General features: G+C 38.8%; 47 protein-coding genes, 2 tRNA genes and 3 pseudogenes (1 of these 52 running past the window's edge). 34 read left to right on the top strand and 18 right to left on the bottom strand.

From position 1 onward, the window contains the following. From PVV57_RS03535 to PVV57_RS03560, 6 genes and pseudogenes are all read right to left on the bottom strand, one after another. Window positions 1-183, bottom strand: a pseudogene (locus PVV57_RS03535) (hypothetical protein); the annotation flags it as partial. Then, window positions 167-1354, bottom strand: a complete 1188-nt coding sequence (locus PVV57_RS03540; RefSeq protein ID WP_273783485.1) for a DUF1376 domain-containing protein — start codon at window positions 1352-1354, stop codon at window positions 167-169. The pseudogene PVV57_RS03535 and the gene PVV57_RS03540, both read right to left, overlap by 17 nt. Beyond that, a complete protein-coding gene (locus PVV57_RS03545) occupies window positions 1344-1691 on the bottom strand; it encodes a YdaU family protein (protein ID WP_273719169.1) in 348 nt (115 codons plus the stop codon). Before PVV57_RS03545 ends, PVV57_RS03540 begins: the two co-directional genes overlap by 11 nt. Then, window positions 1684-2160, bottom strand: a complete 477-nt coding sequence (locus PVV57_RS03550; RefSeq protein WP_273783486.1) for a crossover junction endodeoxyribonuclease RuvC — start codon at window positions 2158-2160, stop codon at window positions 1684-1686. Before PVV57_RS03550 ends, PVV57_RS03545 begins: the two co-directional genes overlap by 8 nt. Before the next feature lie 77 nt (window positions 2161-2237). After that, the gene (locus PVV57_RS03555; protein WP_273783488.1) at window positions 2238-2675 is read right to left on the bottom strand and encodes a hypothetical protein; all 438 of its coding nucleotides are present in this window, start codon (window positions 2673-2675) and stop codon (window positions 2238-2240) included. A 16-nt stretch (window positions 2676-2691) separates the two neighbouring features. Beyond that, complete coding sequence (locus PVV57_RS03560) at window positions 2692-3051, bottom strand: hypothetical protein (RefSeq protein WP_273783490.1); 360 nt, start codon at window positions 3049-3051, stop codon at window positions 2692-2694. A gap of 83 nt (window positions 3052-3134) precedes the next feature. Between PVV57_RS03560 and PVV57_RS03565 the strand changes: the two genes are divergently transcribed. The 8 genes from PVV57_RS03565 to PVV57_RS03600 all read left to right on the top strand — a co-directional run bounded on the left by PVV57_RS03565 (window position 3135) and on the right by PVV57_RS03600 (window position 7905). Then, entirely contained in the window at window positions 3135-3752 is a 618-nt protein-coding gene (locus tag PVV57_RS03565; RefSeq protein WP_273783518.1) for a S24 family peptidase, read from the top strand. Window positions 3753-3992: 240 nt separating this feature from the next. After that, window positions 3993-4367 (top strand): hypothetical protein, encoded by a 375-nt coding sequence (locus tag PVV57_RS03570; RefSeq protein WP_273783492.1) that lies wholly within the window; start codon window positions 3993-3995, stop codon window positions 4365-4367. Window positions 4368-4491: 124 nt separating this feature from the next. Beyond that, window positions 4492-4827 carry a Rha family transcriptional regulator gene (locus PVV57_RS03575; protein WP_244442390.1) on the top strand — a complete coding sequence of 112 codons (336 nt, stop codon included), beginning with the start codon at window positions 4492-4494 and terminating at the stop codon, window positions 4825-4827. Window positions 4828-4836: 9 nt separating this feature from the next. Next, the gene (locus PVV57_RS03580) at window positions 4837-5595 is read left to right on the top strand and encodes an antA/AntB antirepressor family protein (RefSeq protein WP_273719162.1); all 759 of its coding nucleotides are present in this window, start codon (window positions 4837-4839) and stop codon (window positions 5593-5595) included. Window positions 5596-5607: 12 nt separating this feature from the next. Further along, window positions 5608-5994 (top strand): hypothetical protein, encoded by a 387-nt coding sequence (locus PVV57_RS03585; protein WP_273719161.1) that lies wholly within the window; start codon window positions 5608-5610, stop codon window positions 5992-5994. A gap of 242 nt (window positions 5995-6236) precedes the next feature. After that, window positions 6237-6998 (top strand): ERF family protein, encoded by a 762-nt coding sequence (locus tag PVV57_RS03590; protein ID WP_273719160.1) that lies wholly within the window; start codon window positions 6237-6239, stop codon window positions 6996-6998. Window position 6999: 1 nt separating this feature from the next. Beyond that, on the top strand, window positions 7000-7623 hold the full coding sequence (locus PVV57_RS03595; RefSeq protein ID WP_273719159.1) for a lambda exonuclease family protein: 624 nt from the start codon (window positions 7000-7002) through the stop codon (window positions 7621-7623). A gap of 78 nt (window positions 7624-7701) precedes the next feature. Continuing rightward, window positions 7702-7905, top strand: a complete 204-nt coding sequence (locus PVV57_RS03600) for an AlpA family transcriptional regulator (RefSeq protein ID WP_007347214.1) — start codon at window positions 7702-7704, stop codon at window positions 7903-7905. A gap of 100 nt (window positions 7906-8005) precedes the next feature. On the opposite strand, the gene PVV57_RS03605 is transcribed toward PVV57_RS03600, so the two are convergent. Next, a tRNA-Phe gene (locus tag PVV57_RS03605) sits at window positions 8006-8081 on the bottom strand. Between the two features lie 401 nt (window positions 8082-8482). On the opposite strand from PVV57_RS03605, the gene PVV57_RS03610 reads away from it, so the two are divergent. The 3 genes from PVV57_RS03610 (at window position 8483) to PVV57_RS03620 (ending at window position 12983) form a co-directional block, all read left to right on the top strand. After that, entirely contained in the window at window positions 8483-9646 is a 1164-nt protein-coding gene (locus PVV57_RS03610) for a phosphoserine transaminase (RefSeq protein WP_273719158.1), read from the top strand. 387 nt (window positions 9647-10033) lie between these two features. After that, window positions 10034-11323 (top strand): adenylosuccinate synthase, encoded by a 1290-nt coding sequence (locus PVV57_RS03615; RefSeq protein WP_273719157.1) that lies wholly within the window; start codon window positions 10034-10036, stop codon window positions 11321-11323. Between the two features lie 238 nt (window positions 11324-11561). Continuing rightward, complete coding sequence (locus PVV57_RS03620; RefSeq protein WP_273719156.1) at window positions 11562-12983, top strand: hypothetical protein; 1422 nt, start codon at window positions 11562-11564, stop codon at window positions 12981-12983. 189 nt (window positions 12984-13172) lie between these two features. On the opposite strand, the gene rpoH is transcribed toward PVV57_RS03620, so the two are convergent. The 3 genes from rpoH to PVV57_RS03635 form a co-directional block, all read right to left on the bottom strand. After that, complete coding sequence (gene rpoH, locus PVV57_RS03625) at window positions 13173-14057, bottom strand: RNA polymerase sigma factor RpoH (protein WP_273719155.1); 885 nt, start codon at window positions 14055-14057, stop codon at window positions 13173-13175. A 149-nt stretch (window positions 14058-14206) separates the two neighbouring features. Continuing rightward, window positions 14207-15211 carry an RluA family pseudouridine synthase gene (locus PVV57_RS03630; protein ID WP_273719154.1) on the bottom strand — a complete coding sequence of 335 codons (1005 nt, stop codon included), beginning with the start codon at window positions 15209-15211 and terminating at the stop codon, window positions 14207-14209. Window positions 15212-15242: 31 nt separating this feature from the next. Continuing rightward, the gene (locus tag PVV57_RS03635) at window positions 15243-16673 is read right to left on the bottom strand and encodes an aldehyde dehydrogenase family protein (protein WP_273719153.1); all 1431 of its coding nucleotides are present in this window, start codon (window positions 16671-16673) and stop codon (window positions 15243-15245) included. A 463-nt stretch (window positions 16674-17136) separates the two neighbouring features. Here PVV57_RS03635 and PVV57_RS03640 point away from each other — a divergent pair, with 463 nt between their 5' ends. Further along, a complete protein-coding gene (locus PVV57_RS03640; RefSeq protein ID WP_273719152.1) occupies window positions 17137-19713 on the top strand; it encodes a DNA translocase FtsK in 2577 nt (858 codons plus the stop codon). 1232 nt (window positions 19714-20945) lie between these two features. Beyond that, window positions 20946-22646, top strand: coding sequence for a PAS domain-containing sensor histidine kinase (locus PVV57_RS03645; RefSeq protein ID WP_273783494.1), 1701 nt, complete (start codon window positions 20946-20948; stop codon window positions 22644-22646). 18 nt (window positions 22647-22664) lie between these two features. On the opposite strand, the gene mscL is transcribed toward PVV57_RS03645, so the two are convergent. Then, window positions 22665-23072: a large conductance mechanosensitive channel protein MscL gene (gene mscL, locus PVV57_RS03650; protein ID WP_273783495.1), complete on the bottom strand. Its 408-nt coding sequence runs from the start codon at window positions 23070-23072 to the stop codon at window positions 22665-22667. A 1245-nt stretch (window positions 23073-24317) separates the two neighbouring features. Between mscL and PVV57_RS03655 the strand changes: the two genes are divergently transcribed. The 11 genes from PVV57_RS03655 to PVV57_RS03705 all read left to right on the top strand — a co-directional run bounded on the left by PVV57_RS03655 (window position 24318) and on the right by PVV57_RS03705 (window position 32760). Beyond that, complete coding sequence (locus tag PVV57_RS03655; RefSeq protein WP_273758050.1) at window positions 24318-25400, top strand: quinone-dependent dihydroorotate dehydrogenase; 1083 nt, start codon at window positions 24318-24320, stop codon at window positions 25398-25400. A 139-nt stretch (window positions 25401-25539) separates the two neighbouring features. Beyond that, window positions 25540-25616 (top strand) — tRNA-His (locus PVV57_RS03660). Between the two features lie 545 nt (window positions 25617-26161). After that, window positions 26162-26476: a hypothetical protein gene (locus PVV57_RS03665; protein ID WP_273783497.1), complete on the top strand. Its 315-nt coding sequence runs from the start codon at window positions 26162-26164 to the stop codon at window positions 26474-26476. Between the two features lie 196 nt (window positions 26477-26672). Beyond that, window positions 26673-27464, top strand: a complete 792-nt coding sequence (locus PVV57_RS03670; RefSeq protein ID WP_273783498.1) for a hypothetical protein — start codon at window positions 26673-26675, stop codon at window positions 27462-27464. 194 nt (window positions 27465-27658) lie between these two features. Beyond that, window positions 27659-28477 (top strand): hypothetical protein, encoded by an 819-nt coding sequence (locus PVV57_RS03675; protein ID WP_273719146.1) that lies wholly within the window; start codon window positions 27659-27661, stop codon window positions 28475-28477. Continuing rightward, window positions 28474-28629: a hypothetical protein gene (locus tag PVV57_RS03680; RefSeq protein WP_273719145.1), complete on the top strand. Its 156-nt coding sequence runs from the start codon at window positions 28474-28476 to the stop codon at window positions 28627-28629. Before PVV57_RS03675 ends, PVV57_RS03680 begins: the two co-directional genes overlap by 4 nt. Window positions 28630-28767: 138 nt before the next feature. Next, window positions 28768-29601, top strand: coding sequence for a hypothetical protein (locus PVV57_RS03685; RefSeq protein ID WP_273719144.1), 834 nt, complete (start codon window positions 28768-28770; stop codon window positions 29599-29601). Continuing rightward, a complete protein-coding gene (locus tag PVV57_RS03690; protein ID WP_012231114.1) occupies window positions 29594-30481 on the top strand; it encodes a hypothetical protein in 888 nt (295 codons plus the stop codon). The genes PVV57_RS03685 and PVV57_RS03690 overlap by 8 nt, the downstream gene beginning before the upstream one ends. 2 nt (window positions 30482-30483) lie before the next feature. After that, the gene (locus tag PVV57_RS03695) at window positions 30484-31398 is read left to right on the top strand and encodes a hypothetical protein (protein WP_273719143.1); all 915 of its coding nucleotides are present in this window, start codon (window positions 30484-30486) and stop codon (window positions 31396-31398) included. Between the two features lie 455 nt (window positions 31399-31853). Further along, window positions 31854-32255, top strand: a complete 402-nt coding sequence (locus tag PVV57_RS03700; RefSeq protein ID WP_273719142.1) for a hypothetical protein — start codon at window positions 31854-31856, stop codon at window positions 32253-32255. Window position 32256: 1 nt separating this feature from the next. Then, window positions 32257-32760, top strand: a complete 504-nt coding sequence (locus PVV57_RS03705) for a DUF6622 family protein (RefSeq protein ID WP_273783499.1) — start codon at window positions 32257-32259, stop codon at window positions 32758-32760. Between the two features lie 1301 nt (window positions 32761-34061). Here PVV57_RS03705 and PVV57_RS03710 read toward each other — a convergent pair. The 4 genes and pseudogenes from PVV57_RS03710 to PVV57_RS10435 all read right to left on the bottom strand — a co-directional run. After that, a pseudogene (locus PVV57_RS03710) lies at window positions 34062-34287 on the bottom strand (Arm DNA-binding domain-containing protein); the annotation flags it as partial. Window positions 34288-35029: 742 nt separating this feature from the next. Continuing rightward, entirely contained in the window at window positions 35030-36250 is a 1221-nt protein-coding gene (locus PVV57_RS03715; RefSeq protein ID WP_273719139.1) for an MFS transporter, read from the bottom strand. Window positions 36251-36260: 10 nt separating this feature from the next. Beyond that, window positions 36261-37094: a hypothetical protein gene (locus tag PVV57_RS03720; RefSeq protein ID WP_273783501.1), complete on the bottom strand. Its 834-nt coding sequence runs from the start codon at window positions 37092-37094 to the stop codon at window positions 36261-36263. Next, entirely contained in the window at window positions 37091-37597 is a 507-nt protein-coding gene (locus tag PVV57_RS10435; protein WP_342753456.1) for a radical SAM protein, read from the bottom strand. The genes PVV57_RS03720 and PVV57_RS10435 overlap by 4 nt, the downstream gene beginning before the upstream one ends. 436 nt (window positions 37598-38033) lie before the next feature. Between PVV57_RS10435 and PVV57_RS10495 the strand changes: the two genes are divergently transcribed. The 5 genes from PVV57_RS10495 (at window position 38034) to PVV57_RS03745 (ending at window position 48228) form a co-directional block, all read left to right on the top strand. Further along, window positions 38034-38270: a hypothetical protein gene (locus tag PVV57_RS10495; protein WP_404977236.1), complete on the top strand. Its 237-nt coding sequence runs from the start codon at window positions 38034-38036 to the stop codon at window positions 38268-38270. Window positions 38271-39692: 1422 nt separating this feature from the next. Beyond that, window positions 39693-41561 carry a site-specific DNA-methyltransferase gene (locus PVV57_RS03730; RefSeq protein ID WP_273783504.1) on the top strand — a complete coding sequence of 623 codons (1869 nt, stop codon included), beginning with the start codon at window positions 39693-39695 and terminating at the stop codon, window positions 41559-41561. Between the two features lie 28 nt (window positions 41562-41589). Beyond that, entirely contained in the window at window positions 41590-44784 is a 3195-nt protein-coding gene (locus PVV57_RS03735; RefSeq protein ID WP_273783505.1) for a DEAD/DEAH box helicase family protein, read from the top strand. Window positions 44785-45120: 336 nt separating this feature from the next. Then, window positions 45121-46371 carry an MFS transporter gene (locus PVV57_RS03740; protein WP_273718943.1) on the top strand — a complete coding sequence of 417 codons (1251 nt, stop codon included), beginning with the start codon at window positions 45121-45123 and terminating at the stop codon, window positions 46369-46371. Between the two features lie 606 nt (window positions 46372-46977). Further along, window positions 46978-48228 carry an MATE family efflux transporter gene (locus PVV57_RS03745; RefSeq protein WP_273718944.1) on the top strand — a complete coding sequence of 417 codons (1251 nt, stop codon included), beginning with the start codon at window positions 46978-46980 and terminating at the stop codon, window positions 48226-48228. Between the two features lie 217 nt (window positions 48229-48445). Here PVV57_RS03745 and rhuM read toward each other — a convergent pair whose 3' ends face one another. Both rhuM and PVV57_RS10505 read right to left on the bottom strand, forming a co-directional pair. After that, the gene (gene rhuM, locus PVV57_RS10500) at window positions 48446-48901 is read right to left on the bottom strand and encodes a RhuM family protein (RefSeq protein WP_404977237.1); all 456 of its coding nucleotides are present in this window, start codon (window positions 48899-48901) and stop codon (window positions 48446-48448) included. Next, a pseudogene (locus tag PVV57_RS10505) lies at window positions 48867-49477 on the bottom strand (virulence RhuM family protein). Before PVV57_RS10505 ends, rhuM begins: the two are co-directional and overlap by 35 nt. 334 nt (window positions 49478-49811) lie before the next feature. Between PVV57_RS10505 and PVV57_RS03755 the strand changes: the two are divergent. The 5 genes from PVV57_RS03755 to edd all read left to right on the top strand — a co-directional run bounded on the left by PVV57_RS03755 (window position 49812) and on the right by edd (window position 56771). Next, on the top strand, window positions 49812-51239 hold the full coding sequence (locus PVV57_RS03755; RefSeq protein WP_273718945.1) for a glutamine synthetase family protein: 1428 nt from the start codon (window positions 49812-49814) through the stop codon (window positions 51237-51239). 11 nt (window positions 51240-51250) lie between these two features. Continuing rightward, the gene (locus PVV57_RS03760) at window positions 51251-52534 is read left to right on the top strand and encodes an FAD-binding oxidoreductase (RefSeq protein WP_273718946.1); all 1284 of its coding nucleotides are present in this window, start codon (window positions 51251-51253) and stop codon (window positions 52532-52534) included. Window positions 52535-52654: 120 nt separating this feature from the next. Further along, a complete protein-coding gene (gene zwf / locus PVV57_RS03765; protein ID WP_273783506.1) occupies window positions 52655-54127 on the top strand; it encodes a glucose-6-phosphate dehydrogenase in 1473 nt (490 codons plus the stop codon). A 10-nt stretch (window positions 54128-54137) separates the two neighbouring features. Further along, window positions 54138-54890 (top strand): 6-phosphogluconolactonase, encoded by a 753-nt coding sequence (pgl, locus tag PVV57_RS03770; RefSeq protein ID WP_273718948.1) that lies wholly within the window; start codon window positions 54138-54140, stop codon window positions 54888-54890. Between the two features lie 57 nt (window positions 54891-54947). After that, window positions 54948-56771, top strand: coding sequence for a phosphogluconate dehydratase (gene edd, locus PVV57_RS03775; RefSeq protein WP_273718949.1), 1824 nt, complete (start codon window positions 54948-54950; stop codon window positions 56769-56771). A 50-nt stretch (window positions 56772-56821) separates the two neighbouring features. On the opposite strand, the gene folD is transcribed toward edd, so the two are convergent. After that, window positions 56822-57671: the 3' portion of a bifunctional methylenetetrahydrofolate dehydrogenase/methenyltetrahydrofolate cyclohydrolase FolD gene (gene folD, locus PVV57_RS03780; protein ID WP_273718950.1), read on the bottom strand. It continues 50 nt past the right edge of the window; only the last 850 of its 900 coding nucleotides appear in the window; its start codon lies off the right edge, out of view — the gene reads right to left on this strand; it ends in the stop codon at window positions 56822-56824.

Genomic DNA, 57671 nt, shown 5'->3' on the forward strand with positions numbered 1-57671 from the left:
CATGCCTTTGGCTTCTCCCCGTATAAGATTTTTAACAGCTTGCAACAAAGACCAGAGTGAAATGCCGTTAAGAGCTGTGATATAAGCCTTTGCACGTGCCTCTGGATTTGAAACTTTTTGCATTGTCAAACCGCTTTCAAGCATATCAAGAGCCTCAGCAATATCTTCAACAGACGCTTTCAAGGTAAGCAAGTTTTGGACTGTCTGATACACTCCGAAAGCTTGTTCCTCCAGTGCCGGTGTCAATTTCATGCCACTGATCAAGGTCCATGGACAATCCCTTGTTACACATCGTATCATCTGATCTGTAATGTTTTGAAGTGGATTCACTAAATCCTGCTTCACGGATAAGGTTACGGATTGCCTCTCCGGTACCACCACAAGTTCTTTGATCTTTTGAAAAGTTTCCATAATTTCCACCATTGTTGTTCGTGTTTTTTGTTTTTTCTAAATCCTCGATAGCCTTGCGCACCCAGTTACGCCACGTTGCTTGCCAATCTCGCTTGCTAGCGTCCTTACCTGCCTTGGCATTCCAAAAATCTCTAAACTTTGCGATTTCGACTTTGACACGCTTTGGAGGCAAGCCCTCTGCAATGGCAAAATCGTAATCGGGTTCGAAATCCGCAGGCAATCGACAACCTCGATTAGCTTTTGACTGCTTGGCTTTTTTGAGAACGTTTTCTTGCTCGTGAATGGGAGATTGGTTTTCTACACCCGTTTCGATTTGCTCTGATTGGCTCTCAACAGCATCAACCTCGATTGGCTCGTGAACCAAATCGTTCGTTTCTAAATTTTCAGAACCAATTTCTTTTTTTGCTAATACGATAGTATTAGTTTTTTTATTATATATGTTATTGTTATTGTTAATGGCATCATTAAGCATTGCATTAGCATTGCTTGTAGTATGCTTAAGCATATCGTTAGCATCATGCTTAGCATCATTAAGCATTGCTTTAGCATCATGCTTAGCATTTTGATCATCGCTAATTGTTTTTTCTTTATGACGTTTTGCCCATTTTGCTTGCGCTGCCTTCTGTGCTCTCTCTGAAAATTTATTTATATTTTCATTTGAGTTATTGAGTTCTTCCTCAACATCTGAACTCCACAAACGACCATCTTCTAAAGAAATGATGTGCCCAGATCTAAATAAATAATCTAACGCCTTTTCAAATCTTTTTACTGTACAACAAGTAAAATGAGATAATACTCGTGAATCATTCAAAAGAGGTTCACGCGTGTGTAACATTCTTATTCGCAACTTCACATAAACATTGACTTCCATAGGTGGTAAATCAGAAAGTTTAAATAGCCACTGATCTGTATTAAGTCTCGTCCAAGCCAATTTAGTTGACATATTTTACCTCCTTTTCTTCATTATTATTAGAGGTAAAATTATCTAGCTCTTCACTGAAGTTATTAAGCTCTTCTTCAACACGCGTATTCCACAACCCGCCATCTATCTCAATAAGTTTATCATTTCTCATGAGATATTCGACAATAGCTGCAAATTTTTTCTGCGAACAATGACAAACGCGTGCAAGCGTTTGAAAATCTGTTTTAAGTGGTTCTTTTTTTTCATACATGCAAATGAGAAGCGTCATATAAGCCCCCCTTTGCTCCAATGTCATTCCATCTGTACCACTTATCCAGTCATACAAATGGAATCTTATCCATGGCATACCATTAGACATGCATACCCCCTTCTTTCTTTAAATATAAAATTGCTAAAGCATCTGCTTCATTATCATCTTCAGGCGCGTGCCCTTTTGCATACATCGCCTTAATCATTTCTACTTTTGAGGCGTTTCCTTTTCCTGTCGTTGCTTTCTTAATTGTGCTAACAGGAATGCCTTCATACGGTATCTGATGATGTTCACACCAAGCTGTTAAGATTGATAACAAGTCACCGTAAATATGCGCTGCATCAGTACCCACATGCCGGCGTACTTCTTCAAAATACACCGCGTCAATACTGCCTACGGTTTTCTTTATTTCTGATAGACATCTCTTAAAGCGTAAATAATGCATTTCACCGACTTCAAAATATCGGGGGTGAAAATTCATGACACCACTGATGATGTGACCATCAGCACCGCATATAGCCCAGCCAGTCTTGCTACCTAGATCAAGACAAAGAATGGTTCGCGTGTTATTGATCATAATCCCCCCTTGGCTCTACGTATTTATATGCGTGCTGTGACAGAGCGCGTCATCATAAGTTTAAAAAATGGTCTAACTCAACTCAGACACACACTGCACGCATTACTTATTAATTCGATCTCTTCTTTTCTTTTTTCGATGAGTTTATCCCTTAAGAAGTCAAGCTTACTTTCGACTAAGCACATAAATAAGATTAGCTTACTTAAGCGATAAAAAGATGATAACTCTTGAGAAAAATGATTATCAAACCAAGCAGTAAAAGCTTGCATAAAGACAGATGAAAACCATTGTTTAAAATCATCGTATGGAAATAATGGAAAATAATTTCTATCATCGCGCGCAAAGATACTATGTAGCATACAAACAATAAAACCTGTTGATGGGGGCTTCATGCTTGTTTCAAGACATGCATCTTGAGGCAAACGGACACCATAATATATGTCTTCCCGCCCAATCTTATTAACAAGATCGATCAACTGAACTTTGCTTATAGAGATCTGTGGTTCATTTATCATCTCTAATCTTTCTTCTTTAAGCCTGTGAATTATGCTGTGGGTGTTTTTTGTTGTCTGTAGAATTATTCATACAAATTGCCCCATTCGATGTTGTAAATTTCTCCGTTAAAGAAATCTTACTTTTTCCTTGTTCTGTTATTAGAAGAGAAACACCATGAGATTTATTCTCATACATATGAAGAAACCAATCTAGCGTAATCCAAGGTGGACCTTTGGATTCAGACAATTGGATAATTATGTTCCAATATTTTGGAGAAATACTATTGCGATCGCGCATTTTACGTGCAGCTTCATAGCTACAACCGATTTCCTTTGCAAATTGACCTATAGATCCCCAAGACTCAATCAAATTTTTGACATAAAAATTATTAACCATGATCAAAATAGTACATTACGTACAATTTAAAATCAAGACAAAATAGTACACAATGAATGAAAAAAATAGTGGATAATGTACGAATGAGTTATTTGCCAAAAGATAGACTTAAAATAGCGCGTAAAAATGCTGGGTATGCAACACCGAGCGAGGCTGCACGCGCTATATCAGCTCTGAATCAAAATACTCTAATTAGTCATGAAAATGGAAATCGTCCTGTTTCTCGACAAAAAGCCGAACTCTATGGACAAGTATTTAACGTCGATCCGGGATGGATTTTATATGGTGAATCTCCTCAAGAAAATCCTAGCCTTAATATAAGTATTCCTCTTATTTCATGGATTAGTGCTGGAGAGTTAAGCGAGCAAGATGGGATAATGGATTTTTCAGATTATCCTATGACAGAAGCTGTTAACCTTCCTGCCGGTGAATGGATTGCGTTGCGTGTGGATGGTGCATCCATGAATAAAATTAGTCCTCCAGATTCCATAATACTTGTAAATATGCGAGACAAAAAGCTTGTACCTAATGCCTGCTATGTAATTGCGGATGAAACTGGGCGAGCTACATATAAGCGATATAGACCAAATGATAATCCTCCTTTTCAGCCTGCTTCGTACGATAAAACAATAAAAGCTCCAAAACTTGAAGGTGCCATTTCTATAATAGGTCGTGTACGACGCACTATTCTTGACATGTAAGTACAATTAAGATTCTCTATTTAAATTATCAATTAGATGCCATCAGCAAGTCATAGCAGATTATTGATTCTACAATAAACTGCATGTTTATTGATTCTTAAATTAGTCAATGATTCGTCATTTTTTAATTTTTTTGAAAAAATAGTACATTTTGTACTTGACTATGTTTCGTTCATATTGTACTAATATATCCATAAATTAACACAAACAATCGCCAAGAGGCGTTAGGGAGGGGAAATTATGGAAAAGCCAATTCTCATAAATTCTAATGAAATTTTATTAGTTACCTACGATGATGATCAAAACATTGGTCGGTCAGGACCGCTTGATGCAAGCCAAATTCTAAGCATAGTTGATGAGGGAGATGATGCCATCCAAATCTTTCGTATAAATCCTTCTGAAAAAAGTTGTGAAGATATCTCTGAAGAAATTGCAGACGCATATGTAGAAGCAAATATTGAACATCTCTATGAGGATAGTAAGGTTCATTATTTTGTAGGTGAAAGTAATGCTTACCATGACCTTTTAGATGATTTAGCAAAAGAAAAATATAATGATGAGGTCTACGGTACTTATGAACAACAGCACCGTTTGCGTCCTTGTGATGTGCTTTAAAATTCTTAAGGGCGTTTGAAAAAGCGCCCCCTTTTTCCCATCAATCCCACCCAATATGAGGTCCGTAATGGAAAAGCTAATTGCTATCCAGCAAAATACAAACAAACATGAAACAATTCCAACCATGTCTAGCATTGAAATTGCAGAGTTATGCGGTAAAAGACATGCTCATGTAATGCGAGATATTCGTAAACTATTTAGCGAACTTAAAATCGACCTGAGTAATTTTGCTGGATTATACAAAGATTCAACAGGTCGTACTCTTCCTTGTTACCATCTTCCTAAACGTGAATCTCTTATTGTCATTTTAGGTTACAACACTGTGTTACGCGCAAAAATCATAGATTATTGGAAAAAATTAGAAGAGCAAGCAGCTAATCCCCAAATCGATTTTTCGAGCCCTGAAATACGAGCAGCTATCATGATGCATCTTAAAAATAAAATTAAACAGACTGCATAGGAGTTCATCATGAACACTCTCATAGAGATTAAAGAACAAATCATTGATCAGGAAATAGTTCAGACAGTAAATGCACGTGATCTGCATGCATTCTTAGAGGCAAAACGTGACTTTTCAAATTGGATTAAGGACCGTATTACCAGATACAATTTTATAGAAGGACAAGACTTTGTAAAAACACAAGATTTGCGGTCGCCAAATTTGGCGAGCGCAAAATCTAGGGCTGTTATCGCGATTAACTACTATCTCACACTCGATAGAGCCAAAGAACTTTCTATGCTTGAGAACAATCAGAAAGGGAGAGAAGCCCGTTTATACTTTATCGAATGTGAAAAGCGTGTAAAGCAAGTGGTAGCACCACAAATCGACTATTCAAGTCCAAAAGCTATGATTGGCTTTTTGAATTACCTACAAGGTCAAATAGATCAAAAAGACACCATCATTGAAGATTTAACACCAAAAGCCATGGCTCTTGAAAGCTTACAGCGCCATGATGGGCTCTTTGGTCTTACAGAAGCTGCTAAAATACTCGAGATGCAACCAAAACAATTCATTCAATTCTTACAGCAAAAAGGGTGGATTTACAGACGTGCAGCGGGTGGAAATTTGCTACCGTATCAAGACAAAATCCAAAAGCAACTTATGGATTGTCCAACCATCACGCTTCAAACTGCATGTGGAATAGAAAAAGTCATTCCTTGCGCAAAAATCACAGCAAAAGGCATTGGTGTGTTGTCTCAAGAACTTAAACGACAAAGCATGCATTAAGAGGAGGTTATTATGATAAAAAAGAAATACGAACTGACCGATGAAACCACCGATATTGTAAGTTGCCATACATTGTACCGCATTCGTGCTTTAAGAGATTTTGATGATGTTAAGGCTGGCGACCTTGGGGGCTTTATAGAAAATGAAAGCAATCTCTCTCATGATGGCAATTGCTGGGTCTATGATAATGCTTGTGTTACTTGGGGTTCAAAAATTTATGACAATGCAAAAATTTATAATAACGCCCGAGTGTATGGTGGTGGTCGCATTTTTGAAAACGCACAGATTTACGGAAATGCAATTGTTTATCCCAATGCAAGAGTTTATGGCGACGCAAAAATTTACGGAGATTCAGAGATCTGCGGAGAAAGTCGTATCACAACAAACGAAAAAAAATAAATCATGTATAAATATGAAATTAAACCTACCTTGTGTGTGCAGTTAGTTGTGAAAAAATACGCACAATCTAAGTGAACTTTGTATCACTATCTCTGGGTATAAAGACGAGCCTTATGTAGATACCATAATTTCTGAAGACATCATACAGCCTATAAAATCCAAACTCTAACAACCAAACCAACTTTTAACACATGCGTGATTCACGCCACGGGTGAGTTGCGTCTTCAATGGAGGAAAGCAAAATGAATGAACTAAACACGAACTTAACAGAAGTAAACAAAACAAACGATTGTGAAGTCAAATCTACAGCTATGGAGCTTATTTTAGAAAGAGCTTTAGAAAATGATGTTGATCTGGACCGTCTCAAGAGCCTTCTCGAATTACGAGAAAAGGAGATAGAACGACAAGAGCGCCAAAACTTTGTTCGTGATCTTTCCGCTATACAAATGGAATATAAAGATATCGAACAAAACGCCCTTAATACACATACTAAAAGCCTCTATACAACGCTTGATAAATATATTGATGCTATCAAAGAACCTCTTTCAAAATATCACTTTGCCTTGTTCTCTCGTATCAAAGAGCAGAGTTCAAATAGCATAACCGTAGAAATGACTTTAAAGCATATATCGGGCAATGAAATATCAACACAAGGAACATTTCCTTTTGACACTACTGGAAGTAAAAACAACGTACAAGCGGTTGGTTCTACTATAAGCTACGCACGTCGATATCTCTTAGGCATGCTTCTTAATGTTGCAAGAAAAGAAGACGATACAGATGGAATAACGCTTATAGCAGGTGTCACACCGGAACAGATGAATGAAATCAAAGAATTAATGGAACAGACACAAGCAAAGGAAAGCGATATTCTTTCTTTTATAGGCGTAAAAAATCTCACACAGATGTCTTATAAACAAGCCCAAACTGTTTTGTTTGCTTTGAAAAAAAAGCAACGCTCACAAATGAATAAAGCACAACAAGAGCAACAAAAGGCGGTGTGAAATGGAACAAAGAACAGCAGAATGGTTTCAAGCCCGTTTAGGCAAAGTTACCGCTTCAAACGTTTACAACATACTCAGTAAAACAGCAAAGGGAACCCCTACAAGCAAATATGAAGACTATAAAATTAAACTCATTACAGAGCGTTTAACAGAAGAAGTAAGCCAATTTTATACAACGCCTGCTATGCAATGGGGCATTGAACATGAAGAAGATGCCCTAAAAGAATATGCATTCATTTATGATACTGAAGTCTCTCAATGCGGTTTTATCCAGCACCCCACAATCCAAATGGCGGGGGCTAGTCCTGATGGGTTTGTTAGTGATGACGGTTTAGTTGAAGTCAAATGCCCACAATCCCCAAATCATCTACGTTTTTTTATAGATGACCATATAAAGCCTGAATATCGCGCGCAAATGCAATTCCAAATGGCTTGTACGGGACGAAAATGGTGTGATTTTATCAGTTATGACCCACGTTTTACGAGGCAATCAACATACCTGCGCATGAAAATCAAACGCATTCACCGTGATGAAGAACACATTGAACAGATTAATCAAGCGGTCGAAGTCTTTTTAGCAGAAATAGAACAAGAGATGCAAAAGATTTTGACAAAAGCCGCTTGACGTTATGGGGGTGCTCTCTCCTCCCAGCACCCCCACCCACTTAAGTAATAAGTAATATAAAAATAGAAAGGTAATGAGATGATATTTGATGATGGCGATAGATATGTAACAACCCGTGAATGTGCACAGCTTTTTAGTGTATCAACCACAACGATTCGCAATTGGGTGCTTCAAGGGGAGTTTCCGCAACCCTATAAGCTAGGAAGAGCCGTAAGATGGAGAAAAAAGGAGATCTTAGCCTTTACTCCAAAGAAAAATAGGGAACAAATAACAACAAATTAAGTAAAATTGTATAAACCACAAGAGGTGGTCTGAAAGGTGGTCTGAAAAACAGCGAATCAAATAAAAAATTATATATTTCAATATGTTAAGCACGAGAGAGTGGTGCCCAGACGCGGATTCGAACCACGGACACGCGGATTTTCAGTCCGCTGCTCTACCTACTGAGCTATCTGGGCATGCTTCATAAAAAACATAGAGCGTGTGCGGTTATAACATTAAAATTTTCTCTGTCCAGTCATCAAAAGAAAAATAATTGATTTTTTAATAAGTTTATCTCCCTATTCTAGAGAGTTATCAATGAATCCTTATCATAAAATAAACTTGATAGGTATGTTGTGATACGTTAGTGTATCGTTATCAGAATGCTATCTTATCGTGGTGATGATACGAAAAAAAATAAAAGAATCAATTGAGAGGCATGATTTAGAAAGATTTTTTTACAAAGTTTCCGTGATTTTTAAGCCTACGAAATAATAGAAAACATTTTTGACTTTTTTCTAAAAAGACTCTTGATTAGTCTTTATAACAATTTGTTTTTCTTTATAAAGGAAGCAAAACATCTAAAAGGGGAGAAATAATGATAATGTTACAAAAACCAAGCAGTCGTCCCAAGAATACTAATTTTTCTTCAGGTCCTTGTAGCAAACGGCCTGGTTGGACTTTTGATGTTCTTAAAAATGCATTAGTTGGGCGTTCGCATAGATCGAGAGAAGCAGAATTAAAACTTGCTGAAGTTGTTAATTTAACCCGTGAGATTCTTGAGGTTCCTTCTGATCATCGTATAGGAATTATGCCAGGTTCAGATACCGGTGCTGTTGAAGCTTCTCTATGGTCTTTATTAGGTGAGCGTGGCATTGATATGGCGGCCTGGGAAAGTTTTGGATTTGGGTGGAATAAAGATGTTGTTGAGCAATTAAAACTTTCTGATGTGCGCCGTTTTGAAGCCCCATATGGTGAAATACCAGATTTAACCCAACTTAATTTTGATCGTGATGTTGTTTTTACATGGAATGGGACAACTTCTGGTGTGCGTATTCCTAATGCGGATTTCATTCCGGATAAGCGGGCAGGATTGACCATTTGTGATGCAACGTCTGCAGCTTTTGCGCAATATCTTGATTTTTCAAAATTAGATGTCGTTACTTTTTCGTGGCAAAAAGTTTTGGGAGGTGAAGCAGCACATGGTATGGTGATTTTAAGTCCTCGTGCTGTTGAGAGGCTTGAGAATCATGTTCCAGCTTGGCCTATGCCTCAACTTTTCTGTATGACAAAAAATGGAAAATTGAACGAAGATATTTTTAAAGGAAAGATAATCAATACGCCTTCTATGCTTTGTGTTGAGGATTTTCTTGATGGGTTGAAGTGGGCAAAGTCTCTAGGAGGTGCAGCAGCACTAAGAGCACGGGTTGAGAAAAATTTTTCTGTATTTGATACTTTTGTTCGTAAAACACCATGGTTAGAATATTTGGCAAAAGATCCTCAAGTGCGTTCTAATACTTCTATTTGTTTAGATATTGTGGATCCAGTAATTACTGCTTTAGATACTGAAAAGCGAGTATCTTTTATAAAAGCCGTCGTGAATCGTCTTGATGAGGAAGGTGTTGCTTATGATATCGGTTCGTATCGCGATGCTCCTCCTGGGCTTCGAATTTGGGCGGGTATAACAATTGAGGCTTCCGATCTTGAAATTTTAACACAATGGCTTGAATGGGCGTTCCAAGTTGAAAAAGCACAGCTTTAAATAATGACCGGTGATTTTCACGATGCGTTTTTAAACAGAAAAAGGATACGAGAGATTATGATGATCTTTCGTATTCTTGTATCAGATAAACAACTTCTAAATAATTTACATGAACTGTAAAAGCTTAAGAGGGGAAATGAATGCTTTGTCATGGGTTGGCAAAACACAAATTGAAATCTCTAATTTTTTACTTTTTGTAGTAAAAATAAGAGATTTAGAATATTGGGGTATTTGCTTATCTTTATTATCATAAATTTGAAAATTTAATTACTTGAAGATTGAGAAAAATCTGAAATGAGGAGTCGCACTTGCTCTAAGGTTTCGTTATAAAGAAGTATTTGTTTTTGAATGCTGGTTTTTTTGACCAAACACGCGACGGAGAAAATTATGGCCAATGTAGTTGTTGTCGGTACACAATGGGGTGATGAAGGCAAAGGTAAAATTGTAGATTGGTTGTCTGAGCGAGCAGATATCGTGGTGAGATATCAGGGGGGGCATAATGCTGGCCACACATTGGTTATTGATGGAGTTAGTTATAAATTATCACTTTTACCATCTGGTTTAGTGCGTGGGAAGTTATCAATCATTGGTAACGGTGTCGTTGTTGATCCTCATCATTTTGTTGCAGAATTAAAAAAACTATGTGATCAGGGTATAAAAATTACACCAGAAATTTTACGGATTGCTGAAAATGCTCCCTTAATTCTTTCTTTGCATCGTGATCTTGATGCAATTCGAGAAAGCGGTTTATCAGGTTTAAAAATTGGGACAACAAAGCGTGGTATTGGGCCTGCTTATGAAGATAAGGTGGGACGTCGTGCGATCCGTGTGATGGATTTAGCAGAAAAAGATACACTTATGGCTAAGATTGAGCGGCTTTTGAGGCATCATAATGCTTTGCGCCGTGGGATGGGTGTTGCAGAGATTGATTCTCAAGCGCTTTATGATGAATTGATGCAAGTTGCAGATAAAATTCTGCCCTTTATGGATTGTACGTGGCGTCTTTTAGATGAAGGTTATCGGGAGGGAAAGCACATTCTTTTTGAAGGGGCGCAGGGTGCTTTACTCGATAATGATTTTGGAACTTATCCTTATGTAACATCATCGAATACAGTTGCTGGGCAGGCATGTACAGGATCTGGGATGGGGCCTGGAGTCATTCATTATGTTTTGGGTATTGCAAAAGCTTATACCACACGTGTTGGAGAAGGGCCATTTCCGACAGAGCAGATAAATGATATTGGTGAATTTCTTGGGACACGTGGGCATGAATTTGGTGTTGTAACGGGTCGAAAGCGTCGGTGTGGTTGGTTTGATGCAGTTTTAGTTCGTCAGATGGTAGCAATTTGTGGTGTTCAAGGTATAGCATTGACAAAACTTGATGTTCTGGATGGTTTGGATGAAATAAAAATTTGTATTGGTTATGAGCTTGATGGTAGAAAGATTGATTATTTACCTTCCTCCATGGGAGCTCAAGCCCGTGTAAAGCCTATTTATGAAACATTAGAGGGTTGGAAGGAAAAAACAGCTCATGCATTGAGGTGGGAAGATTTACCAGTGCAGGCTGTTAAATATATACGCTATATCGAAGAACTGATTAATACAAAAGTGGCTTTATTATCCACGAGTCCAGAACGTGAAGATACTATTCTTATTACAGATCCCTTTGGAAATTGATTATTGTTTTTAGGCTTCCATATAGATTCTTTGTCCATTTCTATATCTTTGAACAAAGAGCGTTTTTTAAGAGCGCGTGAGGGAAAGGTGTAAAATAACGTTGTTTATTTTTCATATTCATTTTACACTATTACGATAGTTGCACCAATATAAATGACAATTAATTTATGAGGCTAAAAGGTTTTTTGGCTTTAGGGCTGGGGTTTCTTTTCTCAGTTTAAGAGAGATTATAGAGGAAATGGTAGATTTCATTGGAATCTTAAAAAAGGCAATTAATGCGCAAAATAATGTTACACCACAAGTGCGTCAGCGGATTTATAAACGGGCTACCGAAACATTAGAACATCAATTTTTAACAGCGAAAATACCGCAAGCAATAGCAAATGAACAAAGAAAGATTCTTCAAGGTGCTATTACAACTGTTGAAGAAGAATATTTAGCCGTCGAAAAGAAGTTGCTCTCTTCAGTTATGGGGTGGAATCCCACAAATATAAATGAAGATAAAAAATATACAAAAGGAGCTATATTACCAAAGAATAATGAATTTTCAGTGGTAAACATAAACAGCAAGCAGAATCTTGTTAAAACCTTAAAGGATAATAAGGAACTTGATGGGCCTTGTGTATCAGATATGCCAGAGGCAGAGCCTGTTAATATGGAGGCTTATTTGCCTTCTGAGCATGTTAATCGCTGTGCGTTAAAGGTATCTCCTTCACAAGAAGATAATCCGCATATTGTTTCGCATATTTTTTCTCAAGCTTTACGTCGTGCTAATAAATCATTGGTGCAAAGGCGTATTGTGATAAGTGCTATTTCTGTTGTGAGTTTTGTTGTTTTAACTGTTGGTATTTTTTTTATTGGGGGGCGTGTATTTGTATCAAATGATCATCAGTTGTTAGGAGAAACTCTTCAAGCTTCTCAGGGGGTACCAAAGGTACTTTCGGTTAAGAGAAAGTTAACACAACGCTTATTAGAGGATGGGAGTGAAGTTGATGTTGGTTTAAAACAAGCAGCAGATTCTTCTGATGAAGAAGGAATCTCAAAAGTTGTTGCCAGCAATTTGCAATCGCTTGAAAAATCAGGCGAAGCTGTTTTTTATCAAGCACGTACAAATTATGATGCAGAAAAGGTAGCAACGGGAAGCGCACGCTGGACGCTTATAAGGGAATCTCATGTAAAGGGGGCTCCAGAAGAAATGGCTATACAAGGTGATATAACAATTCCCGATGAAGGGTTATCATTACGGTTAATTTTACGTCGTAATACCGATCGGTCATTTCCTGCTGCATATATTATGGACCTTATTTTTATTCTTTCTGATAAATTTTCAGGTAAAGCTATAAGCAATGTTCAAGCATTAACCTTTAAAGCAAGTGAACAATCCATCGGGCAGGCTTTAACAAGAACTATATCTGCAAAGATTAACGATGATTTTTTTCTTGTTGCATTGAGTGGTAATCATCCGTTTCTAGACCGAAATTTACAATTGATGCGAGAATTAAATTGGATGCGTTTGGTATTAACGGATAAAAACGGACGTATAAATGAATTAACCTTTGCAAAAGGACCAACAGGTGAGTCTATTTTTAATGAAGTTATTGGAAAATGGCTTGCACAACAAGATAAGTTAACAGTTCTTGGTCAAAAAAATAGAACATAGCTGCAAATAAGATAAAAGATTATTTCTCACCATCTGTATTTATCCGTTATAGCTAAACGTACTCAATAAAGCTCACACATCAATAACTCATTTGAGAGGTCCATTTACAAGTATAAAGCCAATTGATGCTTTTCTCATTTCCAATTTAAGAATGTGCAAGCAATTGGCTTTATACCTAATTCTAGAGTCTTATACTTGGCTTTGAGATAAAGCAGAATCTCTGATAGAATTCTGCACTTTTTCAAATGCACGCATTTCAATCTGTCTTACTCGTTCTCGACTAATGTTAAATTCACCAGAAAGCTCTTCTAGAGTTAATGGTACATCATTTAAACGACGTGCTTTGAATATACGCTTTTCGCGGTCATTGAGATTGTCCATAGCATTGACAAGCATGGAACGACGATTTTCCAATTCACTTTTTTCAATTAAAATTTGTTCTTGATTGTTAGATTCATCCACCAACCAATCTTGCAACTCGCTGTTTTCTCCTTCTTTTGTACGAAGGGGTGCGTTGAGTGAAGTATCACCACCAAGTCGACGATTCATCGATACAACTTCATCTTCTGTGACATTCAACTGGGTTGCAATTTCTTTTATTTGTTCTCCATTGAGATCGCCACTATCAAGTGCTTGAAGTTTATTTTTCAACTTACGAAGGTTGAAAAACAAGCGCTTTTGATTGGCTGTTGTCCCCATTTTCACCAAACTCCAAGACCGCAATACATATTCTTGGATTGATGCTTTAATCCACCATATTGCATAGGTCGCAAGACGAAAACCACGCTCTGGTTCAAAGCGCTTAACAGCTTGCATGAGTCCAATATTACCTTCTGAAATGACTTCCCCAATGGGGAGACCATAACCACGGTATCCCATCGCAATTTTAGCGACAAGACGCAAATGACTGGTGACCAGCCTATGTGCAGCTTTTAAATCATTATGCTCACGGTAACGCTGAGCGAGCATATACTCTTCTTTTGGCTCAAGCATTGGAAAACGACGCACTTCTTCCAAGTAACGATTTAATCCGCCATCACCTGTTATGACTGATAACAAATTCATATGGGCCATATAGCACCCTCCTTTTGTCTGAATTCCCTAAATAAGGCAAATTCTATGTTTAAGATAGCCAACTATCCTTGCAACTTCACTTTAGCATATTTTTCAATTTTGTTCAAAAAAAGATATTTTATTGTGAAATCTTGAGATGGAAAAAAGTTTCAATTCATTTTTTTAAAATGCTTAATAAGTTTAGCCATATCTTGAGGCAGCGGTGCGGAAAACGACATAATTTTACCGGAAGAAGGATGTTCAAAAGTAAGACTTGCGGCATGGAGTGCTTGTCGATTGAATTGATCGATTGCATTTTTAAGAGTGGGATTAAGGTTGTTTGATTTTGTTTTAAAAGCATTTCCATAAACCGTATCACCGATGAGTGGATGTCCGATATGCGCCATATGAACACGGATTTGATGGGTGCGTCCGGTTTCCAGACGACATTCCAAAAGGCTAGCAAAAGAGTTCGAGTCTGCATGAGTACCATATTTTTCAAGAAGAGAAAAATGTGTAACAGCATGACGCGCGTGAGGGTTTTGGTTCTGGACAACAGCTTGCTTTGTTCTGTTATGGGGCGAACGACCAAGTGATGCATCAATTGTCCAGACATTGCGGTGAGGTGTCCCCCAAATCAAGGCATGATAGCGTCGATCTAATGCGCAGGTCCGTCCATGATCAGAAAATTGAGCACTGAGACTTTTGTGAGCCAGATCATTTTTTGCAACAACCATAACACCGCTTGTATTTTTATCAAGACGATGGACAATGCCAGGGCGTTTAACACCACCTATACCGGATAAACTATTCCCACAGTGGTAAATAAGGGCATTAACCAACGTACCAGTCCAATTGCCATTGCCAGGATGAACAACAAGACCCGCTGGTTTGTTAATAACAATGAGATGATCATCTTCATACAGGATGTCCAATGCAATAGCTTCAGCGCTAGGTTCTGCATCACGAAGGTCAGGCATTGCCAATTCAATTATTTGATTAGGTTTTAATTTTGTTTTTGGTTCCTTGATGAATTGACCATCAATTTTAAGACAGCCTTCACGGATGAGGGTTTGCAAACGTGAACGTGAGAGCACATCATGATATTGTTTTGAGAGCCACTGATCAAGACGTTGTCCCAGAGCACCTTCATCCGTTATTTTCTGTATGACCATACGATTCCTATTAAGTTTTTAATAAGATTTTTTACCAGTATGAAATTGCTTTACTATCGAGAAATTCTTTAATTCCCCACTGTCCCCCTTCACGGGCGCGCCCAGAGAATTTTACACCTCCAAAGTAGCTTCCATCAGGTAATCCATGTCCGTTAACTTCCACCATACCGGATCGTACTTGTGCCGCAATACGACGACATTTGTTACGATCTTGCGATTGAATATAGTTTGTAAGACCATACTCAGTGTCATTTGCTAAAGCGATGGCTTCTTCTTCTGTACTAAAAGAAAGAATCGAGAGAACTGGACCAAAGATTTCTTCTTTGAAAATACGCATATGAGGTTTTACATCAGCAAAGACTGTTGGACGGACATAATAACCGCGTTCCATTCCTATAGGTAAACCAGTTCCGCCTGCAACAAGAGTTGCCCCTTCATCAATTCCCGATTGGATAAGATCTTGAATTTTATCATATTGTTGTTTTGAAACAACAGGCCCAATATGATTACCTTCTTGACAGTTTGGCCCTACTTTTGTCGTTTCTGCAATATCTTTGGCTATTTTTACGGCTTTGTCATAGATGTTCTCTTCCACAAGCATACGAGTCGGTGCATTACAACTTTGTCCACTATTATAAAAGCAATGTCGTACACCACGCTGAATAGCATCTGAGTCGGCATCAGCAAAGATAATATTTGCGCCTTTTCCTCCAAGTTCCAGACAGACTCTTTTTAAAGTAGCGCTGGCATTTTTAGAAATATCTTTTCCTGCTCTGGTTGAACCAGTAAAGCTGATCATTTCTAGATCAGGATGAGCTGAAAGGTAAGAGCCGACAGTTGCACCATCACCATTGATTAAATTAAAAACACCGGACGGAAGTGCTGCTTCATCTAAAAATTCAGCAAAAAGCATAGCAGAAAGAGGCGCAATTTCAGAGGGTTTTAGCACCATGGTACAGCCAGCCAAGAGAGCGGGGATAACTTTAAGAGTCACTTGATTCATGGGCCAATTCCATGGCGTAATTAATCCTACGACGCCGATAGGGTCGTAGTGAAGGATTGCTTGCTCATTTCCCTTTATTAAAGTTTTTTGGAATGAAAACTCTTTATAAGCTTCGATAAAATCGCGAATGTGAGAACTGCCGGTTGCGGTTTGCGCATTAAGCGCCATATCAATTGGTGCTCCCATTTCCATTGAAATAGTTTTCGCCATGTCTTTGGAACGTTTTTCATAGATTTCTAAAATTTTTTCAACAAATCCAAGACGTTCGTTTGGTGATGTTGTTTTCCATTTTTGAAACGCTTCTTTCGCAGCATTAATTGCTTTATCGGCATCTTTTGTACTTCCAAGGCTAATGATAGCACAAGCTTCTTCTGTTGATGGATTAATGACGTCAAAATCGTGAGGCGTACTTGGATCATCCCATTGACCATTGATATAAAATTTCCGTTTATTAAACATAATTCACTCCCTTTTTTCTCTTTATGTTTATGTAATTATGGTTGTCTTAGTCTAAGCCTTTTTAGACGAGGATAACAAGGATAATCTTATGAAAACGCGAGAAATTAGATTATGTTATGATCATCAAACAGGAAGATTTAAATAGAGAAATGCTTCTATAACTGTTTGTATTATTGGGACTAATCGTTTTTATAAAATGGGAGAGAAAGAGAGCTATAAACAATTTTCTTGACGCTTTGTATCATGAAGTTTTCTTCAAAACAAATGGAAGACGAGCGATAGGACACCATAAATTGGGCAATTTACTTCATAAACCTTAAACAAAGAATATTATGCATTCTGGCCTTATTTTTTTCATTAAAAAATAACCATCAGCAAAAGGTTATTAACCTTCATATGGTAGCCTCTATGAATTCTTTTTGAAAAGGTCATTTTTCTCATTGCTATAAATTTGTTGGGTGCCATGCATAATTCGAAAACAAAATCTATTTCTACGTCTTCTTTTTCTGATGATGGTACGGAAGGTGCATCAAGAGAAGATTTGTCTATTAAGATTACTGAGATATTTCCTTATCCGGAAGTGTGGAAAAAGGCATTTACCCTCGGAAAAAATGTCCGTTTTACGCGAACGCCAGAAGTTGAGATTCTACGTCGTCGTATAGAAACAGATCCAATTTTTGCAAAACAATTTAAGATTTTTACAAAACAAGATCGAAAAAAAATTACGGACATTGTACATTGTAATAAGAAAACAACAAACGTTCCATCGACAAAAAAAGTCATTAATCCTCAATCGATAGGGAATAAAACGTCAGTTTGTCATTCAACGGTTTTAAAGCAGTTGTCACAACAAGCTATTAGTCTACCATCAGCCCATATTTCCCTTGAGGAAGATCAACAAGAGCATGAGTTACAAGTGAAAAATGTGCTCCAAAAAATAAAGCCTGCTTTGCACCTTTCCGATAATGCATTTTTTGAGTGTGGATCTTTGATATTTGAACATATGGATACTCAAACTTCAAAAGAGGATAGTACACCGATTGATACGACAAATGAAATTACACTTGATGTCCCTTCTGCTTTTGATGAGTCAATAACGGCTCTTTACCGTGTTCTTGAATACCGCTTTCCGCAACTCTATGATTCAATGACATCAGAATCTCCAGAAGAAAGGATGAGAGGCGTTGAGCAAATTTCTGATTTAATGAATACGAATAATGATACTATGAAGGAGTCTCAAGAGGGCGATTCTAAGCTTTCTGTTGAAGATTCCGCTCATGTGTTAAATGACACTGAGGCGTTAAAGGGTACTGGGGATACTATAGAGACTGAAGAAACCAATAATACTGTCGCCCATAACACTGTCAATTGTATAACAAAGGATGTTACAAAGAATTCAAAAGAGCTGTCTGTGATGCAAGCAAATGCTACAACGAAAACATTGCAATCTCCCCGCGCACCATCAAGCAATTATAATTCTTCTTTTATGAAAAATATTCAATCTATTGACTGTGATGTTTATGAATTCCCTCCGATTAATTTATTACAGAAACCTGTTTTTCATGAAGGGACGATGATTCCTCAGGAAACATTAGAACGTGGTGCTGGACTTTTGGAAAGTGTTTTGGAAGATTTTGGCATTAAGGGTGAAGTTATTCATGTTCATCCGGGCCCAGTGGTAACAATGTATGAATTTGAGCCCGCTGCGGGTGTAAAGTCATCACGCGTTATTAATCTTTCTGATGATATTGCACGTTCTATGTCTGCTATTTCCACACGCGTTGCTGTCATTCCTGGACGGAATGTTATCGGGATTGAGTTGCCCAATGCGGTTCGTGAAACTGTTTATTTACGGGAATTAATCCAAACACGTTCTTTTCGTGAAAGTGAATTTAAACTTGCTCTTGCTTTGGGGAAAGGGATTAATGGTGAACCTGTTATTGCAGAATTAGCAAAAATGCCTCATTTATTGGTTGCAGGAACAACAGGGTCAGGAAAATCTGTTGCAATTAATACAATGATTTTGTCGATTCTTTATCGTATGACGCCTCAGCAGTGTCGTTTGATTATGGTTGATCCTAAAATGTTAGAGCTTTCTGTTTATGATGGCATTCCACATCTTTTAACACCGGTTGTAACAGATCCCAAAAAAGCGGTAACCGCCTTAAAATGGGCGGTTCGAGAAATGGAAGAGCGTTATCGCAAAATGGCTAAGTTAGGTGTGCGTAATATTGATGGTTTTAATGCACGCGTTGCACTTGCGGCTCAAAAAGGCGAAACGATCATGTGTACTGTACAGTCGGGTTTTGATAAAGAAACAGGGGAGATGCTTTATCATGAAGAAGCCATGGATCTCACGCAGCTTCCTTATATCGTCGTGATTGTTGATGAGATGGCTGATCTTATGATGGTGGCAGGAAAAGAAATTGAGAATGCCATTCAGCGCTTAGCGCAAATGGCGCGTGCGGCAGGTATTCATCTTATTATGGCAACGCAGCGTCCTTCTGTTGATGTTATCACGGGGACAATTAAAGCAAACTTTCCTACGCGCATTTCTTTTCAGGTCACATCAAAAATTGATAGTCGTACGATCTTAGGTGAACAAGGTGCTGAAACGCTTTTAGGTCAAGGAGATATGCTTCATATGGCAGGTGGAGGGCGTATTGTACGCGTTCATGGACCTTTTGTCTCTGATGAAGAAGTTGAAGCCGTTGTTGCACATCTTAAAATGCAGGGAAAACCCGATTATTTAGCAACGGTCACGGATAATGAAGACGAAAACAATGAGGATGTTTCTGCTGATTCAACGGCAGAAGTTTCTGAGGAAGAAAATTTTGATGAAGAGAGTGAGAGACTTTATAACCAAGCTGTAAAGATTGTTATGCGTGATAAAAAATGTTCAACATCTTATATACAGCGCCGACTTTCAATCGGCTATAATAAAGCAGCTTCTCTTGTTGAGCGCATGGAAGAAAAAGGCATTGTAGGAGCCGCTAATCATGTTGGAAAACGTGAAATTTTACTCAATGAAGGAAAATAAGCGAGCATATTTAAAAATATGTGATTTTTAAAATGTCTGACAGTCATTATTTAAAGAGCGAATATGTGTTTTATTTTTTTTGAGAGTAATATTAAAAAATTGAGGAGAGAGTAATAAAGAAATCTTTTGACGGTCCATGAGGAAAACAAGATGATACAAAAGGGCGGAGATGTTTTTAACATGTCTCGATAATTTGAGATGTAAAGAAATAAAATAGATCTTTATATGAAAACAGATGATTTTTGTTCTCTTTGTCTTATTGCAAAAAGATTCTTTGCTCAAATATTACAGTGGTATATTTTTTTGTTTTTTCTTCTATAGCAGTTTTGATGAAAAAAAATAAATTAATGCAAAACCTGCTGTCAAATTATGCAAAACCCAATGACAAGCTACAGGGGCATTCTGAAAAGTATCATAAGGAGAGTATCCAAAGTTCTGGGGTGCTTTAAAGCGCTACGCTGAATATATTATCATTTGATATTCTCGGTGCAAGAAAGGTGTTTTTACGAGAATCTTTATTTGAAAAAGAAATTTTTAATTTCTAGTTTTTATAATACAATATATTGAATTGTAATGATAATTTATCGTTGTTCATATTGAATAAAAGTCTCAAGTATCGTAAGATTTTTTCATCTAAAATCTATTTATATTAAAACAATCAAAACAGTTTTTTTGTACATCATAAGGAGAAACGGTGGAGGATAAAAAAACATTGAAAAGGAATAAAAATGCCTCTTATGAACGTTTTCAAAAACCAGAACAACTGGCAACATTCGGAGCTGGACGAATATCATCATAGTGCGAGAGAGCTCTTTCAAAAGTATAAAAAGTAAAGTATCATGCCTTGATATCCTTTATGAGGATCTTTATATTACCACATTTACTGATATCGTCATAAAATAAGTTTGGAGACGTTGGGAGATATCTCTTAAAAATGAACATATGAATGCGCAAAAACATGAATATACAAAATAAGAGTGTTCTTTTCTTTTGGGTACTATTTTTGTGAGAGACGTCTTCCCATTAATGTAATAAATCTTTTTACATTAATAGGTGAATAAGCAACAATGTCGGAGAGTTCTTTTTACTCTTGCTTTGTTGGTGAAACAGTCAAAATTTTGCTACAGATAATTGATAATGAGATATCAAGTTATTTTAACGAGAGCAGCTATTTTAAAATAAATTAACATTATTCGTTTGAGAGTCAATGCAACACTTTTTTAGTTTTAGTTATGTCATTAAAAGCAGATGAGTTAAGTAACAATGAATTAAAATGTGAGAAAAAAGCTTTTTGTTTTATACCAGAGCTTTTGCCACGACCTTTTACGTGGGAAATCGATCACAATGGTTTATTTTGTGAAGTCTCAAAAGAGCTAGCTGAAGTTGTTGGACCTCTCTCTTCCTCTATTTTAGGATGTAGTTTTCATGAACTTGCTCATCAATTTAATGATGATCGATATCGGGTTCTCAGTCGTTTTATTGAAGCAGCCATGCCGTGGAGTAAAGAAATTGTTCAATGGCCAGTTGATGGTTGCTCACAATGGCTTGATGTTGAATTATCGGCTTTGCCAATTTTTGATGTTAAAAAGCAGCTTAAGGGGTTTCGTGGCTTTGGCGTTTTAAAAATACAAGAAAAAGTTCAAGAACAAAGAGATGAAAAGCTGGAGACGGAAATGCCGCATCTTACGGAGATAGAACGTTCAGCTTTTCGTGAGATTGCAGAGCAATTACGTGATGAATTGAATTCATCGGTAAAAGAAGAGAATTTTGTTGAAAAAACAGCTATTCAATTACCATATCCACAAACATTGCCGGTAAATGCTATAGAACAAGCTCTTATAAAGGAACCCGCTGTAGTTTTATCACTGTTGGAGACAGCAACAGATGGTGTTTTATGGTTAGATAAACAGGGCTTTATTCAATCGGCAAGTAAGGCAGCTTTAGCATTAATGGGTTATGAAATAAATGAACTACGAGGGCAGCCACTCTCTTCATTATTTACTTTGCAAAGCCGATTTTTGGTTGAAAAATATTTTAAATTAATCCGTATGAATGGGAAAAATCAGGCTTTAAATCGCAGCGAAACGGTTGATTTAATGACGAAAAGTCATAAAAATAGAACCATTCTTATTACGATTGTATTTTTGGCACAGCAAGGCAATTATGCTGTTATGTTGCGTGATAGGACAAAAAAAGTTTCATCAGAAGAAACAAAAGCAGAAGAAAATAAAATCGTTGGCGTTGTTCATGAAATACGAACACCTTTAAATGCTCTTATTGGCTTTGCGGAAATTATGAGTGAGGGCCGTTTTGGTTCGATAGAAAATGAGCGTTATCATGGATATTTACGCGATATTATCTCCTCTGGAAAACATATATTATCGCTGATTAATCAATTACTAGAATGTTCGAAGATAAATTATTCTGGTTTCAATAACCAGATTGATTCCTCCCTTATTTCTGAAAAATTTGATGTGATATCTTGTTTACGTGCGACGATAGCTTTTCTTGAAACTCAAGCCAATCATAACGGCATTATCATGCGCATTGTTGCTCCACCGCATGTTCCATTTATTCCTGTATCACAACAAGTGTTTCGCCAGATTATATGGAATCTTCTTTCCAATGCTATTCGTTTTACACCTTTGGGTGGACAGATTATTGTTCACGTTTCTTATAGAAAAGAACGCGTAAAAATTTCAGTGAGTGATAATGGTGTAGGGATGAGCGAGGAAGAGATTGTACATGTCCTGCAACCTTATGGTCAAGTAGAGCGCAAAGATGGACGATCTGGTGACAGTGCTTTTATGGGAACAGGTTTAGGCCTCCCAATGTGCAAAGCAATGGTGGAAGAAAGTGGGGGAGAATTTTTATTATTCTCAAAATCCAATCATGGAACAACTGTGGAAATGTTTTTTCCTCGTGTTCCATGATGTAAATCTTGCATAAAATTATTTTTTCTTAGCCAAAAGATCTCTAATTTCTGTTAAAAGCTGTTCTTCTGAAGACGTTTTTTGGGGGCTTTCTTCTTCTTTTCTACGGATTTTATTCATAGCTTTAACGAATAAAAAGAGAACCCAAGCAATAATGAGAAAGTTGATAAGTAAAGTGATAAAGTGCCCGTAGCTAATGGTTGCTCCAGCTGCTTTAGCAGCACTCAATGTCGCTTGTTTTTCGCCAGCAAGTTGAATAAACATATTAGAAAAATCAATTCCACCTGTAATAAGTCCAATGATTGGCATAAAAATATCATTGACAATTGAGTTGACTAAGCTACCAAAAGCGCCCCCAATAATCACACCAATAGCAAGATCAATCATATTACCTTTTAGGGCAAATTCTTTGAATTCTTTAAACATTGCGGTTTCCCCTTTATATAAGCGATATACGGTAATCTACTTACCGCTTTTGATGAAAAAGGAAAGGGCAGATTTTATTTTTAGGAGTATACTACAACATTAATATTATTTTCCAAGAATTTTATGAGGCTTAATAAAGAGCTCTATGGAGTCTATTTGAATGTATATATTTCGTAGAGAACAGCTTTTTTGATAAAAACTGTATCTGCTTTTTCCAACGAAAAGTTATATAATTTTCTCGCATCTTTATGATAACATTTAAAAAAGAAAATTTTACATAGTACCACAAAGTTAGAAGTTTTGAGAGTTGATATATCAGGAACTTTTTCGAATGAAGTATTATATTTGGCATAAAAAGAGAATTGAGAATAAAAATTATATTTCAGTACTGATGGGAGAAATGGATAGATAAGGCGGGAGTAAAATTTATAGTGCCAGATAGTTCCTCTTAATTCAACAAGCGATAGAGAAATTAGGGGCATAAGATGATCTAAAAGCTCTTTATACTGTGTTGCATAGTTTGAAAGTGATCATCATTTTGATGCAAGCAAGCATATTATTATTGGCTGGAAGATTGTATCAATTTATAGATAGCAGAACTATAGAGTTTGCAAGAGCATGTTGGTTTAGAAGTTTCTGGTATGATAGGTTCATTCTATAATCAATAGCAACAGCAAAGGAAGCAACACAGATTTTTCAAAATTTTATTAATACAGTATAAACCATGCTGCTAATTTAATGGTGTAGTAATGGCATAAATGTAGATGATTTTACGAACCGTATATTCTATAAATTTATGAGGAAAACAGCTTTATAGAACAAGCTTTGTTTTTGGGGACACAAAATTACACAAAGAAACTTTAATGACATAAAAGAACCTTGGGAATAGAGATAATTTTCTTGCCTTTTTAAAGATATTACGAGCTTGCTTGCAAGAGATAAGATTATGGTTTGGTGAAGAGGCATTGATATCTCAACTCGTACGGGCATTTTACATTTTATAAGATTTAGGATTTAGATACATATTTAGCTAACTGAACAAGTGTAAAAGAGAGAAATGTTTTTTCCAGAATAATTTTTTTTATTCAGGGTTCATAAATATCCACGCGAATGATGATGACGTGATGAACTATTCTTAATAGAAGGGGAGATATTATTTGAATAATATGCTCTCTTGGCGATCTTTTGTGTTAAAAGGTATATGTGAGGTGTGATGGATCATTTTTGTGTTATGGAGAAGGATTGATGAGTTTTTTTCGTTGTATTGGCCGTTCTGCTTTATTTATGTTAGATCCAGAGCATGCGCACCGCTTAGCGATTGTTGGATTGAAAAGTGGATTAAGCGGTTGTCAAAAGATTGTTGATAAGCGATTGAGTGTAACTATTGCAGGGCTTAAGTTTAAAAATTTTATTGGTCTTGCAGCGGGGTTTGATAAAAATGCAGAGGTTGTGGATGGTATTTTTCGTTTAGGATTTGGTTTTACTGAAATTGGGACAGTGACACCAAAGCCTCAGATTGGAAATCCTAAACCACGGCTTTTTCGTTTAAAAGAAGATGAAGCGATTATTAATAGAATGGGCTTTAATAATGATGGACATCAAGTTGTTTACAATAGATTGCGTGCGTGTAAAAAAACAGGTGTTGTAGGAGTCAACATTGGAGCCAATAAGGATACGGTCGATAAGATTGATGATTATACTGTTGGTATTGCTCGTTTTTATGATGTTGCTGATTATTTTACAGTTAATATTTCGTCTCCTAATACACCAGGTTTACGTGATTTACAGGCCCGTGACAGTTTGCATCTTTTGTTGAATGCAATTTCGAAAGCGCGAAAAGAGCAAGAGAACAAGCATGGATTCTCCATTCCCATTTTTTTAAAAATTGCTCCCGATTTATCAGAGAAAGAATTAGATGATGTTGCTGAAGAAATAAAACTTTCTGATTTTAATGGACTGATTGTTTCGAATACAACTCTTTCACGCCAAGGTCTTAGCAATAGTCACCTCAGTAATGAAGAGGGGGGGCTTTCTGGACGTCCACTTTTTGAGCGTTCTACGATTGTGCTTGCAAAAATGCGTCAAAAATTAGGGAAGGAGATTGCCATTATTGGTGTTGGCGGTGTAAAGGATGCTGAGACCGCTTTGGAAAAAGTAAAAGCAGGTGCAGATTTAATTCAACTATATAGTGGGATGGTTTATGAAGGTCCAAATCTTGTCATAACTATTCTGCAAGAGATTTTGCAGATGATGCAACAAGACGGTGTTGATAACATAAAAGACTATCGTGATCATAGTCTTGAGCATTGGGCAAAATGTTCTTTGTAAAAAAACGCTTTTTTCTTCACAAAAAATTGCGAGATTTTTTTAAAGGGGCTTGCAAACTTTGTTGATTTTCCTTATGTCACATAAGCATAGGAATAACTGTTTACGAAATCGTGAACAGTTATGATACATTTTCTTTTATGCGGTTGTAGCTCAGTTGGTTAGAGCGCTGGTTTGTGGCACCAGAGGTCGTAGGTTCAAATCCCACCAACCGTACCATTTGTCTTGTTACAACTTTTCTAATTCTTATTTTTGGCGTTTTGTGAGGCGGTTAAAAGCCACGCTTGGCGGTCTTTTTTGCGTGTGAGCCGTCACGGAGCAGAGACCTTGCGTGGATGATTTTTCTCAAATTTTGCCCAAAAAGGAATGATACGATCAATAATCGCTTGAAATATAAATGAGTTAATTAAATCTACGATTCTGATTGCAATTGTAACAATAAATATCTCTATCAGTATATTTATATACTTTTAGTATATTTTGTAAACAAAGAGAATCTTATTTGCCTTTCATTATTATTGCTCATAATATAAATCATTAAGTTTAAACACATAAAATAAGTAAACATAAATTTACTAAAATACACCATATTTTTGACACAATTTCCTTGACTTTGTAACTCTATATTATAAATATGAACTTGCATGAAAGTGCATTCATATCTCCAGGGGTGTTTCGGTGGTTGATTATGGGTAGGCCATTCTGGCGCGGGGACATAAGTAATCTTGGGGGAGTTTATCTATACACTAAATTGGAGAAAATAAATGAGATTTTCAAGTAGTTCGTACAATTATTGCAGTGCCGATAATTTTAGTAGCAAATATAACTCTGGTTTTGCGTTTGGTAGCAAGTATGGTGGTAAGGTTGGCTTTGCGGGTGGTCTTTTCATAGGAGCAGCGGTAGGGCGTAATCCTTATGCTGCAATGACCTCAGCAAGCTTTGGGCAAATTGTAGGCAATGAATTCGGAGACACCATAGGCGGTTATGGTGGTTATGGTGTGGCTGCTTTCCAGTGTGGCGCACAGGTGTTGGGTCAATCTATGGCTAATTCAGGTCATGGGTTGATGCACTTTTATTGATGTAGTTCTTTGGGTTATCCTAAAGCCTAGAACGGTGGTGCTGTAAAAGGTGCCACCTTTATGTTTGGAATATTACACAGGAGGAGCTATGGGCGCGTTTGGTTTAGTGCTCGCTTATTTTTGTCTGTGGTTTGGCATGTATCTATTCTTCAAAACTATTGCTATTAATGGAAAAAGCATGTTATACAAAGGGAGCATGGTTGCATTCATAGTGGCGGCATTGGTTGTTCTTCCCATCATATATATCTTTGAGTATATAGATGATGTGCCGATAACATCTTCTCATGTTGCTATAATTATGTTCTTTCTTTCTTTTTGCATGGAATTTATACCCAATATAGTAAACAATATAAAGTGCTTTAGTTTGGCCATCATCGCAAGTTGCCCCATTTTTTTCATCGCTGCTGGTTTTATTGTTATGGGTGATGACCTTCTGTTAGATTTTTTTGATCTGCAGCTTTCGAGCTATATTTATCTGCTTTTCATTATTCCGTTGATGATAGCGGGTGCTCGCTATGTCCTAATTGCTAAAGCTTTGAAGGAAAAATCTATGTCAGTGCTAGATTTAAGCATTTGCATTGGCTGTGGGTTTGCCATAGGCATCTTTTTTGTGTCATCACTGCTTTTATCAGACCTTCGAGAAATCTATCAACAGATAGGTTTTGCAAACAGGGAGGCAGTGAAAAAAATGTTTGATTATGCAGTGTTTGGTTTCGCTATTCTAACGGGCCAAGTTTTTTTGACATTTTTGATGGTTCTCTTTGTTACTACAAAGAAATATTATTGGTTGCTCCTTGATGTTCTTGCAGAGCTGTTTTTTAGCCTCTTTGTTTCTTATTATGTAGCGTTTGTTCATACAGATGATAAGTATAGAATGGTTATAAGGTGGATTTGTTTGATGTATGTTGTTTATGTGTACGCGCGTTACATTAAATCAAAGAATGTAAAGCTTAGCGTGATTAACCCGTTTAAAAAGAAAACTGAGTGAGAAGACAGGAGACTATAGTTCTTTGGGTTATCCTAAAGCCTAGAACGGTGGTACTGTAAAAGGTGCCACCTTTATGTTTGAAATATTGCACAGGAGGAGCTATGGGCGAGTTTGGTTTAGTGCTCGTTTGTTTTTATCTGTGGTTTGGCATGTTGTATCTATTCTGCAAAAGTATTGCTATTAATGGAAAAAGCATGTTAGGCAGGGAGAACACGGTTACATTCATAGTGGTGGCATTGGTTGCTCCTCTTCTCATTTATGCCTTTGAGTATTTTGAGTATATAGTCGGTGTGCCGATAACATCTCCTCCTGTTATTATGATTATGTTCTTTCTTTCTTTTTGCATTGAATTTATACCCAATATAGTAAACAATATAAAATGCTTTAGTTTGGCCATTATCGCAAGTTGCCCCATTTTTTTCATCGCAGCTGGTTTTATTGTTATGAGTGATGACCTTCTGTTAGATTTTTTTGATCTGCAGCTTTCGAGCTATATTTATCTGCTTTTCATTATTCCGTTGATGATAGCGGGGGCTCGCTATGTCCTAATTGCTAAAGCTTTGAAGGAAAAATCTATGTCAGTGCTAGATTTAAGCATTTGCATTGGCTGTGGGTTTGCCATAGGCGTCTTTTTTGTGTCATCACTGCTTTTATCAGACCTTCGAGAAATCTACCAACAGATAGGTTTTGCAAACAGGGAGGCAGTGAAAAAAATGTTTGATTATGCGGTGTTTGGTTTCGCTATTCTAACGGGCCAGGTTTTTTTGACATTTTTGATGGTTCTCTTTGTTACTACAAAGAAATATTATTGGTTGGTCCTTGATGTTCTTGCAGAGCTGTTTTTTAGCCTCTTTGTTTCTTATTATGTAGCGTTTGTTCATACAGATGATAGCTATGGAATGGTTAGAGATTGGATTTGTTTGCTGTATGTTGTTTATGTGTACGCGCGTTACATTAAATCAAAGAATGTGAAGCTTAGCGTGATTAACCCGTTTAAAAGGAAAACTGAGTGAGAAGACAGGAGGCTGTAGTTCTTTGGGTTACCCTAAAGCTTAGAGCAACCCTCCCAAGAGGGGCCGTTTCTGGAGCAATGGTAGGCGGGGTCCGTGGCGCAGCCGCGGGTATTGCTAAAGCTGGTTGGGATTGTTTTCGCTCTAAGTGGTAAAATTGTTGTTTGACCTAGCTTTGTTAACAAGGTAAAGGCCTTGCTAAGGGGTACGCTATCAGCCCCTTAGCAGGGAGTTTCTCTCCCGCAATAATATCTTGGTATACTTTGGAGGGCAAGGCGCCTTAGGGAAATTATATGTCTGACTTAATTTTTGGAATGCAGCGTGGTTTTGGGATAAGTTCCAGCCCTCGTGTCCTTAAAAACAATGGCTTGTTGGACGAGCGCGTCATTTTTGGGGGGCTAGCTGGCCTTTCCTGCGCTATCATCTTCGCTTATCCACATAGTGAAAGTGGGCTTCCAGACTTATCTTTGCTTTTAGTATGTTATCTTGGCATGCTTTTAATTCTGCACGAGCACTACTTATATAAATATTTAGTTCTTGGATTCTGTGGTGCAGTTGCTGCCTTGTGTATTGGGGCAGGTTTTGTATATTTGAGCTCTTTGTTGCCATTGCCTGCTTTGTCTGCTGCTCATAATAGCCAGCAGCAGTTGGTGCATTACATGAGTGGGGTTGCTGCAAACTATCTCTTTTTTATCCTTTTGATATCAGTTTTAACTGCGGAGCTTTTGCGTTTGTGGTTGCTTCGCGTATATAAGCCAGAATTAGCTGCGCGTGAGGTCCTTTATTTCGGGCTGGGCTGGGGTGTTCTAGACTTATGCTATAAGACCCTCCCAGCTCTTTTTCTTTACTTGAATTACCGTGTTGATAGGGAGCCACAAATGGCGGGCTATGTCGCATTTGAATCCTGTCCACAAGCGATCAGCTATCTTATTGCCGCGGGCATGATTGTATTGATGCATGTTGTAAATACGCGCTTTATGTATCTTGGTTTCGAAGATAAGCGAAAGGCCTATTTCTATCTGCCTTTTGTAATTCATTTTGCTGTTGGTCTTTTGTCTATGTTTGGCATTTCTTCAGACTACGCAATATTAATAAATTCTATTTCTGAGGCTTACTATAATGCTTGACAAATTGACATTATCTGTTATCGGCGCCGTTTTTTGTCTGGTGCTGATTATTTTTCCTTTGATGAAGAAAAAAACATTGGTTGAACATTTGGTTTTCTTGCTCGTTGTTTTGTGTCTTGTTTTTCTTTATGTTTATGGCGCTGTGAGTTATTTTCCTTATTGTGTTTTGGCGCTTTCGCTTATATTGGGGTACCGCTGGTTACTCTCTTTGGTTAAAGCGTTTAAAGGCACGAAGGCGATTATTGGGTCAAGCGCTGGTTGTTATGTGCTTTTGATTTTTTTTCTATACGGCTTTATGCGTATGATAGGCAGTTTGATTTTTGATTTTGCTGCTTATAGTACGCCTAATATTGTTTTTGCTGTTGGTCTATTCCCTATAAGCATGGCGATTATGCAGTTTTTTTTGCTCTCTCATTGGGTGGCAGAAGATAATGGCAATGGTGTAGAGGCAGCACTGGGCGTGGGAATAGGAATTTGGGGGGCTGCTATAGGGCTTGCACTGCTTACATCTCTACCAGAAGCTGTGAAGATCCTAAAAGGGGCCTTTAGTCTTGATAGGGACGCCTTACTTTTTTTACTTGAGACGGTAATATATTATGCGTTTATTATAGGTCTGAGTCTTTTATCAACTTTCTTAATGCTTTTGGTTTGCCTTGACAAGAAATGGCGTTTTTTTGTTCTTATCCTGCTTTTACAATGCTTGGCGGCTTGGGCGCGCTTTTCATGGCGGGCCGCTGAGCCAGAACTTCTTGCAATTGGGCATTATACAATCGCTACTATTCTTATGTTTGCTCTTATGCGGCAAATTTATGATTTTGTGCAAGACAGATTATCCATGAAGAAAAATAGCAGTTACGCTGTAGTAAATGAGGGGGCATAATAATGTTGGTTTTATTTATTACCTCGCTTCTCGCAGGCCTTATTTATGGCGCTGTCATTTATAATTTTTTTCGCTCTACATTTAGTTGGATAAATGTGCTGTTGAGCGGCATAGTTTTTGGGGTGATTGTGCTGTTAGTATGGCGTTACTGGGAAACAGAACATAAACTTGATGCCTTACGTTTGCTGCAAGTGCTTGGCGTTGTTTTTCTTCTATGTGTGTTTCATCATTTTCTGAAGTTCAAATTGGTTGTCGCCGGTGCTGTGGGATGGTTTGTTGCTAGCTGCATTGGTGGCGGGCTTCTTGCTTTTTGGGAGCAATCTGTAATAAAAACGCTTTATATGATGAATATTGTTGAAACCAAGAGTCGTGCAGAGCAGGGGCTGGCGCTTGTTTTTTTATTTTTAACATTTACGGTTTTTTTTGTTGTAGCAGAAGAAGCCATGCGTCGTTTGTTAGTTACTAAGTTTTATCGGTGCTCGCCTAGTTTTTTGTGGCGTTTGCCGCTGAATATTGGCATAGGCTGGGGTTTATGCGAATTAGTTTACAAGGCGCTCGGGCCTTTCCTTGTTTATAATGGCTGGCCTATTCGATCTAGCTTATTAGCCAGTGAATATGTAATTTTTTATTCCTGGACGCAAGCGAGTATTTTTTTGTGTGCTTTAATGAGCGTCATACTCATGCATATTTTAAACACATGCTTGGCGTATCGTAGTGTTGTTACGCGCTCTAAATTTTATGCGTGTGCGCCTTTTTTTGTCCACGCTATTGTTAACTGTTTCGGTGCAACAGTGCTGGTTACAGACAAGGTTTGGTTTAATGTTGGGGGCATCTTGTTTATTCTACTTTGTGTGATGTTGTTCGTATATTTTGAAAGCAAAAATCCTTTAATACAAAACATAAAATTGCGCGCTTAAGGTGTTGTAGAGTGATGAATAACTTTGCGTACTCTAAGTATGGCTAGAGAGCCTGATACGCGCTTTCTGTTCTGCAAAAAAAATAGAGAAGGTCAGCACCGAGGTAATGCGTCCAGTACCAAGAGCGACGTCATTTTTGCACTAATTGGGGGGAGGGTGTGCCACTGGCCACGCGCATATGGGAGTTTGCAAATATGCTATCATGTAACTTTCTAGTGTCCTCCTTTCTATTATCCTCCATGAGATTGAAGATGGGAATCTTGAGGCGGCGATGACGCATTATTGCAAGGAGGATGCACCATGTTTAACATAATAGTCTCTTTATTCCGTGGAGTATTTACTCCTGGGTTATCAATGGAAACGTTTTAACTCTGGTCGAATACTCTCTCATCTTGACTGTGATTTTATTGTCTATTATTGCTGTGAATATTAAAATTGTCCGACGGGGGGAGCTCATGATGATTACTAACATTCTGACAGTTATTGTCCTGTTTGTTAATTATTTCGCTGGATGGTCTACACTTTTACTGAACTACCCCATAGTTTTTTGCTATCTGTCACTTGCTCTGGTTTCATTGATGAGCTCGCTGGTAAAGAAATCCTTTACCATTTTTTATGCCAGTGCTGGTGTTTCTGAAGAGAAACGCAAACATATCCTATTTTATCTCATCAATAAATATATTACATGGATTTGGGTAGTCATCTTTTTTGCCAATGGTCTTCTAGTGGCTTTTTTTTCATGCTCCCCCCAGCTTTGGTGTGTCACTATGGGTTTAATTTGTGCTGGTATTCTTTTTTCTAAATATCTTCCTAACATCATGCAATATTTTTATCGCATAAAACATCATGGAGCATAATATGTCATTGTTTAACATTCTGACCGGCCCCCCTTTATGGGTCTGGATTTTACTTATTTTTCTCATCGCGAGGGGAATAATCGCATTGAAAGATAGGGAAACGAAGGTTTACCGCCTTTTTCTCTTGCCGTTAGTCTTTCTTTTTTTGGGCGCAAGCGATGTGATTAACCAGCTGGCTTTCCCACGCTGGGGAGCAATCGCAATGTTGGCAGGGCTGATGATCGGCTTTGGCGTTGGCTGGTTGCTCTGGCGTGCTACTGCGCGTTTAAAAATCAAAGAGGGAACGGATTTCATTATTCTGCCTGGTACGCCGTTGACGCTGACATTTATTCTTATCGCTTTTGTCATCAAATTCACATTGATTGTTTTTCTCAAGGTTGTACCTGATTTGAAATATGCATTTGATTTTAACCTTCTTTTTGGTCTTTTAAGTGGGTTTACTGGTGGTGTGTTGTGGGGCGGCACATTAAATTTATATATAGCATTTCGAAAGAATCCAAATTAATCCCTATACCATTAGCTGTGGGTGCTTCCCATCAGAACTATCTCAATAGAAGCTTATACCTAACAACAACGCTGCATACAAATGCAGCGTTGCCTCATAGTTTCAGATTCTTGTCCCAGCGCGTGAATACGTGAGGGAAGTGATATATCTGACTATGCCCCCTTGGGGGAAGGGCGAGCCTAAAGGTTTAGAATGCTATGAGTTTAAGCTAGTTGGACTTTGAGCAGATGGTTTATCGCTGATAGTAAATCATTTTGTTTTACGATTCAAAAAGAGGATCGTGATGGTCTCATTGGCGTAGGTGGGCAAGAAAACTGTTAGCTTGGCAATGCGTCAACAATTTGTAGAACTATGTTGTGAAACCTATATGCAAAGCGGTTGCTATGATGGCATGATGCTTTTGTCAAGCATTATGATATGGTAGGAACCGGTGTTTAAGGGTGCAACTGCGGTCACACTGTACGACCCAGTAGCATTACGTCTGAGTGTTTAGGAGCGGCAGGCTCCGTACAGGAAATACGCGTACAATATGTGAAGCACGCTTGCGGGAATCAGTGTGCCATTATTGCGTTGTGCACGCAACCCTCTAGCAGTACTTCATTGGTAAGGCTGTTTTTTGAAGCTGGTTGTAATTATCTGTGTGTTTTTAAAGAGAACGTTAGCACCGATGTGTCGCGTGAGTACCATTTTCCTTTGTACAACTATTTTCATTTTTCTTGCTTTTTTCCTTAAAAAACTGCGATTATTGGTTTTTGGGGGGCACACGAACGATAACAGAGTAAAGACTTTTCTCTTGTGTTTTTCCTTTTTTTGTTCAAAAAAGCCAAAGCGTCTTAATGAGCAGAGATCTTGTCTAAAAAGGTATTTTTTAGATTTATTACTTTATTTTCAATGGAATAGAGAATTTCTGCTTTTGAGTGTGCAAGTGCACCTTATGATGAGACATAAGATGCGAACCCGTAAACTTGGGCGCGCAGTAGGCTTATAGTAACAACAAGCTTAGGCATATAGCTGGCAGACACCGTCATTATTGAGTTTTTTTTCTAGATTGTGTTTGGTTATGCCACATGTGAAGCAATTTTAAATTTACCCGTGGTGATACGTCGTCAAATTGGAGATTCAGCTCTTCGATTTGTCAGAAATATGTCAATGCCAAAAGATAGACGTTTTTGGATGGACTTGTGCCAATTGATAAGCTTGCTGATAATATTTGTAAGTGCCATAATAGCACACAAGAAGAAATAGACAATCGCCGTCTTTAATTATGCAAAACAGCGCGTCAACTTAGAAGGGAAAAATTATTGCTCTTGCAATTCACGGGCTTGTTTTAAAGAGACATCTCTCAAAGAGCACCCAAACCCATTTCACAGCGCCGACCATGAAGGGTATAACGATAAAGCCCCCATGAAATAATGTAGCACCACCATCTTTACGCTTATGAAGTAGCAAGCCAGCACCATCATTATATTTGCCAGCTCGTGGGTGTTGCGACAGCTCTTGGCACTTGAGAGCGTTCATAAGAGCCATTTTTAGTCCTTTCTTGTATAAATTTTACCCACACACCAGCCCCGCTTATGACGTGCAAGCAAGTGATGTTGATTGATTCAAGATAAGTAGATTTGAAATGAAGAAAATCTTACGATATTCGGGGTTCTAATTCAATATGAATAACGATAGATTGTCATTATAAATCAATATGTTACCCTTAAAAAAGTAAGGCAAAAAAAGCAAAATGTCAAAATGTGGCAATGCGAATTGATTGAGCTGACTTGCATAAGCGAAAAGAAATCAAATAAGCACAAGAAACTCTAAAAAATAAAGAGAACAGCTTATCCGACACTTTGCATGAAAGTAAATTGGCAGAGGACACAGAAATAAATAGGATAAAAGGAATTGTGATGTACAAAAGAAATATTCATAGACATATTTTATACTAAGCGTAACGGAGAAGCGTAAAGATGAGTATAAGAGTGGACGACGAATTAACTGGAGTATAAGGGGGTATTGCTAGGGCGGCGTTTTTGGTTAAGAATTAGGTTTCGTATGCTATAAGCTCTCTGCATCCTTCATATTATAGGCGTTGAGATTATCGTCCAATGCAGCGTGAAGGAGCTGTTTTGTCTTTAGCGCTTGTTTAGCTGCTTCTATAGTGCTCCTTAGCTCTATCAGCCATTATGGTGATAATTTCCTCGTCCAAAGAACAGATCAATCGATTGCGTAATAGGGTATGTGTGCCTTTTTTGACCGTGTCTTTTTGAAAAAGCAGCTGTCATCTCGTGGCAGGGTTGGGGGTGTCTATATGATCAGCCTGCCAAAGAAATGGAAGCGTTATCGCGATAGCCACCAATAGTAGTCCAGCGATAAAGGCGGCAGCAAACTGCAATGATATAAAAGAACCAAGGACGCCGACCAAAAAGCTTCCGACCGGCATTCCAGCATAGCCGATCACCCGAAAAGCAGAATTAGCTCGCCCGAGAAGTTGCTTTGGTGTGAGGCGCTGCCTGAAGGCAGTAACACCAATAAACCATAAGCTTGCTCCAACACCAGCGATAAAGGTGACGCCCCATACGACGACAGCACTTTTTGAAAAGGCTGGAATCAGCAGCAAGACAACCGTTCCTAAACCGTCAATGAGAACAGCTAGGCGCACCGGTGCATAGCGTATACGCGGCACAAATAGGGCACCTGCCATTGTACCAAGCGCGTAGGCTGCAAACATCACGCCATATTGGCTGCTATGTAGGCCCAGATACCGACCGTCGGTAACGAAGAAGATGAACGAGGTTAGGAATGCTCCAAATACTACCGATAGAAAGAATGTGAGTAATGTAAGGGAGGTAAGATGCCGATTTGAAAAAATGAAACGAAAGCCGGCAATGATATAACGGAAAGTGATGTTTTCTTTATCAAGTGTTGGCGATGTTGGAACAGCATGGCGAGCGGTAAAAATCAATGTGATAAAAAGCACGATTAACAGGCCGAGAAATAGCAGTGTGCTATGCGCTAAAATGCTGCTTGTTATGACAGGGGCAAGAAAATAGGAGACACCGAAATCTAAAAACAAGACAATTGAGTAGAAGGTCATCAATCGCTCTCCCTCCATGATAAGTGGTGGAATCGTCATTATATAAGCTTCGGCAGAAACGACGATGAATCCAGCAATGGTTGCATAGAAGAAAATTTGTTCGGCTGGAGCAATCTGTATCATAAGCAGTACGAACAGTACAATATGCAGTAGCATGAAGATGAGGAAAGCCGAGGTGGCAAGTTTTATTTTGTCGCAGCGATCAAGTAAAGCGCCTGCAAGGATACCGAAAATTGGCCACGCTAATGAGAAGAGACCTTGCGCCCAACTTACTCCGACTACGCCATATCCAGATTGTCTTGCTAATAGCGGGATGGCAGTGCGCAAAGCACCGCTGAGTAAGGCGAGCAGACTAACGGTTAGGCAAAAATAGCGTATGTTCTTGTTGGCAAAAAGCGTGAACATTCTTTTCTCCTTAAGATGCCACACAGGTTTCCGCTGGTCCATCAAGTACGGCGGTTGTATTCAGCATGTTTGCGACATAGCCGTCCAAGATATTCCTATCTGCCTGAGGTAGAAGAAAATACATAAGGTTGGAATACCATTGCCAACCACGCTGAGTCAGCTGGAGATCGTTATCACTTTCTGCGATGAGACCTGCACCTATGAGCTGTTGTAGGTTATTGTATACGAAAGAGGGGAGTGCGGTCCAGTCAATTCTTTCTTTTTTGGCATAACCGTTATAAGGTAGCCGCATACACAAAGCCTTGGAGGCTTGTTGCTCCGCTGATACCCAATTGTAGTATACTTTGGATTTGCCTTTAAGTTGTATGTCGGTAATGTATTCGCTTCGACTAGGATTGGCTCGTGTGACGAGTGAGCCGAGAATCGACTGTGCTGACGCCCCAAAGCCAACCACATAATCATCATGATAACCATGCAAATATTTGTGATAGCGGAAATAATTAGCTGAACTCGTTTTAGCGAGCGTTAGAGGAGTGTTATTGGCAATTTTGATATAGGAATGCCCATTACACGGCGCATAGCCGCAGCTGCGCATAACGATGTCGCTAAATAAGCGAAGCATCTGTCGATGCTGTAGACTGGATGGCTTTAGCCCTTTTTGTGCGTAAGATTTATGCAGTTGCGACGTGATAGCCAGATTGTTGATTGCATAGAGGTTGATGGTTTCAGGATGAAGCTGGCTTGCTTGCTTCAAATCGTATAATAGTTCTTCGGCTTGCTGGCTGTGCATGCCATATAGTAGGTCGAAACCGACATGTCCAATTATCTCTTGTGACCAGTTCACGGTATTTTTGATTTGTTCACGTGTTGAGGTGAGGTTAAACAATGATCGGAAACGCTCAATGAAACTCTCTGTACACCGAAGCTTATCCGGTTAACGCCGATCTCACGGGCAGCATAAAGTTTATCACGTGTGATGCTCTTCGGTTCGCTTTCCAGTGTAAAATCGGCTAAGGAAGAGGGCTCAAATTCGGCATGCAATACTTTTCCGATGTGGCGGATATTGTCTGCGGACAAGAGCGACGGTGTGCCGCCCCCTATATAGATGCTGCGGATGGGTCCTCTAAGCGAGCGAATGAAGTTTCCTTTGTTTCTGATTTCTGTGGTAAGCGCTGACATATAAGATTCGATTTGCTTAATGTACTTGTAGGCTCCTTTCTGAAAGGGACAGAAGGAACAGATGGTTTCACAAAAGGGAATATGCAAATAAAGAGAAACTGTATGCGCTTGTGGAATCTGCTTACTCTGCGTTAGCTTATTAAAGTCTAGGTAAATTGTAAAATTCATTTGAAATAGTACGAAATAGCGGATATGTAAAATTATAAATCGGCTTGAGTTGATCGAACTTCACAAAAGGATGATCCACGAGTTGCATAGCTTACCTCCCCCAATTTCTTAACGCGCAATATATTATCGACGGGCGACTAGTGATCCAATTGTCCGGCTGTATTACCAAAGATTTTCACGGAACATAATAAATCCTCCTTTTGTAGAAGTTATATGTATTATACATATAACTTGTTATATAAACGGGCTAGTTTGTTTAAGAGGCAATGTAAAGATAAAAAAATGTCTATTTATAAAAGAACTTTCTCTTGCAGTCTTATGGCCTGATATTTTAATTGGTATCTTGTTTTACGTGGTCGGGCTATGAATGCCTAGAGCGAGAAAAAGCAGGGTATTTTAATGGACGTGCGGGGCATCATTGTTATGTTGCTGGGACTTGGAATTTGCATCTGATTATGAAATATCATTAGCGCAAAAAGATGGTTTTAAAGGTAGAGATACATTTTTTAATATCCCTGTAAAACTTCGAGAAGAGATAGAATTATCTACTAGAAAACATATAAGTGTCCAATGTGATAATATTATCGAATTACATGACATCATCGCTCTTGCCCGCCATTTTGACATATTACCTAAAATCTCATTGAGATTGTGTACTGGCAAACGGGGATAGATCGCGTTTTAGTATGACTGCGGCGAAGTTACGTGCCGCATTATCTTCGCTAGAATCCAATAGGATTAAGCTTAATGGGGTGCATTTGCATGTGGGCTCTAATTTGAATTCGACTGAGTTAATCGTATCCACCTTAACTAAGACTGGAAAGGATATTTACGCATTGAAGGATCAGATAAGTTTTTATCAGTCTAGGTGGGGGATATCTGATTTCCACAGCGTTCTGCGATGCCGTGACGGTCAATGACGAATACTCTCGTAAAATTTATGAGGCATTGTCACAATTGGGTTGTGATTTACATAAGCTTACGGTAATTATTGAATCTAGGCATATTGTATCTGAAGATTATGGTTATTTATTTTCAAATATTAGCTCTATAAAAGAGCGGAATGGTACGAACTTAATTATAATCTAGGCTCTGGGGGCGTGTGCTCAGTCTGCACAGTATCACGAGAATAGAGTGCTACAAATTTTGTCTTTTCGAGATATGAGCGGTGAATTTAGTTTAGCGGATGTCGTTGGTTCAAATTGTTATGAGTATGATATTCTTGTAAGAGATATATCTATCCCATTGGATTTATCCTTAGATGACAAATTTATACTGGCGGCATGTGGGAGCTATGATATCATAAACGCGCCAGGTTGGATTCGAATGCGGCCTCAAATTATTATTTTTTGAAGAAAATGGCTATTCGTATGGAGTTTATCGCTTTGCTTATTCGGTATTGTACTTTGTTGGAGCGCATCTAGTCATAAAGTGCTTTCTGGTTTATGGTGAATCTTTAGTTGCGAGTGGGTAGCTTGGTAGGAGGTTATTCCAAAGTGTGGTCGTTTTAGGAGCGCTGCGATAGTTGCTGTCGAATAAAGGAGGTATTCTGCAGTTGTATAAAACCTAGTGCGGTGCAAAATGTTCGTACTTATTTGTAAAACATATTTAATTTGATTCGTCGATCTTTTATACTAGTCAAAAGTTAGCACCGATGTATCATCTGCAGTACAATTTCTTCTTCCCTAACTTTTCTTATTCTTATGTTTGGCGGATTTTGCATGGTTGAAACTCCGCGCCTCTGCGGCTTTTCGTGGTTGAGCAAAAACACAGCCGAGACTTTGCGCACGTGATTTTTTGCGTCTTTTGCTAAAATAGGACAGAGTGTCTCTTTGAGCCGAGACTTTGTCGCAAAAGGTCTCGGTTCATTTTATGCTTTATTTTCAATCCGTTATGAAGTTCGCGATTTTGGGGTTAGCAAGCGCATCATGCGTGAAGCATCTGTGATATAAACGGGCACGCTTAGTTTAAGCTTTATGCAAATATAAAATAAACTGACACAAGAGAAAGAAATAAATAAACTAAGAAATATTGATTCTGACAAAATATATTATTCATGGACATTTTATTCTAAACGTCACGGGGAAGTGCGTAAATGACTATAATAGCGGGTGAAGATAAAATAGAGGGCATGAGTCAAAGCCCACAAGAGCAAGATATTGCAAAACTAAAGGCAGCCTTTCCGCAATGTTTTGCCGAGGGAAAGCTGGATATAGACCAACTTCTTAATCTATGCGGCGAATATATCGATAATGATTTTGAAAAGTTCAAATTTGAATGGAAGGGCAAAGGAGCAAGTTTAAAGCTTGCGCAAAAGCCTTCACTTGCGACATTGCGCCCGAAGCGCGAGGAGAGCGTAAACTTTGATAATACACATAATCTTTATATTAAGGGCGATAATCTTGAAGTCTTAAAGCTTATTCAGCGGGCTTATTTTGGCCAAGTGAAGATGATCTATATAGATCCGCCCTATAATACGGGGAATGATTTTATTTATGAAGATAATTTCAAGGACCCGTTGGCGCGCTATAAGGAAGTGACGAGCCAAACGACAAAATCAAACCCTGAAACAATGGGGCGGTTTCACACAGCGTGGCTCAATATGATTTATCCACGCTTGCGTTTGGCGCAGACGCTTTTGCGTGACGATGGTGTGATCTTTATCTCAATAGATGATCATGAGGTGCATAATTTGCGCAAAGTGTGCGACGAGGTGTTTGGCGAAGAGAATTTTGTCGCGCAATTGGTGTGGAAAAAGCGCACTGGTACTAATGATGCGCATAATAATGTCAGCACGGACCATGATTACATTTTATGTTACAGTAGAGGTTTAACGGCCTTTAGTGGTGTAAAGAAGACTTTCGAAAATTATAGTAATTCTGACCAGGACCCGCGCGGGCCTTGGACACAAGGCGATTTAACGTGTAATAAAACAGCGTCTGAGCGGCCAAATCTCTTTTATCCTATTACTGACCCGCAAACGGGGCAGGTGTATGAATGTAACCCTAACCGTGTTTGGGCTTATGAAAAAGAGCGTATGGCAAGGATCATTAACGAAGGCAAGGTGATCTTTCCTAAAAGTGGGCGTGGGACACCGACCTATAAGCGGCATCAAGCAGAAGTTAAATCTCAGACTAAGCCCTTTAGCTCTATGCTTGAGACCGATATGAACTTTGTTGCGACAAAACAACTACGCCAGCTTTTGGGCGGGCAATTTTTTGATCATCCAAAAGGTGTAAATCTTATTAAGCACCTTATTGAGCAAACAACTAGCAACAATGACCTCATTCTCGACTTTTTCTCTGGCTCTGCCACAACAGCGCATGCAGTGATGGCTTTGAATGCAGAAGATGGTGGCAATCGCAAATTCATCATGGTGCAATTGCCTGAATTATGTGATGAAAAGAGCGAAGCTTATAAGGCTGGTTATAAAACTATCTGCGATATAGGTAGCGAACGTATTCGCCGTGCTGGTGCACAAATCAAGCAAAAGCATGAAGCAGAATGCACAAGCGAGCAGCCTCTAGACATCGGATTTCGCGTGCTAGAACTCGATAGTTCAAACTTTCCCCTATGGGACGATAGCCCGATTGATCCGAATACACTTGATGTTAAAGAACAATTGAAAATGCGCTTTGATCATATTTTGCAGGGGGTAAATCCCGAGCGCTCTCATCAAGATATTATCTTTGAGATCATACTTAAATATGGTTGGCCACTGGATTTAAAAATTTATCCTTTACCCATCAATGGCAAAAAATTCTATTACATAGGTGAGAGCGAAGGCGATGTCTTGGTGATTATAGCCATAGACTCGCCCTTTGAACCCGAAGATGCGGAAGAGATGATAAAGTATTTGCCCGTAAAAATCGTAGCGCTTGATGCGGCCTTTAAAAGTGATGAAGCGCTTATTAATTGCGACTTTATCTTTAAAGACAATGAAGTAAGTTTTGATAAAATTTAAACTATAGAGAGACGATTGGGGCGGCGATATGAAACTTAAATTTAAACAACAAGAATTTCAAAATGATGCGGTTAAAAGCGTCATTGGTTTATTTAAAGGCCAACCACAATGGGATTCTTCTTTTTCCTTGCTTTCAGAACAAGGACAATTAGCGTTAAAGGAATTTGGCTATGGTAATCAATTATTGATTAGTGATGAAAGCATATTAGCAAATTTACGAGAGGTACAACAGAACAATAAACTTTTGGCGAGTGAGACGTTAGAGCAAAAGCAGTTTTCTATTGAGATGGAAACGGGGACAGGCAAAACTTATGTCTATAGCAAGACGATTTTTGAGTTAAATCAACGCTATGGCTTTACCAAATTTATCATTGTTGTACCAAGTGTTGCTATTCGCGAAGGGGTATATAAATCACTGCAGGTAACGAGGGAGCATTTTCAAGCAGAGTTTAATAATCTACCCTATCGTTATTTTATTTATAATTCAAAAGATCTTTCGCAAATTTGCCAATTTGCAAGCTCGACCAATATTGAAATTATGATTATCAATATTGATGCATTTAAAAAAGCAGAAAATATTATCAACCTTCCGCAGGATAGACTGAATGGCGAAAGTGCTATGCGCTATATCCAAGACACAAATCCGATTGTGATCATAGATGAACCGCAATCGGTGGATAATACAGCAAAAGCGAAGGAGGCTATTGCAAGCCTTAACCCACTTTGTGTTTTTCGCTATAGTGCCACGCATAAAGATGAGATTAATCTTTTATATCGTTTAACACCTGTTGATGCTTATCAAAAAGGACTAGTGAAGCAAATTTGTGTCTCTTCTAACCAGATAGAGCAAGATTTTAACCGTCCCTATATTGCCTTGAAATCCGTATCCCACGAACATGGCTTTAAGGCGCGCTTAGAGTTGGATATTGCGGGGAAGAATGGCACTGTTAGCCGCAAAACAGTTACAGTGAGGCAAGGCGATGATCTGTATCACGTTACGGGCGGGCGTGAGCTTTATAGGGGTTATATTGTTTCGGGTATCAATTGCATGGCAGGGGATGAAGCCGTTGAATTTTCTGATACTGAAATTGTCAAATTTGGCCACGCGCTTGGTGATGTGAATACAATAGAGCTTAAACGCGCGCAAATTTATCGCACGATAGAAACACATTTAGATAATGAATTGCGGCTTGTGCCTTTAGGGATTAAAGTTTTATCACTTTTTTTTATTGATGAGGTGGCTAAATATCGTAGCAATGATGAAGAGCCAGCACTTTATGAGCGTATGTTTGAAGAATGTTATGAAGAGTTGTTGGCGAAAGAGAAATATGCCTCCTTGCGGGCTAAATTTGCTCAAAATGTTCGAAACGTGCACGGCGGTTATTTCTCACAAGACAAGAAGGGTGTGTATAAGGATACAAAGGGCGACAGCCAAGCTGATGATGACACTTATAACACGATTATGCGTGATAAAGAGTGGTTATTATCTTTTGCATGCCCTTTGCGTTTTATCTTTTCGCATTCGGCATTGAGAGAAGGCTGGGATAATCCAAATGTATTTCAAGTGTGCATGTTGATTGAGCAAAAATCGAATTTTACCGCACGGCAAAAGATTGGTCGCGGTTTGCGCTTGTGCGTAAACCAACAAGGTGAACAGGTGGAAGATAAAGATATAAATGTGCTGCATGTCATGGTGAATGAAAGCTTTGCTGAGTTTGTGAGTACATTGCAAAAAGAATTAGAGGCGGATATTGGTTATAAACTTGGTACATTGCAGATGGAGCAGTTGGTTGGCCGTGTTTATGAAGATGTAAAATATGTTGCCGCTAAAGTGGAAGTATCGCAAGCACAAGAAATTATTAAAACACTTGTTGCAAAAGATTTGATTGATGAGTCGGGCGCCGTTAAAGTAGATAAAGATTTAGTGGCGAGCGAATTTGAAGCTATAGGGGCGGAGGAAATGTCATGCGAATTGCGTCAAGAAATTGTGAAAAAAATTGACGCGGGCGCGCTTATTAATGTTGAGACACTGCAAGATCTGACTTATGTGACAGCTGTGACGGAAAAAAAGATTCTGTCTCCGCAAGAGGCTGCTGATATATTGGTTGAGTTGCGTGAAAAAGCTTTGCTTACATCAGCAGGAAAAATCACAGATACATTAAAAGCACAAAGTGCGGCTGGGACGTTGGATTTGAGTGAACGTTTTAGTAGAGGGCAAAAGCGGGCTGTGCTGCAGGCGCTAGAAGCGAGCCAAGCTATGCCGATTCGTAATGCTACGCGCGAGGTGCGGGTTAAGCTTAAAAAGCAAACAGTGGTTTCGCCCGAGTTTTTGGACTTGTGGGAGAAGATCAATAAAAAGACCACTTATCGTGCAAAGTTTGATCGCACAGAGTTTGTCGCCAAAGCAGTGGATGCAGTGGAAAAAATGGCGCCAGTTGCGCCTGCGCATTTGGTTTATCAAACAGCAGAGATAGAACTGGATAGTGCTGGTGTGACCTATGAAGAGCAATTATTAAAGCAGAGTGCGCTTGATTATAGTTGGTGTGCATTGCCGAATATTGTACATTATTTGACCTTAAAGCTGAAATTAACCGCAAAGACAATTATTGGTATTTTGATAAAGAGTGGTCGTGAGCATGAATTTGTGAAAAATCCACAAGCTTTTTTAGAGCGCATAGAAGAAATACTCAATAAAACCCATGTTAATCTTACAATTGATGGCATCAAATATTTAAAGCTGGTTGGGCAAGAATATAGTGTGCAAGAGCTTTTTACCAGTGAAGAGCTTGTGGCGAATTTAGAGCGTACAGCTGTTGCGAGTGAGAAGAGTGTGTATGATCATGTGGTTTATGAAAGCAGTGTGGAGAAAGAGTTTGCACAAAGTCTTGAAAATGATCCTGAAGTCAGATTGTTTTTTAAACTGCCAAGAAGTTTTAAAATAGCCACTCCCATAGGTTCTTATACGCCTGATTGGGCGGTCTTTTTAGAGCGGGATGGCGAACAAAAGCTTTACTTTGTGCTAGAGACAAAAGGGGCGAACAGCGAGTTTGATTTACGTCTTAAAGAAATACTGAAGATTAAATGCGGCAAAGCGCATTTTGCCGCGCTGCGAACGAGTGTTGCGTTTAACGAACAGCCGGTGACAAATTGGCGTGAATATAAGCGTACTTTGCCAGAAGGGGAGCGTAAGTTTTCAAGTGCTGCAGTGGTTGTTGCAGAATGATTGGTGCATGAAATACTTAACGTGAGTGCGTGGGGAAGAGCAAAGCTTTTTATATCAAGATGATAAATTGATAAAAGGTAGCTACAAAATAGCTATAATGTGTACTTTATTCTAAATTTAATTGTTTTCATTGAATACGGGAGGTAAAGTTATGAAAACTAAAAGTATGTATAAACCACTGAAAAAAATCAAATTAAGCGGGTTGATGTTGTTGCGCTAAACGTCTGAGCAAGTAAGCAGAAAATGGCTTCTCGAGGCACTTTTACGAATTGAGGTTTTAAAATATATAAAGCTGGCGGCAAAAAGCTGCTAGCTTTATAGCTTTTGGATATATTAATGACGATAGATTATGAAGTTAAAAAGTTGCTCTATGGCTGTGGAGCAATGAGCGGAATTCGGCTAATTACAGGTTCCTTCCATGCTTTCTTTTTGTTGTCTATGGGCGTTAGTATAACACAGTTAGCTTTATTGCAAATTGTGTTTAGCGTGGCTATTTGTATTTTTGAAGTGCCTTGCGGGATTTTAGGAGATAAAATCGGCGTTAAACAAAATGTTACCTTATCATGTTTCTTTTTTTCGCTCTTCTTCTTTTTATGTATCTACGCGCCTAATCTTTCTGTCTTAATTCCGGCAGAAATTATTTATGCTTTAGGCTTTGCTTTATGTTCTGGCGCTGATAGCACATGGATTAAAGGTTTAATCGACGGTGGTGGTTACAAGGGTAGTTTGATCTACCACCAAGTAAACGCCTATAAGCGAGAACTGACAGCATTCATGAATACGGTTGCTGGTGCGCTAGGTGTCCTTATTGTTTTGTGTATGGATAATTATCAGTCGGCATATTATTTTTGTTCTTTCGGGTTTCTCATGCTTGTATTCTTTTTTAGTCGGGTGAGGGGGATAGATATTGCATCCGTTTCGGGTAGTCAGTCAATAGACTCGGGTTCTCTGTTGCATGCAAAAGAAGCTTTTTCTCATTTAGTTACCTCAAAAATCGGGTTATATTATATATTGATATGTGGTTTTATTGTTGCCGCATTGCAGCCAATATTTCATTTTTGGCAGCCTTTTATTTTGGGACAAACAGGAGTATTAGACAATGCAACGGGAAAGACTAAAATTCTTATTCTTGGCTTGTGCTTTGTGTCTTATACTCTCGTAAAATACTTATTTAATCGCTTTGTAATTAAATATCTTATGCACAAATATGCTCCTATGGCGATAACTTTGTGCTCACTCGTTCTGAGTGCTGTTGTTATGCTTGCTCTGCTTCTCGTTGCAAACAGTTGGGCCCCTATTATTTTATTCACCGTATTTCACAGTTTTTTTTCTGTCCCTATGACGCAGTTTGAAGCAGAATTTTTTAAACATATTCAACAAAAGAATGCAAATACGGTTTTATCCATTGTTAGTTTTCTTGCACGTATTTTTGGTATTTTAGCGCTTGTGCTGATTGGTTTGTTGGCAAACAATGTTTGTATAGAAGCTGCTTTTTGTTTCACCTTGCTTTGTATATGTTTAATTATCCCGCTTAATTTGGCCTGGCTTTATACGGATAAAAAGTTAATAAAAGACGAGGAGGTTTGAAAGTGAAGATACAGTTGAACAGAGCCTTGCCTGTGACTTACGTAAAGACACAGGAAAAAATAGTGTGTGGGTCATCTTATATGGATTTAGTCGAAATTAATAGCTGTCCATCGTTTTTAGGAGAGATGCTTACCGATTTGAATGCGTCAAATGATTGTGCTTCTTATTAGTCAGAAATATCGCGAACGAGCATAACAAAGTACCTGCGTTTTCTGACAACTCGGTCGGCTTTGTTTTTTTACATATGTAAGCAGCGGGTAAGAGAAGGTTAGCACTGGTGTATGACTTGCAGTACCAAAAGTTTTATTAAAAATACTAAAAATGGATGTGCAAGACGAACAAACACTTGCTGAGGATCTTTTATCAACGACTGTAGCTGCTTGGGGGCATAATATTGTATAAAAAAACGCATGGCATGAGGTCCAAAAAACGCATAAAAGTGCATTGCACTTCTCAGAACTGCTCATTTCCTTTTAGTTTAATGAGTGCTCATTATGCATCCTTTAGGCAAGACTTGCGATGGAAGGACTTTACGGAAAAAATCAATGCGTTTTATTTAAAAGATTCAAGCTTAATACGTTCTTCAATAGGGAAGGGTATTTCACAATGTTTGTTGTGATGAAGCAATTGCTCTCTCTTGGCATGCCACTGGCTGTTGGGTTTATCTCGCAGATGATGATTTCCTTTACAGATGCAGCGCTTGTGGCGCATTTAGGTGTTCAAGCCTTAAGTGGTACAATGTTAGCTCTGAGTCTGTTTAGTTTTGTGATGTTGTTGGGGCTAGGGATTATTACTGCGGTTGCACCAAAACTTGCGGAAAGTTTTCGCAGACAAGATAGATATGCATTGAAGGCGTGGTTTGATCAAGGAATATGGCTTTCCCTTTTGATTGGAATGATGAGTGCAATCATTTTACTCAATACGAGGAATATTTTGTGTCTTCTCGAACAAGATGAGACAATTGCTAAGATAGCGCAGGAATATAATAGTGGTGCTGCTATAGGGGTGGTGTTTTTTTATCTTTATGTAAATAGCCGTGGATTACTTTCAGCAATTGGTCATCCCAAGCCCTTAACTTTTGTTATGCTTGCAGCTATCCCTATGAATTTTCTTATTTCTTGGCTGCTTATTTTTGGTATAGGTCCTGCAAGCGGATTAGGTGTCTTTGGTGCTGGAATTGCGAGTAGTTTGATCCGTATTTTGATTGTTATGGCAGTGGCAATCATTCTGTCCCACAATTCTGCTTTTCATTCCTTTCACTTTCATTATTTGCGACCAAAGTTTGAGATTTCACGAATCATAAAATTGCTGTTCGTAGGATTTCCCATTGGTATACGTATTCTTATTGCGGAAGGTTTTCCTTCTGTCATTGCCTTCATGATTACAGCTTTTGGGGTTGAAGCTTTGGCAGCACATACGATTGGAATGCGTCTTGATATGCTTATTTCTGTGGTGGCTTTGGGTATTTCTAGCGCAGCCGCGACAATAGCAGCGTGGTATAGGGCAGATGGGAATCATATGGCTCTAAAACAGTTACGTATGAATGTCACAATTTTTGCTATAGCTTATGTCTTGTTTTTATCAGGGGGTGTTTATTTTTCTTATGAATTCATTCTTTCAATCATCTTTGACATTTCTTCAGTCCACGTTATTGTTTTCTCTTGGGAGTTGCTTCCGTTTATCTTATTGTCTTTTGCTTTTGGCACTTTAGGAGCCATGCTCAATGGCATACTTATGGGTTTGCTTGATACGTTTTGGCCAACAATTGTTGTAACAATAAGCTATTGGGGGATAGGCTTATTTGGGGGAGCTCTCATGGCACATTTTTTTGAATATGGCTTTATTGGCTTGGCATGATTGGTGCCAGTTTAATCGTTTCTCTCTTTAATTATATGCGCGTGGGGTATTTAATAAAACGCAATCCTATGTTTGGGGCGGGATGAGATTGAGGCGGGAATTAGTTGTTGGTGGCTATGAATGCGGGATTTTTGGCTTGTGCTGGGAGTGTTTTTGCGTGCATAGACACATTTGTGGAAAGTGCTGCGATTCAACATTATTCAAGCTTATTACGAGTTTAGTCATCACTTTTTTTACGCCGAGGTTTCTCAAGGGCTTTAATTGCTTTATCAAAATCAGATTCAAATAATTTATCTTGAACGATGCGGTATTTTTCAAATTCAGTTTCGGCATGGTCTTTGACAATCTTTGCTGTGATTGTGCCAGAATTTTGTAAAATATTTCGCTGCTCAAGCTCAAGGAGCTTACCTAATTGTTTTGCCCAATCTTCCATAGTCATTGGTATTTTTCGCTCTGCGCGGCTCTCTACTAAATCAAGATAAGCATTAACAATTAAGCCAAGCTGCTTAAGTTCATCTTGTGTTAGGTCGTTTTTAGCAATTGTGATATCGGTTTTTACAATTTTACTATGTGGAGAATTCTCCCACGTTGCTAAGCCCATATGTTCTTTTTTGCTGTCTGCTCGCTTAAACATCAGTTCATCTGCTGTTTGTCCGTGCACAGCGAAATGCATACTTATTCTGAACTTTTGCGAAAAACTCGTGTGTCGTTGGCGCATCTTTGTTATAATCTATACTGGTTGTATAAATATGTGTAATTTTTTGATACCGTTTTCACTAAGGCGAATTTCTCTTATTTCAGCGAGTAAATGTTCTAAATAATCTTCATTAAGAGTCATGCCGTTCTCAAGGTGCTTTTTGTCTATGACATAGCTTCTAATTGCAAAATCACGTAATATTTGCGTTGCCCATTGTCGAAATTGTGTCGCGCGTTTGGAATTAACCCGATATTCAACAGCGATAATGGCATCGAGGTTATAAAATTGAGTATTATAGTTTTTACCATCAGAGGCAGTTATCCGGAAAATCCGGATAACTGAGTTTTCATCTAATTCTTGAGTTTCAAATATATTTTTTAAATGTTTTCTGATTGTACGTACATCTACGCTGAATAACTCTGCCATGAGCTTTTGACTAAGCCAGATTGTATCATTTTCATAGCGAACTTTAATGCTGTCTTCACCAGCTTGTTGAGTGAAAATCAGAAATTCAGCAGTGCTATTGCGGATGGTTAATTTTTTAGGGGGCATCTGATACCTTCTTAAAACGCGTCTTTTGCTGCTGAATGCTACGAGTTTTCTGTTGGCTGTCAAACGATATTGGCAAAAGGCTAAGGACAATAATTCACGCTCGTTTGCACTGTTTATATAAGAAGAAGATTAGCACGCGATATATGACGTGCAGTACCATTTCCCCATCATGTTTGATACAATCAGCAGCTTAGAATGATGATAAGAACGATTTTGCTTTGATAGACGTTATATATTCTATAAAAATTAAGTTGATTAAAATATTTTTTGTGACATTCATGCATGGGATGGTACCATAATAGCGGGGCTTGATTGTGTTTTAAGTTGGTGTGTTATGGCTGTGAAAAATGGTAAACAAATAAAAAGTAAGGGTTCTAAGCCTGTTTCTGGTTTTCTTAAAAATTTGCGTGGTGTAAGCAACTGGCAGCAAGTTTTACAATGGCTTTCTTTTCGTAATGTAGAAGATATTGAGTGTATTACGCCTGATCAAGCAGGTGTGCCGCGTGGCAAGATGATGCTTTCTAAAAAATTTACATCGGAAACATCATTAGCGCTACCTTCAGCGGTTTTTATGGCAACAATTTCAGGAGATTATCCTGAAGATGGACACGGCTTTGAATATCCCAAAACCGATGGTGATCTGCGTCTTGAGCCTGATTTGTCTACGTTAAGTATCGTGCCATGGGAAGAGGCCCCTACGGCACAGGTGATTTGTGATCTTGTATATCAAAATGGACAGGTCGTCGATTATACACCGCGAAATGTTTTGCGAAAAGTTGTCAATTTTTATACGCAAATGGGTCTAAAACCAGTTGTTTCACCAGAAATTGAGTTTTATTTAGTAGAGAAAAATCCTGATCCGGATTATCCTTTAGTTCCTCCTGTTGGTCGTTCTGGACGTTCAATTGGTGGAGGACAGGGCTATTCAATTGCCGGTGTGAATGAGTTTGATGAGTTCATTGATGATATTTATCATTTTTCGGAAGCGCAAGGATTGGAGATTGATACGCTTATTCACGAGGAAGGGGCCGGTCAGTTTGAAATCAATTTACGTCATGGTGATCCGATAGAATTGGCTGATCAAGTTTTTATGTTCAAACGCACAATTCGTGAAGCAGCACTTAAACATAATATGTATGCAACTTTTATGGCTAAGCCCATTCAAGGACAGCCGGGTTCTGCTATGCATATTCACCAATCAGTCGTTGATAAGAAGACAGGGATGAATATTTTTACGCAGGAAGATGGTGGAGAAAGTATTTGTTTTCGCCATTTTATTGGTGGATTACAAAGACATATGGCAGGGGGACTTGTCATGCTTGCGCCTTATGTAAATTCTTATCGACGTCTTATGCCGGATGTTTCAGCACCTGTTAATTTGCGATGGGGATACGATAACCGTACCACAGCATTTCGTGTCCCTCGTTCTGCTCCTCAAGCGCGGCGTGTCGAGAATAGGCTCCCTTCGTCAGATGCGAATCCTTATTTAGCCCTTGCAGCTTCTCTAGCGTGTGGTCTCATTGGTTTACAGCAAAAAATTGAACCGGATGAGCCAACAACAAATAATGTGAATGCTGATAATATTGAGTTACCGCGTGGTCTTATTGAAGCGGTTAATTTATTTGAACAAGATACAGAAATACGTGCTATTCTAGGAGATGTGTTTGTCAGTACTTATGCTGCGATCAAACGACAAGAGTTTGAAACTTTTATGGAAGTGATTAGCCCGTGGGAGCGCGAATATCTCTTGCTTAATGTTTGAGGTTTATCACGATGATTGGCTCTAATCCAATTTCTCCAGGAATTTCTTGGTATGAAGATACTTTAGAAGAACGCCCCTCTTATCCTTCTTTTTGTGAAGATAGACAGTGTGATGTGGTCATTATTGGAGGTGGATTTACAGGACTTTCAGCTGCTTATCATTTAGCGAAGGCTGGAGTGGATGTTGTTTTGTTTGAAGCATCACGTTTTGGTGATGGTGCTTCGGGACGCAATGGTGGACAACTAGGAACGGGGCAACGGCAATGGGCCGAAACATTAGAGAAAAAATATGGTTTTGAGCGCAGTAAAGTGCTATTTGATTTAGCAGAAGAAGCAAAAAGAGATATTTTATCTTTATGCGCGATGCCTAATTACCCTTGTGATTTTATAGGGGGGCAGCTTTCTGTAACCCATAAAAGGCATGAGCTTCTCTCTTATCAACGGCATATTGAGGCGATGCAGCGTTATGGTTATCACGCACTTACTTTTATGGATCGGGCAGAAATATCTGAGCGACTTGGATCGCCTTTTTATTGTGGTGGTATTTATGATGCGGATACCGGCCATATAAATCCCTTAAAATTGATTGTTGGGTTGGCAAAAAGAGCCAAAGATGCTGGTGCTAAACTTTATGAAAAGATACAAGTAACAACCATGAAGAGCAGGGGGGCTCATTGGAAAGTGATAACAGAAAAAGGGAGTATAACAGCAGAGCATGTTTTACTCGCAACCAATGGGTATAAACTTGGGCTTCAGCGTTTTATTCAGAAAAATATTGTTTCTATTCGCTCTTATATTGGAGCAACGGAACCATTACCAAAGAACAGTAAAATTCTCATGGGGGGTGAATCGGTTGATGATTCCCGTTTTATGGTTCGCTATTTTCGCAAAAGCATTGATAATCGTCTCTTATTTGGGGGTGTAGAAAGTTACAATAATAAGAATCCTGTAAATTTAGATGCACGAATAAAACGGCAAATTGCTGAAATTTATCCTCAATTACACTCTATCAATCTCAGCCATCGTTGGGGGGCAACGGTTGCCATCACGGTTGAGCGTATGCCTTATGTTCGCCAACTTTTCTCAAGGATGACTTATTGTGGCGGTTATTCAGGGCATGGCGTTATGCTTGCTCCTTTTATGGGAAAATTGTACGCAGAATGGTTGACAGGGAATCATGAACGTTTTGCTTATTTTCAGGACTTAAAGATTTCATCTTTTCCGGGAGGAAGCGTTTTGCGTTATCCACTTATATTTTTAGCAATGCGTTGGTTTTCTTTAATGGATCGCCTTTAATAGAAACATTGATTGAAATGTAGAAAATTAATGGCTTATTTAGTATCTGTCTGCTTTAATGATGGAAGCTTTTATAAGTAATATGGGATTTCATAATCGAATAGAAAAATAAATAAGTTCATGGCGCGTAAAATTACTCCAGTTTCTTCTTTTGATTGTATTGTTTTTGGTGGCAATGGTGATCTGGCTTCACGCAAACTTTTGCCGGCCTTGTATCATTGCCAGTGTGTTGGGCAATTTAGTGAGCCAACACGTATTATTGGCGTTTCGCGCACTTCCTTAAGTCGTGAAGAATATCAAAATTTTGTCCAAGCTTGTTTAGAAAAACATATCCATCCAAAAGATCTCAATTCAACTGAACTCCATCGCTTTCTTGCACGTTTAACTTACGTTTCTGTTGATGTTTCCTCAAACCGAGGGTGGGAGGATTTAGCCCTTTTTTTGTCACAAGATTCAGCAGATATTCGAGCTTTTTATTTGGCTGTTGGTTCGTCACTTTTTGCTGATATCGCGATGAAGTTGGGGAAAAGCAATTTGGTAACACCACAAACACGAATTATCATTGAAAAACCAATTGGTTGTGATGCAAAAACAGCGGTTTGGCTTAATGATGCATTTGCAAGTGTTTTTAATGAAGAACAGATCTTCCGCATTGACCATTATCTTGGGAAGGAAACTGTCCAAAATTTAATGGCATTGCGATTTGTGAATACACTTTATGAACCGCTATGGAACGCGAACTATATTGATCATGTTCAGATAACCGTTGCTGAATCTTTAGGGTTGGAGGGGCGTACAGAATATTATGAGAGTACTGGTGCTCTACGCGATATGGTTCAAAACCATATGCTGCAGCTTCTTTGTTTGGTTGCGATGGAAATACCATTTATCAACAGTGCCAATGCTGTGCGTGATGAAAAACTTAAAGTTTTGCATTCTTTAACACCTCTTGATGTGCATAATGTAGAGCAGAACACTGTGCGTGGGCAGTATCTTGCTGGTTTATCAAATGGTATATCTGTAGAGTCTTATTTTGATGACTTGGGAAGAGAAAGTGAGAGCGAAACATTTGTCGCGCTTAAGGTTAAGATTGATAACTGGCGTTGGGCCGATACACCTTTTTATTTAAGAACAGGTAAGCGCATGTTCACGCGAATGTCTGAAATTGTTATCGTATTTAAACCTATTCCTCATAATATTTTTGATGTGGATTTAGATGAAATTTTTTCTAATCGGCTTGTTATTCGTCTCCAACCGGATGAAGGTGTAAAACAATGGTTGATGATTAAGGATCCGAGTTATGGCGGTATGCGGTTTCGTCATATTCCATTAGACATGAGTTTTGCTTCTGCATTTTCTGAACGTAACCCTGATGCTTATGAACGTTTATTAATGGACGTTATTCGTGGAGATCAAACACTGTTTATGCGTCGTGATGAAGTTGAGGCTGCTTGGCGTTGGATTGATCCAATCATTGAGGGATGGGAAGCAATAAAACAGCCTGTTCATGGTTATAGTGCTGGTTCATGGGGTCCCACTGCTTCGACAATCCTTATGGAACGTGATGGACGTATATGGAACAATTTAATTTAGAGCAGTAAGTATGTATAGAATGAATATTGACCGTTTAAATTTTGAAACACCCACAACTCTTGCTTTAGCATTGGCTGACCGTGTTGCAGCAGAGCTTAGTATAGCTGTTTTAGAGCGCAAGCGTGCGATTTTAGCTGTTTCTGGTGGTAAAACGCCAGAATTGTTTTTTCATTATTTATCAAAAGCAGATATTGATTGGCAAAATATCATTATCACTTTGGTTGATGAACGTTTTGTCCCTGCGCACGATGAACGTTCAAATGAACATATGGTACGGTGTCATTTATTACAGAATTTTGCTGCAAAAGCACGTTTTGTAGGGCTTTATCATAAAGCAATTACTGCTGAACTTGCTGCTTTTTCAGCAGCAAATCGTATTAATAGTTTGCCTAAACCCTTTGATGTTGTTGTTTTAGGAATGGGGATTGATGGACATACGGCTTCCTTTTTTCCTGATGCTGATCGTCTAAAGCAAGCACTTGATCTTCGAACACAAGCACTTGTTCTACCACTTCATGCAAAAAGTGCCATTGAGCCAAGACTCTCTCTAACGCTGCCAGTTATTATGCAATCTCGTTGCATTATTCTCCATTTCGAAGGTTTTCAGAAACGCGACTGTTTTGAAGAAGCTTGTCAAGATGGGTCTGAAATAGAAAAGCCGGTTCGGGCGATTTTGCGTAATTCTCCTCATCTTGTGCAGGTTTATTGGTCGCCTGCAGAAAATGAAATAAGTGAATTAAAATATGAGAGACAAGGTGAATAGAAACGCACTCTCTCTTTAATGAATGAGGGGGAGCATCAATGAAGGGGGGAAGTAAATATGGCACTTTCCAAGACAATTGCCACAGTTACACGAAGGATTTATGAACGCTCTCGACCTACACGAGAAATTTATTTAGATCGTATCGCGAACGCACAGACTCATCGTCCCAAGCGGAGTTTTTTGGGATGTGCTAATCAGGCTCATGGTTTTGCTGCTTGTGGTGCAATAGACAAAGAGCGTTTGAAGGGAAATATCGTTGGGAATATTGGCATTATCACGGCATATAACGATATACTTTCAGCACATCAACCTTTTGAAAAGTTTCCTAACTTAATTAAAGAGGCGGCCCGTATGGTTGGTGGTGTTGCACAGGTAGCAGGGGGTGTTCCTGCGATGTGCGATGGTGTTACGCAGGGAAATGCGGGGATGGAGCTTTCCCTTTTTTCGCGTGAAGTGATTGCAATGGCGACAGCTATAAGCTTATCACACGATGTCTTTGATGCAGCATTGTATCTTGGGGTGTGTGATAAAATCGTCCCCGGTTTATTGATTGGTGCACTCACATTTGGTCACTTACCAGGAATTTTTATACCCGCTGGTCCTATGACAACGGGGCAAGGTAATGATGAAAAAGTAAAAATACGTCAACTTTACGCGGAAAATAAAATAGATCGCCAAATATTGCTGGAATCAGAAGCCCGTTCTTATCATGGTCCAGGGACATGTACATTTTATGGGACTGCTAACTCAAATCAGGTGATACTGGAGATGATGGGGCTGCATATGCCGGGAGCTTCTTTTGTCAATGCGAATACACCGTTGCGTGATGCTTTAACAAAAGAAGCTACAAAGCGTGTACTTGAAATGACCGATCTTGGTGATCATTATAGACCACTTGGTATGATCATTGATGAGCGTTCTTTTGTGAATGCCATTGTAGGATTAAATGCAACAGGAGGCTCTACCAATCATACGATTCATTTGATAGCTATCGCTGCGGCTTGCGGTATTCAATTGACATGGCATGATATTGCAGAAATTTCATGCCATGTGCCTCTTTTAGCGCGAATTTATCCGAATGGTTTGGCTGATATCAATCATTTTTATGCAGCAGGGGGTATAGGATTTATTATTCGCGAGCTTATTGAGGCCGGTTTAGTGCATGAAGATGTTGCTACAGTTTTTGGTAAAGATCTCAATGCTTATGCAATTGAAGCAAAGCTTTCTGCTGATGGCTGTGTGGTGCGTGAAGCAGCTCTCAAGGAAAGTGGTGATCATAAGGTGTTAGCAGGTTGGAAAAAACCATTTCAACCGGACGGTGGCCTTCGTGTTTTATCGGGAGATTTGGGAACCGCTATTATAAAAGTTTCATCTGTTAAACCAGAATATTGGCAAATTAAAGCACCAGTCCTTGTCTTTAATGATCAAGAGGAGCTCCAAAAATCTTTTCAATCTGGAGCGTTACATGATAAAGATTTTATCGCTGTTATTCGCTACCAAGGACCAAAAGCCAATGGTATGCCAGAGCTTCATAAATTAACCACCATTTTAGGCGTTTTACAAGATCGCGGTCAAAGGATAGCATTGATAACGGATGGTCGTATGTCCGGAGCATCAGGAAAAGTTCCTGCTGCCATCCATGTGACACCAGAAGCTTTGGATAATGGTCCCATTGCGCGTTTGCAAGACGGTGACATTGTTTTCCTTGATGTTCATGGGGGTAAATTAACTCTTTTAGAGGATTTAGCAAAATTTAACGCGCGAACAATTACACCTCCTGATCTTTCAAAAAACGACTATGGTGTTGGACGCGAACTTTTTCGTGTTTTTCGTCAATTGGTTAATCGTGCAGATCAAGGGGCATCTGTTTTTATGACATGAGGAATGCAAAAAGAAACAAGATGAACCATGTGCAATAATTGTTACAATTCTTAGAATTTTGGTATAGGAAGATTGTGTAATCGGGCGGCGGCTTTGAGTGTATTAACCATAAGCATGGCAATTGTCATGGGGCCAACGCCTCCTGGAACAGGGGTGATTGCAGCAGCTTTTTCTTTTACGTTTTCAAAATCGACATCCCCGACAAGACGCGTTTTTCCTATACCTTTTTCTGGAGCTGGAATGCGGTTAATACCAACGTCAATAACAACTGCGCCATTTTTTACCCAGTCTTTTTTAATCATTTGTGGGCGGCCTACAGCAGCTACGAGAATATCAGCGCTCCGACAGACATCATCAAGGTCACGAGTACGACTATGGGCAATTGTCACAGTAGCATTGGCCGCTGTTAAAAGGGCAGCCATAGGTTTTCCAACAATATTAGAGCGTCCAACAACGACAGCATCAAGTCCAGATAAATCTCGCCCACAATGTCGTTCAATCATCATCATAGCACCAGCGGGTGTGCAGGGAATAATAGCATCTTCAAGTGCATTTGCTGCGAGTTTTCCTACATTGATATAATGAAAACCATCAACATCTTTTTGGAAAGCAACAGCTTGTGTTATGAGGTTTGTATTCATATGGGCTGGGAGAGGTAGCTGTACCAAAATACCATGAATTTTGGGATCAGAATTTAATGTTGCAATAAGTTGAAGGAGCTCTTTTTCTTGCGTTTCTTTGGAAACGACATGTTTGATTGAAAGAAACCCACATTCTTCAGCTTTTTTATTTTTTGAGGCGACATATACTTGACTTGCGGGATCGTCTCCAACGATAATAACAGCGATACTAGGTTGTATATTATAGTTATCGCGGAGTTTTGTTGTTTCAGCCTTAACT

Source organism: Bartonella sp. AU15XJBT (assembly GCF_028618615.1).
Lineage (GTDB): Bacteria > Pseudomonadota > Alphaproteobacteria > Rhizobiales > Rhizobiaceae > Bartonella.

Bases quoted from the DNA above. Each gene is read 5' to 3' on its own strand.
- PVV57_RS03615 (WP_273719157.1), top strand. From the start codon at position 10,034: ATGGCCAATGTAGTTGTTGTCGGTACACAATGGGGTGATGAAGGCAAA.
- rpoH (WP_273719155.1), bottom strand. From the start codon at position 14,057: ATGGCCCATATGAATTTGTTATCAGTCATAACAGGTGATGGCGGATTA.
- PVV57_RS03545 (WP_273719169.1), bottom strand. From the start codon at position 1,691: ATGTCTAATGGTATGCCATGGATAAGATTCCATTTGTATGACTGGATA.
- PVV57_RS03565 (WP_273783518.1), top strand. From the start codon at position 3,135: ATGAGTTATTTGCCAAAAGATAGACTTAAAATAGCGCGTAAAAATGCT.
- PVV57_RS03685 (WP_273719144.1), top strand. From the start codon at position 28,768: ATGTCTGACTTAATTTTTGGAATGCAGCGTGGTTTTGGGATAAGTTCC.
- PVV57_RS03740 (WP_273718943.1), top strand. From the start codon at position 45,121: ATGACGATAGATTATGAAGTTAAAAAGTTGCTCTATGGCTGTGGAGCA.
- PVV57_RS03635 (WP_273719153.1), bottom strand. From the start codon at position 16,673: ATGTTTAATAAACGGAAATTTTATATCAATGGTCAATGGGATGATCCA.
- PVV57_RS03690 (WP_012231114.1), top strand. From the start codon at position 29,594: ATGCTTGACAAATTGACATTATCTGTTATCGGCGCCGTTTTTTGTCTG.
- PVV57_RS03705 (WP_273783499.1), top strand. From the start codon at position 32,257: ATGTCATTGTTTAACATTCTGACCGGCCCCCCTTTATGGGTCTGGATT.
- PVV57_RS03730 (WP_273783504.1), top strand. From the start codon at position 39,693: ATGACTATAATAGCGGGTGAAGATAAAATAGAGGGCATGAGTCAAAGC.
- PVV57_RS03760 (WP_273718946.1), top strand. From the start codon at position 51,251: ATGATTGGCTCTAATCCAATTTCTCCAGGAATTTCTTGGTATGAAGAT.
- PVV57_RS03670 (WP_273783498.1), top strand. From the start codon at position 26,673: ATGGTTGCATTCATAGTGGCGGCATTGGTTGTTCTTCCCATCATATAT.
- PVV57_RS10435 (WP_342753456.1), bottom strand. From the start codon at position 37,597: ATGAATTTTACAATTTACCTAGACTTTAATAAGCTAACGCAGAGTAAG.
- PVV57_RS03570 (WP_273783492.1), top strand. From the start codon at position 3,993: ATGGAAAAGCCAATTCTCATAAATTCTAATGAAATTTTATTAGTTACC.
- zwf (WP_273783506.1), top strand. From the start codon at position 52,655: ATGGCGCGTAAAATTACTCCAGTTTCTTCTTTTGATTGTATTGTTTTT.
- PVV57_RS03540 (WP_273783485.1), bottom strand. From the start codon at position 1,354: ATGTCAACTAAATTGGCTTGGACGAGACTTAATACAGATCAGTGGCTA.
- PVV57_RS03715 (WP_273719139.1), bottom strand. From the start codon at position 36,250: ATGTTCACGCTTTTTGCCAACAAGAACATACGCTATTTTTGCCTAACC.
- PVV57_RS03595 (WP_273719159.1), top strand. From the start codon at position 7,000: ATGGAACAAAGAACAGCAGAATGGTTTCAAGCCCGTTTAGGCAAAGTT.
- PVV57_RS03550 (WP_273783486.1), bottom strand. From the start codon at position 2,160: ATGATCAATAACACGCGAACCATTCTTTGTCTTGATCTAGGTAGCAAG.
- rhuM (WP_404977237.1), bottom strand. From the start codon at position 48,901: ATGCATTTCGCTGTGCACGGACAAACAGCAGATGAACTGATGTTTAAG.
- edd (WP_273718949.1), top strand. From the start codon at position 54,948: ATGGCACTTTCCAAGACAATTGCCACAGTTACACGAAGGATTTATGAA.
- PVV57_RS03645 (WP_273783494.1), top strand. From the start codon at position 20,946: ATGTCATTAAAAGCAGATGAGTTAAGTAACAATGAATTAAAATGTGAG.
- PVV57_RS03745 (WP_273718944.1), top strand. From the start codon at position 46,978: ATGTTTGTTGTGATGAAGCAATTGCTCTCTCTTGGCATGCCACTGGCT.
- PVV57_RS03640 (WP_273719152.1), top strand. From the start codon at position 17,137: ATGCATAATTCGAAAACAAAATCTATTTCTACGTCTTCTTTTTCTGAT.
- PVV57_RS03630 (WP_273719154.1), bottom strand. From the start codon at position 15,211: ATGGTCATACAGAAAATAACGGATGAAGGTGCTCTGGGACAACGTCTT.
- PVV57_RS03600 (WP_007347214.1), top strand. From the start codon at position 7,702: ATGATATTTGATGATGGCGATAGATATGTAACAACCCGTGAATGTGCA.
- PVV57_RS03665 (WP_273783497.1), top strand. From the start codon at position 26,162: ATGAGATTTTCAAGTAGTTCGTACAATTATTGCAGTGCCGATAATTTT.
- PVV57_RS03590 (WP_273719160.1), top strand. From the start codon at position 6,237: ATGAATGAACTAAACACGAACTTAACAGAAGTAAACAAAACAAACGAT.
- PVV57_RS03580 (WP_273719162.1), top strand. From the start codon at position 4,837: ATGAACACTCTCATAGAGATTAAAGAACAAATCATTGATCAGGAAATA.
- pgl (WP_273718948.1), top strand. From the start codon at position 54,138: ATGTATAGAATGAATATTGACCGTTTAAATTTTGAAACACCCACAACT.
- PVV57_RS03560 (WP_273783490.1), bottom strand. From the start codon at position 3,051: ATGGTTAATAATTTTTATGTCAAAAATTTGATTGAGTCTTGGGGATCT.
- PVV57_RS03620 (WP_273719156.1), top strand. From the start codon at position 11,562: ATGGTAGATTTCATTGGAATCTTAAAAAAGGCAATTAATGCGCAAAAT.
- PVV57_RS03675 (WP_273719146.1), top strand. From the start codon at position 27,659: ATGTTAGGCAGGGAGAACACGGTTACATTCATAGTGGTGGCATTGGTT.
- PVV57_RS03610 (WP_273719158.1), top strand. From the start codon at position 8,483: ATGATAATGTTACAAAAACCAAGCAGTCGTCCCAAGAATACTAATTTT.
- PVV57_RS03700 (WP_273719142.1), top strand. From the start codon at position 31,854: ATGATGATTACTAACATTCTGACAGTTATTGTCCTGTTTGTTAATTAT.
- PVV57_RS03695 (WP_273719143.1), top strand. From the start codon at position 30,484: ATGTTGGTTTTATTTATTACCTCGCTTCTCGCAGGCCTTATTTATGGC.
- PVV57_RS03575 (WP_244442390.1), top strand. From the start codon at position 4,492: ATGTCTAGCATTGAAATTGCAGAGTTATGCGGTAAAAGACATGCTCAT.
- mscL (WP_273783495.1), bottom strand. From the start codon at position 23,072: ATGTTTAAAGAATTCAAAGAATTTGCCCTAAAAGGTAATATGATTGAT.
- PVV57_RS03585 (WP_273719161.1), top strand. From the start codon at position 5,608: ATGATAAAAAAGAAATACGAACTGACCGATGAAACCACCGATATTGTA.
- PVV57_RS03655 (WP_273758050.1), top strand. From the start codon at position 24,318: ATGAGTTTTTTTCGTTGTATTGGCCGTTCTGCTTTATTTATGTTAGAT.
- PVV57_RS03555 (WP_273783488.1), bottom strand. From the start codon at position 2,675: ATGATAAATGAACCACAGATCTCTATAAGCAAAGTTCAGTTGATCGAT.
- PVV57_RS03755 (WP_273718945.1), top strand. From the start codon at position 49,812: ATGGCTGTGAAAAATGGTAAACAAATAAAAAGTAAGGGTTCTAAGCCT.
- PVV57_RS03735 (WP_273783505.1), top strand. From the start codon at position 41,590: ATGAAACTTAAATTTAAACAACAAGAATTTCAAAATGATGCGGTTAAA.